We start from the raw sequence: 55746 nt of genomic DNA on the forward strand, positions 1-55746 counted from the left end.
AAGTATAGACGGTTTTATGATTTCTATTTCCGAAACAGCACAAGCGCATTTTGCTAAACTTTTAGCAGATCAAGCACAACAAACTAATATTCGTGTGTTTGTTGTAAACCCTGGTACATCACAAGCGGAATGTGGTGTTTCTTATTGCCCAGAAGACGCCGTAGAAGACAGCGATATTCGTCTTAACTTTAATGGTTTTGATGCCGTAGTAGATACAGAAAGCGCTCCTTTTTTAGAAGAAGCTGAAATTGATTTTGTTACCGACAAAATGGGCACTCAGTTAACTTTAAAAGCGCCTAATGCAAAGGCACGTAAACTAGGTGATAACGCATCGCTAAATGAGCGTGTTCAACACATGCTAGAAACCGAAGTAAACCCACAGCTAGCTAACCACGGTGGCCAAGTAAGCCTAGTTGAAGTAACCGCTGAAGGTATTGCAGTACTTCAATTTGGTGGTGGTTGTAATGGCTGCTCTATGATCGATGTAACGCTTAAAGAAGGCATCGAGAAAGAAATGATTGCAAAGTTTGAGGAAATCACCGGTGTTGCCGACATTACCGAGCACCAAGCGGGCGATCACTCTTATTACTAAGCAATAATGTTAAAGCCGCTTATTTATCGCTTAGGGAGTAACCCTAAGTTGAGTTTAACGCGCTTTTTTCGCGGCTTAGCACTGTTTGTGCTAGCCGTGATATTTATTGCCCTTGGCTACTACACTCACTTTAGTTTACAAATTATAGGTGTGGTTATTTTAATCCCGGCATTATTTTTTGCTGCATGGGGTTATAGCGGTATTTTTGCCAATCGTTTCTCGCAAGTTTTAAAAGATATGGAGCCAAAAGATCACGACCCCGACCTATGGAAATGACACGTTCGCTTAATCTAGCAGCTGATTAGTTGCTTTTAACTGCAAATACTTAATAATTAACGTAACGCCGCGCATAAGCATAAAGCAGCTCATAGCCAGCCATAACGCATTATTTTGCCACTCTATAAACACCCAAAACACCCCAAAAAAGCCAACAGCAGCAGAAAGAATCATACTGTTACGCATATTTTTTGCCCGTGTAAGCCCTACAAATACGCCATCAAACAAAAAGCAGCTCATTGCTAACATAGGCAATACTATTACCCACGGTAAGTAATTTGTCGCAGCTTCTATCACCTCGGGTACATTGGTTAAAAGCTTAATAATAGCGCTGCCAAACACAGCAAAAAATACGCTGTAAAGCACGCCAAAAAGCATCCCCCAAAACACACTTATTTTTACCCATAATCTAATGTTATTAACGCTTCGCTGGCCTTTAGCTTGACCAACTTTGGCTTCGCTTGCATAGGCTATTCCATCAAGTGCAAAGCTTACTAACATTAAAAAGTTAAGTAACACGGCATTCGCTGCAAGCGTTGTTTCGCCGATGCGGGCGCCATAAAAGGTCATAAAGCTAAAGCATAATTGCAAAATTAAAGAGCGAATAAATATATCTCTATTTAAACTAAGTAGCTCTGCCATTTTGCTAACACTGAGCCAATTGGGCACGCTTAGCTCCACGCCTTGCTTTTTAGCGAGCTTAATCACTAGTAGCAACGCAAAAGCCAACGCGCTGTAATCTGCAATTAACGACGCCCACGCTGCTCCCGCTACTGCCCAGTCTAAATACACCACAAAATATATATCGAGCACTATGTTGGTAATATTGGTCACTAGCAGCAAGTAAAATGGCCCTCGCCCATAATGTACGCCAAGCATCCAGCCAAGCAGCACTAAATTACAAAGTGCGGCAGGGGCACTAAATATACGAATACTAAAATACTGATATGCTTGAGCAAGAACCTCACTATTTGCGCCTGATAAAAATGCAATGGCTTGTTTTATCAAGGGTGATAAGGCAATAAGCGCTAACGCCACACACACGGCAAGTAATAAGCTGCGTTTTAAAAGCGCTGCCAACTGTGTTAAGTTATTTTGCCCGTATGCTTGGGCCACTAACCCTGTGGTGCTCATACGTAAAAAACCGGCGAGCCAAAATAAAATAGAAATAACAGCTGAGCCAAGTGCGATGCCCGCTAAGTAATGTGCGCTACCTAAGTGGCCAATAACAGCGGTATCAACAATTCCTAACAGTGGGACAGTAATATTTGATAATATCATTGGACCCGCTAGCAACAGCAAGCTTTTATGGTGTGCCTTATTATGTTTAAGAAATTGTTTCATTTAGTTTTAATTACTCTCATTTGTTTATCAGTACGTGCTCATGCGGCGGTTATTTTACAGTATCACCATGTAAGCGAAACCCTTCCGGCTGTGACCAGTATAAGCGCAAATACGTTTACCAAGCATTTGAGCTACTTAAAAGAGCATAATTTTAATGTTATTGCACTAAATGAGCTAATAAGAGCTCTACAACAAGGCAAAACCTTACCTGAGAAAACAGTCGCTATCACCTTTGACGATGGTTACAACAATAACTACGAACAAGCAGCGCCTATTTTAGAAAAATTTGGTTACCCCTATACTATTTTTGTAAACCCTACCCTTATTGATGAAGGCAAAGGCTACGTAATGGGGTGGGATAAATTAAAAGAGCTCGCAGGCAAAGGGGCGTTAATTGCCAATCACACTGCCCAGCATGACTACCTGCATATTAAGCTAAAAGGTGAGAGCGATGCACAGTGGCAAGCACGTATTAAACAAGATATTTTGCATTCTCAACAGCGTATTAAAGAAGAAATAGGCCACGATTATAAATACCTAGCGTACCCGTATGGTGAGTTTAATAACAAACTACAAGCGCTTGTAAAAGAGCTTGGCTTTGTTGGCATTGGTCAGCACTCAGGCGCTGTAAATAAAAACGCTAACTTTACCCGCTTACCGCGCTTTCCAGCCTCCGGCTTTTACAGTAAATTAGATACGTTAATTACAAAATTAAACTCTCGGGCGTTTAGTATTAAAACCCTAGATTACCAAGACAGTGTAACCTCACAAAACCCACCAACGCTCAGCATTAAGTTTGAAATGGGTGATTTTCATAAAAGTCAGTTTGCGTGTTATGTATCAAGTGTTGGGCAGGCTAAATTAACTTGGATAAACGACACAACTGTAAAAATTGACTCGCCAAAGGCGCTAAATAAAGGCCGTTCACGCTTTAATTGTACCGCCCCTTCTATTGAGCACCCTGGTAGTTACTATTGGTTTTCGCAGCCGTGGGTTATTCAGTAGCAATTACACCTTTATAGCCTGATGCAATAAGCGCTGGGTTACTTTATCAAGCGCAACAATTTCGTGAGCGGCGCCTAAATCAACCGCCGCTTTGGGCATTCCCCACACCACAGAAGAAAACTCATCCTGTGCAATGGTGTAACCACCCGCTTGTTTAATGCTAAGCAAGCCCTTTGCTCCATCGCTCCCCATACCGGTTAGTAACGCTGCCACAATGTTTTTTGCGCCGCACTCAAGTAACGAGTTAAATAATACATCTACTGCCGGTTTATGGCGGTTAACAGGCTCAGAATCATCAAGCTCGCAATATAAACTTGCCCCTCTTTTTTTTATGCTTAAGTGTAAACCACCAGGGGCTATATAAGCCCATCCCGCAGTGAGCTTGTCGCCGTGCTGCGCTTCTTTTACGTTAATTGCACAGGTGCGGTCCATACGCTGGGCAAACGAGGTACTAAATACCGGAGGAATATGCTGGGTAATCACAATCGCAGGGCAATTGGTCGGCATTTTTATAAGCACTTCTTTTATTGCTTCTGTGCCCCCTGTTGAAGCCCCTATCGCTATTACCTTGTTTAATAAAAATTGTGCATTGCTAGGTAAAGGCTCACTTACGGTGCTTACCTTTTTAAAACTTCTTACCCTTGCACCTGCCGCCACACGCACTTTTTGCTGCACAACATATGCATATTGACTCATTTGCTGCTTAACATTCACCGTTGGCTTAGCAATAAAATCCACTGCACCAAGCTCAAGTGCTTCTAACGTGATAGGCGAGCCTTGCTGGGTTAGTGTAGAAATCATCACAACGGGCATAGGTCTTAAGCGCATTAGGTTTCTTAAAAAGCTAATGCCGTCCATTTTTGGCATTTCTACATCGAGGGTAAGCACATCCGGATTGAGCAATTTAATCATTTCTCGTGCTTGATAAGGGTCTTCAGCACAGCCAACAACCTCGATATCGCTAGCCTGAGATAATATTTCGCTCAGCAAACGCCTTATCAGTGGTGAATCATCTATTATCAGAACTTTAACCATTACGGCTCCTAAAACAGCTCTATGTTAGTCTCGGTGGCTTTATCTTGTTGCTTAAGGTTTTGCAGGTAGCGCACTTCGCGTTTTTCAATTGTGTTATTGTGCAAATTCTTCAGCTTTTTTACGTGGACTTTGCCCGTATGCGGATGAAAAAAAATTTTTCGAGGCCACGGCCCCCCCATATCTTTTGCAACAAGATTGAGCGACTCTTCCTGAATATACGCATTAGCAAAGCTAATATTACCTATCCCTATGTCGGTCATTGCGCTAATTATTTTGCCGCCACCAAAGAGTTTTATTTTTAAATTTTTTCGCGCAGCACCACCTTTGAGTACTTCGTTGATCAGGTATTCCATTGCCCAATTCCCGTAGCGGCAGCTCAAACTATGGGCACTGTTTAATTCTAGGCCTTTTTTTACTGGCAACATAAAATGATTTACGCCACCTATACCGGCTTTTTCATCGTAAACACACGCGGCTATACACGACCCAAGCACTGTAGAAATAAGCTCATCATTTTTTGATACATAAAATTCGCCAGGTAATATTTTTGCCACCACGCTTGTGCGCCCTGCATCCCAGTAACGTTTTATATGTTCAAACCCTGGGAGCACCGGCCTAAACTGTGCGTGCATTGTGTTGCTTTTGATACATGGTTTTCCCTAAATTTTTAAACTCAGAATGCTCTTTTCCCATACTCTCTGAGTGCCCTAAAAACAAATAACCGTCACGATTAAGTGCATTTGCATAACGTTTAAACAAGGTGTCTTTTGTTTCTTTATCAAAATAAATAACCACGTTACGACATAAAATTAAGTCAAACTGCCCTTTCATAGGCCATTCTTGTAAAAGGTTAAGGCGTTTAAAAAAAATGTGCTTATTTAACTGTGGTTTTACTTTATATGTTTGCCCATCTTTGCTTTTTAAAAACCACTTTTTAAGTACATTGTTTTCTAAGCCATTTACATTAGCCGCGGTATAAATACCCGCTTGTGCTTTGGCTAATACATTAGAATCTAAATCGGTTGCTAAAATTTTTACATCCCAAGAACTTGGGAATAAATCGGCAAGGGTTATTGCTAAGCTATAAGGCTCTTCGCCTGTAGAGCAACCCGCTGACCATACGCGTACTCGTTTTGTTACTTTGTTACTGCTAAGTAACTGCGGCACTATGGTGTTTTTTAAAAACTCAAAGTGGTGGGGTTCTCTAAAAAAGGAGGTTAAGTTAGTGGTAATAGCATTAATAAATGCGTCAAACTCAGCCTCTTTATTATTGTGTAAGTACTCTAAGTATTGAGAAAAGTTTTTAAGTTTATGCTCTCTTACCCTTCTTGCTAAGCGGGAATACACCATTTCGCGTTTATGATCGCCAAGCACAATCCCGCACGCGTTATAAACTAAAGTGGCAATGTCTTTAAAATTTTTATCGGTACATAAAAATTCTTTCATTGTCATACCATCCCTTGTAAAGCAGGCTTGCTAGGGTATTAACTAGCAAGCCAGTAATGACTAAAACTCTTCCCATTCATCTGCTGAGTCTAGAAAGTTTTCGCCTTTGGGTTGGGTATTTTTTAAATAGCCACTAGGTTGGCGCGCAGGGGGCGCTGAGCGTTCAAAGTGCGTATTTGGCAATGTGTTCATGCCTTGCTGCCCGAGTGAAAAAAAGTGCAATAACTGACGCATCTCGTTTGCTTGCTCAGCCATTGACTCGCCCGCCGCAGACGCTTCTTCTACAAGCGCCGCATTTTGCTGGGTCATTTCATCCATTTGGGCAACCGCTTTATTAACTTGCTCAATGCCTGCGCTTTGCTCTTCAGAGGCCTCGGTTATATCCGAAATCATTTGCGTAACACGTTGTACGCTTGAAACAATTTCTCTGAGTGTTTCGCCCGACTCATTTACAAGCACAGAGCCATCGGTAACTTTTGCAACGCTGTCTCTAATAAGCTCTTTAATTTCTTTGGCTGCTCCAGCTGAGCGCTGCGCTAAATTACGCACCTCACCAGCAACAACGGCAAAACCACGGCCTTGCTCACCCGCTCTGGCTGCTTCAACGGCGGCGTTAAGTGCCAGTAAATTAGTTTGAAAGGCAATTTCATCAATCACGCCAATAATGTCTGCAATTTTTTTACTCGACTCGTTAATGGCCGACATACTCGTTACAGCTCTATTAACTACTTCACCACCTTGAATTGCTTTCTCGCAGGTTTCTTCGGCTAAATCGTTAGCGACTTTTGCGTTATCTGCATTTTGCCTTACAGTACTGGTCATTTCTTCCATACTTGACGCGGTTTCTTCAAGTGATGAAGCTTGTTCTTCGGTACGCTGGCTTAAATCGGCGTTGCCTTGCGAAATTTCCTCTGCGCCACTGGCTACTAACGTGGCCGATGAGTTAATTCGGTTAATCACATCGGTCAATTTATCTGCTGTGGTATTAGCATCTTGCTTGAGCTTATCGAACGAGCCTTGATACTCTTTTTCTATCCGTTTTGATAGGTCGCCATTGGCCATTGCATCAAGCATTTGCGCGGTATCACTAACGGCATCATCCACAATTTCAACTAAGCTGTTTAAGCCCTGCGCTAAGCGTAAGAAAAAGCCTTCTTTACCTTTTTCATCTACTCGGGTTTCTAAATCGCCATTACCTGCATCGCTGACTAATTGTGCAATTTCTTTTTCTATTGCAACTTCGCCCGTTCTATCTTCCCACTCAACTACGGTGCCTATGCGTTCTTGTTCTGGTGTAAAAATAGGGTTTGCAACTAAACCAAAGGTACGCCCGCCTACTTTTATTTCGGCTCGGTAAGTTGTTGTAAGCTTAGCTAGTAGGTTTTGTTGATGAGCCGGATTTTTATGAAATATATCAATGTTTTGCTGCATTAAATTGGTGCTATCAAAGTTTGGCAGCTCCTTTTTCAAATCATCTTCAGCAATACTCATCATCGATTTAACCGCGTTGTTCATGTATACAATTACATTTGAAGCATCGGCTATCATGGTGTTTGTTGCTACGGTATCAAGGGCTTGTTTTACTCGTAAGTTTTCTTGTGCTTCAGCACGTTCTTGCTCTGCTTTTGCTACGCTATCGGTAATATCTTCCCACTCAACAATGGTGCCTAAATGCTTACCTTCATGGTTTATCCACGGTGTAGCAATTAAACTAAAAATAAGCCCCGCTAAACGTAACTCAGTTTTATAAGGTTGTTTTAAGTTTTTTAATAGTTCGCGTTGATGAGCTGGGTGCTTATGAAAATCATCAACACACGTGCCTATTAAATTATCAACAGAAAAACTAGGTAGCACACCTTGCAACTCAGTTTCTCGCGCTTTGAGCATTAACTTAACCTGATCGTTTACAAATACAATATTTAGGTCTTTATCGGCAATCATCACATTGGCTTGGCAAACAGTTAACGCACTTGCCAAATCGGCAGCCTTTTTAGACTCGCGCTCTAGCTGTTTTTGCGCGGTGATATCACTGGCGTATTTAATAACTTTATAAGGCTTGCCGTTTAAATCGAAAATAGGGTTATAAGAGGCTTGAATCCATATTTCTTGCCCTTGTTTGCCTATTCGCATGTACTCGCCCGAGTCGTACTCGCCTCGTCCTAACTTATCCCAAAATTGTTTATACTCGTTTGTTTTAGCGTATTCTGGGTCGACAAATAATTTATGATGCTGGCCTTTTATTTCGCTAAGTTGATAGCCTAAACCATTTAAAAAATTGTCATTAGCAGTAATAATTGTGCCATCAAGATTAAACTCAATCACCGCCTGAGATTTACTAATTGCCTCAAGTTGGCCTTGCGCTTCAGCGGCCTGTTTCTTTTGTTCGGTAATGTCGGTAGCAAATTTAATTACTTTTAGCACTTGCCCTTGGCTATCAATAATTGGGTTATAGGTAGCTTGGATCCATACTTCTCGCCCTCCATTAGCAAGACGCTTAAACTCATTAGAAATAAACTCACCACCGCGCAAGCGTTGCCAAAAATTTTTATACTCGCTGCTTTGTGCTTCATCTGGTTCAACAAACATAGAGTGGTGCTGCCCTTGCACTTCCTCTAAACGGTATCCCATTGCATTTAAAAAGTTTGAATTAGCCGTAATTATTCTGCCACTGGGTTCAAACTCAATAACCGCTAATGATTTATTTAATGCATTAACGATTAAGTCATTACTTGATTCTGACTGCTTCGGATTACTAAACCATCCCATGCCCATCACCACCTTTATGTTTGTTTTTGTTGCTACATAGCGCTGTGGCTATATATCCATTGTTCTTTGTAAATCAATTAACGAGACCATTTTTTCGCCCACGTTCACCAACCCTGCGACATATTCACAATTACTCGAATCAGACAGGCTAGGGACGGGCTTGGCGTCTTGCTCTGTAATGCTGTAAACATCTGACACCGCATCTACTGCGATGCCCATTATTTTTGAATCGTTTTCAAAAATAACTTTTACAACAATAACAACCGTTAATGGCCCATATTCAGTGCTTGGCAAGCCAAAACGTAAGCGTAAATCTATTATTGGCACTATGGTGCCGCGAAGGTTTATCACTCCTTTAACAAAATCCGGCGCGTTGGGCAGTACGGTAATTTCTTCCCAACTTCTGATCTCTTGCACGGTTAATATATCTACGCCGTATTCTTCGCCAGCCATAATAAAGGTTAAAAACTGCTTAACGCCTTGCTGTTGCCCTAAATCAATTTTGTTGTTTAGCTCGCTTTGTTCACTAATCATGAAGCCTCCAGAGGTGTTTTAGATTCTATGATTAGCTCTTGGCTACCTGGTTTTTTGAGCCCTGATAATTTTATTAAGCCGCTAATATCAACAATTAACGATACACGCCCGTCGCCTAAAATAGTTGCTCCAGACACCCCATCTACTTTTTGATAATTGGCCTCTAAACTTTTTATTACTACCTGCTGCTGCGAAAGTAAGTCATCTACCAGCAAACCCACTTTTTGGTTGTCGGTTTCAACAACCACCAGCAAGGTTTTGTCTAATGACTCTATGGCGTTTTGATGATTAAAAATTTGATATAAGCGTAAAATAGGAATGTATTCGTCACGCAGCCTTAGTACATCTAAGTCTTTACCCACTCGGCTTACTTTAGTGATATCAATCTGTAGCGATTCAACAATAGAAATAAGCGGAATAATATAAGTATGCTGGGCAACTTTAACTAATTGCCCATCTAAAATGGCAAGCGTAAGGGGCAGCCTAATTGTAAAGGTAGAGCCAACGCCAGGCGCTGATGAAACCTCAACCGAGCCATTTAAAGATTGAATATTGCGCTTAACAACATCCATTCCTACACCACGCCCAGATAAATCGCTAACCGCATCAGCGGTAGAAAAGCCAGGCATAAAAATAAGCTCGTTAATTTCATCATCTGTTAAATTACAATCAGCGGTGATCAGCTCATTAGCAATGGCTTTTTCTTTAATTTTTTGCGTATTTAAGCCTTGCCCATCGTCCATTATTTCTATAACGATATTGCCACCTTGATGAAAGGCATTTAAGGTCACAGTGCCCACTGGGTCTTTACCTGCGGCAACCCGCTGTTCAATTGTTTCAAGGCCATGGTCGAGCGAATTTCTGACTAGGTGCACCATAGGGTCAGATATTTTTTCCATTACCGTTTTATCTAGCTCGGTTTGCTCGCCTAATAATTTTAACTCCACCTGTTTATTTAGTTTTTGCGCTATATCGCGCACTAAACGCGGAAACCGGCTAAATACAAAGTTAATCGGTAACATGCGAATACGCATAACATTTTCTTGCAGGTCTCGGGTATTGTGCGCCAGTTGTGCCAAACCTTCTTGTAATGACGTAATGGTCGATTCGCTAATTTCTTGCTCGCTCAACTGATTTAACATGGCTTGTGTTATCACCAGCTCACCAACCATATTTATTAACGAGTCTACTTTGTCTATTCCTACTCTTATGGAGGTAGACTCTGGTGCTGATGTTGGCTTTTTATCGGCTGTGGGTTTGCTTTTAGGTTTGTCGGGTGCTTTTTTAGCATCGCTAATAGGCGGTGTTTGAGCTATGCTATCGTTGCTCTTTTCATCAGCGTTTGCGGTGTGAGACGTGTCTTCATCAAATAACCCGCCACAAAGCTCTATTTTTATATCGGCATCATCTTCTACCCATTCAAATACCTCTTTAATGGCGGCTTCTTTTTCGCTGGTATTTAAAAAAAAGCGCCAGTGTAAGTAGCACTCGTCACTGCTTAAATCTTTAATATCTGGGATATCGTCTAAAAAGGCCTGTGTTTCAAGCTCGCCGAGTTCAGCTAGTTCGCTGATCATAAATAAAGGCTCGTTGCCTGTTTTAAAAAGGTGATGATGCGGTTTAAAATCAATTTGAAAGGTATTTACCTCAGCAGCAGCCGTTACTTCGCTTGCCTCACTTGGGGCTGAATCAGCTTGCATTTCGAGTACAATTTCAAACTGTTTTTTTAAGGTTGTAGCGTGTGATAAATCAGGCTCTTGCTCTGCTTGCAGCTCACCGAGTAACCCACGCAAGCAATCAACAGCTTTAAGCAATAAATTAACGTGCTCGGTGGTGAGTTCGCGCTCACCTTGGCGTATTTGATCCAGTAGGGTTTCTAGCACATGGGTAAACTCAGCAACAGAGTTAAAACCAAAGGTGCCACTGCCCCCTTTAATTGAGTGCGCAGCTCTAAAAATAGTATTTATTGTTTCTAAGTCTTCTTCGCCGGGCTCTAAATTTAATAGCTCGGCCTCCATTGTATCTAGGCCTTCAAAACTTTCTTCAAAGAACACTTCAAAAAATTGACTTAAATCTATACTCACGCCGCACTCCTCAGTTAACGAATTACTTTTTTAAGTACCGCTAGTAACTGATCCGGGTTGAAAGGCTTTACAATCCAGCCTGTTGCGCCAGCTGCTTTACCTTCTACTTTTTTATCTAATCCTGACTCTGTGGTTAGCATAAGTAGCGGCGTAAATTTGTAATCAGGAAGGCCTCTGAGCTCTCTGATAAGCGTAATGCCATCCATAATGGGCATATTTACATCTGAAATTACCGCATCAAAACTTTGCTGCTTGGCAATCGCGAGGGCTTCGCTGCCATCTTTTGCTTCGGTAACATCAAAACCTGCGGTTTTAAGCGTAAAGCTCACCATTTGACGCATTGACGCAGAATCATCAACCGCTAAAATTTTCTTCATATAAACCTCTAACCTTTACTTTCAAGTGTTAAATATTGACTTAAGCCAAGTTGATTAATGGCGTTTTGAAGTGCATCACTGCTGCCTACCCATACAATTTTATGGTGTATGGTAAGTAGGTGTTTTTGTAAGGCACACAAAAGTTGAATTGACGCGGTATCGGCTGAAACAACCTGACTGACATCTAAACAAATATCGTTGTTACTATTGAGTTCTTGTAATAAATCTTGGTGAAGAGTCTCTACTTGCATAATCGCAAGTTCGCTTGGAAGTTTTAGCATTTTTTCAGGACTTTCCCTGTCAATTCAATTCATAACAAAAGCTTAGCCTTAGTTATTAAAATTGCCATAAAAGGCTCAAAAAAATTAATAAAACTTTTAAAAGTGGCGCTAAAAAGCAAAAAAGGAGCCTAAGCTCCTTTTAAAATTCGTGAAAAGTTTAAAACTAGTTTTTATAGTAATCCGCTATTTGTTTAAATTCGCTAATGAGTTGAGTGGTATTAATAAGGGGCACATTTCCTTGTTGGAACTCAGGCTTAAATATGGCTCTTACCGCTCCATTTGCATCAACTAAAGCCACCGAAGCACTATGATCGACCGCATATTCTGATTCTTGTGAGTCACTAATGGCATAAATTAGGCCAAGCTCTCTAACCACTGGGAATAGGTTTTTGTGCTCACCCGAAACAGCTAAAAAGTCAGGGTTAAAATAATCAATATACGCTTTGCGCTTTACCGGCGTATCGCGTTGAGGGTCTACCGACATAAACCAAATTTGCAGTGGGTATTCGTTATGTAACTTTTTATACACGCTGTTTAGTTTAGCAAGCGTTAATGGGCAAATATCTGGACAACTGGTATAGCCTAAAAACACTAAGTTCCACTGCCCCAAAAATTGCGCTTTGGTGACTAACTCACCGTTTTGATCGTTAAGAGTAAAATCAGAAAGAGGCTTTGCTTGCTCATACACTAAGGCTTGCACATCGGGTGCACTATTTTGCTCTGAGCAAGCGACTAATAAAAACGAAAAAATTACAACTAAGCTAATCCGTAACTGCTTCATAAAGGGAGCCATTTATCTATAAATAAGATCACGAAGAGTACCATTAAATGCACAATTGAAAAGCGAAATAAGTCCATTGCGGTGTCATCGCTCGGGGCTAATTTAAGCTTAACCGCTTTATACAAAAAGAGTGCATTGAGCACACATGCGCCTACTAAATAAATACCGCCCGACATACCAATTAAATAAGGTAATACACATACAAGCGCCAGTAATATGGTGTAAGCCACAACACACGTTTTACAAAAGTCGATACCGTGAGTTACTGGCAACATAGGAATTTTAGCGCGTTCGTAATCGCTTTTGCGTGCTATTGCCAGTGCCCAAAAATGCGGTGGGGTCCACGTAAATATAATCATTACTAGTAACCATGGCGCGGCTGCCATTTGATTGGTTTCAGAAACCCAACCCAATAAAGGCGGCATTGCCCCAGCCAAGCCACCAATCACAATGTTTTGCGGTGTGGCACGCTTTAAAAAAGAGGTATAAATAAAAGCATACCCAACTAATGCAAACAAAGTAAGTACGGCTGTTAGGGTGTTTGCCCAAAGCATTAGCATTATAAAACCAGCAACCCCTATCACGCCTGCAAAGCTTAGCGCATGGGTTTTACTAAGCCGGCCTTTGGCTACAGGGCGGTGGCGTGTACGCGCCATTTTTGTATCTATTTCGCTATCAACAACATGATTTATTACCGCCGCAGCGCCAGAGAGCAAACCAATGCCTAATAAACTAATAAATTGTACTGCAATGCCTCGCCCTACATCAGGCGCCAGTGCCAAGCCAACCCAGGCAGTAAGTACCAACATAGCCACTACTTTAAACTTGCTAATAGCTAAGTAATCTTGCAGTAAATTATAAGCACGTTGAATAAAAGGGTGTGCGCTAATAACCTGTAGTTCTTTTTTGTCGAGTGTGAGTGCCATAATTATTCCCCTTTAAGTGCGTGCTTTTAGGTAGTAACACAACCTAACCATAGTCAATAACAAGATAGCTGCCATTAAATTGTGCGCCAGCGCCACTCCAAGCGGAAAGTGCCAATGCACCACCGCAAGCCCCAAACTAATTTGGCAAAGTAGCGCAACAAGCACGCTGACAGTACAGTGTTTTATTTTTGCAGATTGCGCCTGACTGTATATACGCCACATAATTAGCGCCAACACAATACATGTAACTAGCGCCCAAATTCTGTGTAGTAAATGAATAGACATACGCGCCTGTTGCGATAGCACTCCGTACTCATAATTACTGTGCTCAAGCGGCAGCTGAAACACACTACTGAGTGAAAATGGCTGCGCATAACTACACAGCGGTAGGCCATTACAGTGTGGCGCCGCATAATTTGCTGCAAGCCACCCACCTAATGCAATTTGAATAACCAACACAGCCAATGCAACTAAGCTCAATGAAAAATAGCCTTTAGCGCTACTATCTCCGCCCTCTATGGTTTTACTGGTTAAACGTAAGTATAAAAGAGTGATTAGCGATAAAATACTAAATCCCCCCAGCAAATGCCCCATTACAATGAGCGGTTGTAAGTTCATAGTAACGGTCCACATACCCAGCGCAGCCTGAAATATAACTAACAACAATAAGGCTAGCGGTAATTTAACCGGTGTGTTTGAGTAATGGCGCTTTACAAAAGCCAACACAAATAGCGCTAAAATAAGCAATCCCAGCGCGCCTGCAAAGTAACGGTGGATCATTTCTTTCCACGCTTTGGCGGTTTCAAACATCATATCTGGGTAACTTTGGGTAGCCAGTGCGATATCGGCTTCATGCTTTGGTACAGTTAAAAACCCATAGCAACCGGGCCAATCAGGACAACCAAGCCCTGCGTCACTTAAACGTGTATAAGCACCTAGCCCTACCACCAACAGCGCAAGTAACCCCGTTGCAAGTACCCAGTTTTTATAATTTTTATACATAGGAATCTCCCATTAACAATGCGCTATTAATTAGCTTGAACGAGAATAATTAAGCAGTTTTTTTAAATCTTTTAATAAACCTTTTTGCACTAAACGGTTTTCTTGTGGCTGCTCTTTAAACGGATACTCAAGCACCACTAACCCCATATGATCGATTAAATATAAGCTAGCGGGCTGCAAATTTTGTTGCGCGTTAAAGGTTTTCCAAGGAATGTTTTTAACTTTTGGTGCCCCCATTACAGCCATATCAACCTTGCCCTGATTTTTTCCTAAGGCGATATATAAGTTATCAAGCGCATTGAGCTGCTCATTGCATGAAGCATTACATTTATTGGAGTAATTAAGCGCAATTGTCCATTGCTTAGGGTTATGCTGCTGCCAGTTTTCAAGCTTTACTTCGTGCTGTAAAAACTCGCCATTATTGGTAATGGCGCTCGGCAACCAGTCTAGTTTTAGCGCACCGTATGCAAGTACTAGCGGTACAGCGCAACATACAACAAACAAAACTAAGGGGTTATTTTTCATTGTTAGTCCTCTTTTTACTGGCAAAAATGGCCACCACTACACAGGCTAAGGCTATTAAAAACCATTGCACTGCATACGCTTGGTGCTTTTGCGGACTCATCACCACCGCTTTATAATGCGGTATAGCTAGCGCATCTCCTGCACCTTGACGATAAGCCATAAAATTAAATAACGATTGATTACTCTGCTCACTTAGCTTTTGTAAATCTATTGATTGAATTCGTTTTTGAAGGTCTTGTTTTGTCGAATTGGTTTGTAAGTTAAAGCTCGTTAAATTTCGCTCTTTTATCTGCGCTTTAAACGTAATATTACGTTTAGGAAGTTGGATGTTAGGTAATTCGCTGCGTGAAATAGGCGCTTTTACCCACCCTAAATTAACGAGTAAAGCGCCACTTGCTTGGCTTGGCTTAAATAACACCAATAAATCGTAACCGACTTGCCCTTGGTAAACTTGGTTATCTAAAAGCCAGTATTGCTGATTTATTATTTTTCCGACAAGCTCAACCACTACACCTGTTTTATTCCACTTTGAAGGCATTGCCTGTAATTGCTGCCAGCTCATTACGCCTTGGGTTTGCATGTTAGCTATAGCTGTTAGCTGTTGCTGCTTTTGCTCAGCCCTTGCTAATTGCCAATACCCTAAACGTACACATACCAGCACCACAGCTACCACAACGCAAAGTGCGATAAATGAGCTAAGCTTTTGTTTACGCCTTAAAATTAACTGCATAAAGGGTCAACCCAGTGATTATTAAAATTATTATTGTGCTGCTGTTACTATTTATACTTTTCAACTTGTTTAGAGCGCTATTTATTATGGTGACCGATAAATCTGGCGGTCGGCCTATGTCGCATTTTTTAGGCCGTCGCGTGCTGTTTTCTGTGGTGGTTTTGGTGATGGTGATAGCCGCTGTAAAACTTGGTTTTATAAAGGCTAATCACTCACCATTAGCCGTTACAACACATACACAAAAACAAATAAACACAGCCACACCACATCAACAAAATGCCAGTACCAAGCCGCTGCTTGAAACGCAAAATGTTTATCTTTCGTAAAGTGGCCTTTTAAAATACGCACAAATACAACAAACAAAATAATGGCGCCAAGGGTCACATGTATGCCATGAAAACCTGTCAGCAAAAAGAATGTATTCCCGTAAATGCCTGCATCTAGTGTTAAGTTTAAGTCGTTGTAGGCATAAATATATTCTTCTACCTGCAATGCTAAAAAGCACACACCCAATAAAATGGTTGCCCCCAGCATCACTTTTAGCGGTTTACGCTTATTGTTTTCAATGGCTACGTGAGCAAAATGCAAAGTAACCGAAGACGCTAATAAAATAAGCGTATTAATAAGGGGTAAGCCTTGCCACCCCATAGCTTGCGTGGTTTCACCTGCTGGTGTGGTTAGTAGTGGCCATACGGCCTCAAAGGTAGGCCAAAGCACCTCGTTGGTCATCGCATTATTCCCAGCGCCGCCAAGCCAAGGCACCGACAGTATGCGGGCGTAAAATAATGCGCCAAAAAAGGCCATAAAAAACATAACTTCAGAGAATATAAACCAGCTCATTCCTTGTCGAAATGAGCGGTCCATTTGCGCTGAATATAAGCCCTGGTCAGACTCGCTAATTACATTTTTAAACCAGCTAATAATCATATACAGCAGCACTGCAATGCCTGCATATAGCAGGTACACACCGCTGCCCCCTTCACTTTCTAAGTTCATGACTGTTAAAGCCGCACCCACTGCAATAAAAAATAACGCCACCGCGCCCACTATGGGCCACGGGCTTTGCTCGGGTACGTAGTAGTTTTCATAATCTTGATTCATGTTACTTGCTCCTAGTTTTACACTAGACATGCAGGCTAGTTATTACTTGCTACTAGCTGCTCACTAATATCAAATACGGTGTACGATAAAGTTAGCTCTTCTACATCGCTCGGCAGTGCGGTATCAACATAAAAAAGCAGCTTAAACTCAAGCTCTTCACCCGCTTTTAGGGGTTGTTGATCAAAGCAAAAGCACGCTATTTTATGTAAGTACTTGGCTGCCTTTCCGGGCGATACAGAAGGCACCGCTTGCATTACTTTATCGATATCACTGGTGTTTTTTGCGCTAAACATTACCTCACGCATGGCACCTGGTTTCACATCAACACTGTATTCTTTAGATTTAACAATAAACGGCGCACCACTTTGAGCATGGGTTGTAAAGCTCACACCTATTTCTCGATTTTGTGCAACCTGTGTACTTTGTTTAGCTTGCTCAAGCGATGGCTTGCCATTAAGCCCAGTTATGTCGCAGAACACGTCATATAAGGGCACTAAGGCAAATGCAAAAGCAAACATACCTATACAAATAAGAATTAGGCGCTTTAATAGCGGTGCATGTGTCATTATTTAATTTCCGGCGGCGTAGAAAAAGTATGATACGGCGCAGGAGAGTCCACTTCCCACTCTAAACCTTCAGCACCATCCCATACTTTTGCAGGGACTTTATCGCCCCCTCGGGCACATTTAATTACCACCGCCACAAAGAGTAACTGCGATAAACCAAAGGCAAACCCACCTATGCTTATGATTGCGTTAAAATCAGCAAACTGCAGGGCGTAATCGGGAATACGGCGCGGCATGCCTGCCAGCCCTACAAAATGCATAGGGAAAAACAATACATTTACGCTTACCAGCGACAACCAAAAGTGCCACTTAGCCAAGGCAATGTTGTACATATTGCCCGTCCACTTAGGCAGCCAATAATAAGCCCCCGCCATAATCGAAAATATTGCCCCCGTAACTAACACGTAATGAAAGTGCGCCACCACAAAGTAAGTATCGTGATACTGAAAATCAGCAGGGGTTATAGCCAACATCAGCCCCGAAAAGCCCCCTAAGGTAAACAGCACAATAAAGGCAATACTAAATAGCATGGGCACTTCAAAACTTATTGACCCTCGCCACATAGTGGCTACCCAGTTAAATACTTTTACCCCTGTAGGCACCGATATCAGCATGGTCGCGTACATAAAAAATAGCTCGCCAGCAACGGGCATACCGGTCGTAAACATATGATGCGCCCACACTATAAAGCTCAGTAATGCAATAGAGGAGGTTGCGTAAACCATTGAGGCATAACCAAATAGTTTTTTACGTGAGAATGTAGGCACTATGGTCGAAATAATACCAAAGGCGGGTAAAATCATGATGTACACTTCGGGATGACCAAAAAACCAAAATATGTGCTGAAACATCACCGGATCGCCGCCGCCTGCCGCATCAAAAAAGCTGGTTCCAAAGTATTTATCGGTGAGCACCATAGTGACCGCTCCGGCCAATACGGGCATAACAGCAATTAATAAAAATGCGGTTATTAGCCATGTCCAAACAAATAATGGTAGCTTCATCCATGTCATGCCTGGGGCACGTAAATTAACAATGGTCACAATAACGTTTATTGCGCCCATAATTGAGCTAATCCCCATAATGTGCACTGCAAACACAAACATTGCGGTGTTGTCGTTACTGTACGTTGTTGAAAGCGGCGCATAGAACGTCCAGCCAAATGCGGGGCCGCCTCCAGGCATTAATAACGATGCCAATAAAATTAAAAAAGCGAAGGGTAAAATCCAAAAGCTCCAGTTGTTCATTCTGGGCAGTGCCATATCTGGCGCGCCAATCATAAGCGGTACCATCCAGTTAGCAAGTCCCGTAAAGGCTGGCATTACAGCACCAAACACCATAATTAAACCGTGTACTGTGGTCATTTGGTTAAAAAAGTGTGGGTCTACCAATTGTAATCCTGGCTGAAATAACTCAGCCCGAATAACCATGGCCATTGCACCACCAATTAAAAACATAGTCAGCGAAAAAATTAAGTACATGCTGCCAATATCTTTATGGTTTGTTGTGTATAACCAACGTTTAAAACCTTTGGCTGGGTGATGGCCGTGGTGAGCGTTATTGGCGTTAGGTTGTTCTACTATGCTACTCATTAGTTCGCCTCCGCATCAAGTGCTGCCTGAATTTCACTAGGTTGGATGACATCACCCGTTTCATTACCCCACGCATTACGTTTATAGGTAATTACCGCTGCAAGTTGTTTAATTGAAAGCTGCTTTGCAAATGCCTGCATTGCAGTTCCTGGGCGGCCATGAATCACTACATCAATGTGATCTTTTATATCACCCAAAACAATGGGGCTGCCTTTTAGCGCAGGAAATACGCCCGGTAAGCCCATACCTGTGGGTTGATGACACGCAGCGCAACTTGCCATATACACTTGCTCACCTAGTGTCATTAGCTCTTCTTTAGGAATTGTTGTCTCAAGCAATGCTGCATCAGCAAGTGCGGCTTTTTGCTTAGCTTGCTTAGCATCTGCAAGCCATGCGTTAAAGTCCTTTTGCGATTTAGCTTCAACCACCACGGGCATAAAACCATGATCTTTACCGCACAGCTCTGCACACTGTCCTCGGTAAATACCTTCTTCGTTAATGTTGGTCCACGTTTCGTTGATAAACCCCGGGTTGGCATCTTTTTTAACGGCAAAATCGGGTACCCACCAAGAGTGAATAACATCATCAGAGGTCATTAAAAAACGCACCTTTTGATTAATTGGCAGTACTAAAGGTTTATCAACCTCAAGTAAGTAATTGGGGTTTTTATTAGCAAGGTTGGCTATTTCGTCTTGAGGGGTAGATAAAATAGAGTAAAACTCTACGTCTTCACCCATATATTCATAATGCCACTTCCACTGTGACCCTGTAATTTTAATGGTTAAGTCGGCCTTACTGGCATCTTCCATCGCAATGAGGGTTTTAGTGGCAGGAATTGCCATGGCAATTAAAATAACAAACGGAATGGCAGTCCAAAGAATTTCTACTTTGGTACTTTCATGAAATTGGGCAGGAACTGCCCCTTTAGATTTACGGTGATGAATCAGTGCCCAAAACATTATTGCGAACACTATCACCCCAATCACACAACATATTAAAAATATGGTCATGTGTAGCTGATATACATTATTACTTATATCGGTTACGCCCTTGCGCATATTGTATTGGCTATTAGCCAGCACTTGCTGCGGGAACATAATCAACACAAGCCACAAGGTAGAGGTCAGTTTACCCATGTGACGGCTCCTTTGATGCTATTGCGAATGCAAAGCGAAGAGGCATACGGCTTAAACGCCAATTCGTTATTTTTATTTTTTAACCAATCTTATTTTTGATTGGTATCGCTAGGACAACAAAAGGTTTGTGTATATTGTGTGTTCTCATAACTAAAAAGCTGTGAGTTATTGTTAGTCCAGCACATTAATGATTAGCTAAAAAACGTACAACAAGCAAGTTTTAGTATAAAAAACAATCAAGTGATATTTTAAAATTGAGTAAATGACGGCGTATTAAATTGTTATTTAACAGCCAAGATACGAGCAAAATTAAGGGATGTAACACGCCTAGGAAGATAAAAGTATGAGTGAAAAAAAGTTTACAGCCTAAATAATTTTAGGGCGCTTTGAGATGGTGGAAGGTCTGTTTTTAAAACAAAAATGCACACTTAAAAGTGCGCATTTATAAATATTACTTAAAAATAGTTAAAAATTACATCCAGTCGGCATTTCTTATTACGCCAACGGCTAACCCTTCAATATTAAAAGATTCGTTTTCAAGGTCTACTTCAATTGGCGTAAACTCTTCGTTTTCGGCGTGTAATAATACTTTTCGGCCTGCTTTTTCTAGGCGTTTTACGGTTACGTCTTCATCTACTCGTGCAACCACAACTTGGCCGTTTTCTGCTGTTTGAGTACGGTGTACGGCAAGTAAGTCGCCATCCATAATACCTATATCTTTCATACTCATACCGTTAACACGCAGTAAAAAGTCGGCGGCTGGTTTAAACATAAGTGGGTCTATTTTACAGTGACTCTCAACATGTTCTTGCGCCAAAATAGGCGAACCCGCTGCAACTCTACCTATTAATGGTAGACCTAGTTGCTCAGGCTCCTCTTCTTCAACCAATTGAATACCACGGCTTGCGCCTGGTTTCATTTTAATAACACCTTTTTTGGCAAGCGCTTTTAAGTGCTCTTCTGCGGCATTGGCACTTTTAAAACCGAGTGTTTGCGCAATTTCGGCACGTGTAGGAGGCATACCAGTGTCTTTAATAAAAACTTTTATTAGTTCGAGTATTTGAGCTTGGCGTTTAGTTAATGGTCGCATACAACTGGTTTTCCATACAGTACATTTAACTGTGAGTATATACAGTTAAATAAAAATCGCAAATTTAAATTGTGCTTTAAAATAGCTAAATACACCGCACCTGGATAAATTTTAGGTAATTACAGACGTTCAGTATTTAAAATGCTATAAATTTGCTTTCAATATAAAGGAGTAATTATGAGTATTTGGCATCAACCCATTACATTAGAGCTTTGCAAACAGTTAGATGAGGGAATAAACGGCCAAGGCACGCTAATGAAAACCATGGGCATAGAAATAACCGAAATAGGAGATGATTACCTGGTGGCTACCATGCCCGCCATTCCTGAGCATCATAATCCTATTGGTATGGTACATGGTGGCGCAAATGTGGTACTTGCCGAAACCGTAGCAAGCTACGCCGCTAACTTTGTAGTGGACTTTACAAAATTTTATTGTGTTGGACAGGAAATTAGCGCCAGCCACTTAAAGGCCTCTCGAAATGGCACTTTAACCGCCGTTACTCGTGCATTTCATATTGGTAAGCGCAGTTCTGTATGGGAAATAAAAATAACCAATAGCCGCGGCGAGCTTTGCTGCGTATCAAAAATGACCGCAGCGGTTGTCGAGCGCAAATAATTAACTATGGCTACTTTTCGATAGGGTAAATCGTTATTTCCATACCAGCGCCAATTGCAGATATACGTAGCAATGTATCTGCATGTAGAGCTTGGTTAAAACACTTAGGCGACGTGCCCGACTCAAAGCCTATATCAAACGTTCTGCGCGAACAGCTTAGCCACTGTTTAAGCGCATTACGTGAACACGACTCTATTAATTCACATAAGTGGTTGATTGCTTTGTCTGGCGTGGTTATATCACCTGAGGCTTCAATACGCGCCAATTGACGATATTCGTCTTTGTCATAATGCAAAACCATCGCGTTTTTCTTTAAGTCTGCCACTAGGGCGCTAATATCTTGTTTAGACTCAAGCTCTAGATCTACATTTAAAAATTGAATTTCCGACATTGTCTGCTTTTTACCCTCTTATAGTTTCATCGCAAACTTTAACGCAGTTTTACTTTTATACCAAATCAACAAAGCGCTAAACATGGCTTTATTCATAGAAAATACCTGTTTAAACGCCATTGGCACCTAATTTGCCTTATAAAACGAGTTAGGCTAGTTACGCTTAATTTTACCGTTTATGTATGAAAGTTATACACACACTGTGTAATTAAACGCTTCAGGAGGACAATTATGGTAGATCATGGCCCGCAAATTAAAAACGACGATCAGTACGATGCGCTTCGAGATGAAGGCATGAGCAAACAAAAAGCCGCGCGCATTGCTAATAGCAATACTCATAAAACCGCAGTTAAAGGCGGCAAAGCCTCAAAGTATGAGCAGCGCACTAAAAAGCAGCTGTACAATAAAGCTAAAGAGCTCGGCATTAGCGGCCGCTCTAAAATGAGTAAACAAGGGCTAATAAATGCCTTACGTGAGCATTAAACACAGCCTCACTGATTTTTTACCGCTCCTTTTTATTATTTTTATAAAGTTAGAGTAAGCTTATGAATAACTGCGACAAAATGCCGCAGTAAAAGCATGGGCTGCTGTAATACACTAACGCTAAAAATAATAAGAAGCACAAAATGAGAAAACAACTATTTAAGCGCGCTCGAAAACTACATAAGTGGCTAGGCTATTTACTTGCCTTACAAATTTTAGCTTGGCTGTTAGGCGGCTTAGTAATGAGCGCGATACCACTTGAATACGTACACGGTAAGCACCTTGCTAAGCGCATACTTACAAACCCATTTACTCAAGCAGACTACCCTACATCACTCGATAATATTACTGCCCAAGTGCCTAACCCCACGCAAATAGTGTTTGAGCACTTTTTAACGACCCCGCTTATTACTGTTATTAATACTGACGAGCAGCAGAGCTTTAATGGTTTAACGGGGCGCCCTTTTCAGCCACCCACTAAAATACAAATTACCGCTAATGCACAAGCGCATTTACTCATCGACGCTAAGCCAATTAACACAACGCTTTTAAAACAAGGCACTCGAGAGGTGGGATACAAAACAAATGTGTGGCAAGTACAATTTAACGACACCTTTAATACCACGCTGTATTTAAATGCAATTAACGGCAAAGTTATCACCGTTCGCAGCACACTATGGCGCATATTCGACTTTTTTTGGATGTTACACATAATGGATTACGACGAGCGAGAAGATTTTAACAACCCGCTTCTCATCAGTTTTGCAGCCACCAGCGTACTATTTTGTTTATGCGGTATTATTTTATTAATACAAAACGTTAGGCTAAAAAAACTTACACGTGTTGGTCAATCAAAATAGGGTTGCCGTCTGGGTCGGTAATAATAAAACTTTTATCACCCACAGGTTCAACCTGGATATGAGCGTTTTGAAAATATTCGCTAAGCGCATCAACATCCTTAAACTCTGTAACGGTTTGTGCGTTTTGATCCCAGCCAGGATTGAAGGTCAGCATGTTTTTATCAAACATACCCGAGAACAAGCCAATTAAATGCTCACCGTTTTTCATCACTAGCCAGTTTTGCTCTATCTCACCTGCAAACTCGCTAAAGCCCAACTTTTCGTAAAACGCTTTTGAGGCTCTAATATCTTTAACTGTTAAACTTATTGAAAAAGCACCTAGCATAGTCATCTCCTCGCTATTTTTATATCAGTATAGAGTGTACTAAGCATTGCGGATTAAAATTTGTTCAGGCTTTATCTTTTAGCAGCAAAACTTTAGACTAGCGCCTCCTGTAGTTCACGTATGTGATGGATATGCTTAAATTTATTTTGGCCTTTGTGGCTTGTTGTATTTGTTTTTCTGCATCGAGTGAAGGATTTACCCGTTTTTCAACGGCTAAAAGGCACTTAATTAAAACCCTACCCGAAAACGCCAAAAGCCTTTACTGCGGCTGCGACATTAAAAAACAAGGTAAAAAGCTAATCCCCGACCCTAGCAACTGTGGTTATATTCCACGTAATACGTTAACTTCCTCTGGCAAGGTTAATGTACGTGCACTGCGTATAGAGTGGGAGCATATAGTGCCGGCGTGGGAATTTGGTCACCAGCTACAATGCTGGCAAAACGGTGGCCGTAAAAACTGTCGCAAGGTCAGTGCTAAATTTAGAAAAATGGAAGCCGATATAAACAATTTAGCCCCTGCTATTGGCGAAATTAACGCAGATCGCTCTAACTATCGCTTTGGTATGCTTAGCGAAAACGCTACCCAATATGGCCGCTGCCAAGTAAAGGTTAATTTTAAACAACGCGTTGTAGAGCCTCCTTTTTATGCCCGTAAGCGCATTGCCGACACCTACGCCTATATGCAAAAAACATACGGCTTAAAAATATCAGACAAACAACAAAAGCTATTTGATGCTTGGCAAAAACAAGCATTTGCAGATAGAAGCAGCGCAAGTAAGCTGTAGCACACCTAAATGTATACACTCATTTACATAATTTAGGGGTTAATACGTTGAATAAATGAGCGGGTGTTGTAGTATTTTAAACAACTTATTTACAAAAAGTAGTTTTGTATGTTTAAAAATAATAAAGCAACACTCGCTATTATTGCTGCACTTTCAAGCCTAACGCTTGTTGGCTGTGGCGGTGGTAGCAGCATGAATGAAACGCCCGACCCAGTCGTCACACCTCCTGCAAGCACAGCCCCAACTTGGACGGCAGGTGTATTTGAGCCATCGGAGGAGTTAAAAAACTTTTGCGAAAACCCACGCACAGGTAACGATCCGTTTAATAATAATGAGCCCTACCCTGACCAAGCCGGTTCGGCCCTTTACGAAAAGCTTTGGCTTCGCTCGTGGAGCGACGAAACCTACCTTTGGTATGATGAAATAGCCGATAACGACCCTGAAAACTTTGCTACAGTGGCCGATTATTTTGCCCAACTAAAAACCGAAGAACTAACCGACTCTGGTGATAAAAAAGATAATTTTCATTTTTCAGAGCCTTCTGAGGACTACTTTCAAGAAGCGCAATCAGGGGTAACCTCAGGCTATGGTATAAATTGGGCATTTATTGGCGACCCAGCTGATAGAATTTTACGTGTTGCCTACCTAGAAGACGACTCACCAGCAAGCCAAATTGGTTTTCAACGTGGTGATACCGTACTTGAAGTTGATGGCGTAAGCATTAATACCAGCACACAAGCAGGCGTAGATACCTTAAACGAAGGCTTATTTAGCCCCACTAATGGCGACTCGCACACCATCGTGGTGCGCAGTAACGATGGCGCTGAAAAAACCTTTAACGTAACTGCCGGCAACATAGAGCAAACACCGGTTCAAAACGTAAAAACCATTACCACTGCAAATGGCACTAGCGTAGGGTACATGCAGTTTAATAGCCATATAGGTATTGCCCAAGAAGGCTTAATTGCTGCCGTTAATAAATTTAAAACCGATAACGTAGAAGAGCTTGTTATCGACTTTAGATATAACGGAGGCGGTTTATTAGCGCTTTCTTCGCAGCTGGCTTACATGGTGGCGGGCAGCGCCAACATTCAAAACCGTATTTATTACCAAACTCAGCAAAACGATAAACAACCGGTAGAGTCGCCTTTTCCGTTTATAGATGAAGAAATTGATTACTCAACTTTTTTTAGCACTGGCGAGAGCCTCCCTGATTTAAACCTATCTAAGGTATATGTGCTTAGTACATCGGGTACGTGTTCAGCATCAGAAGCCTTTATTAATGGCTTAAAAGGCATTGACGCCGAGGTGGTGCTCATTGGCGACACAACCTGTGGTAAACCATACGGTTTTACCCCAACACATAACTGTGGCACCACCTATTACACCATTCAATTTAGCGGTATTAACAGTAAAGGGTTTGGTGAATATGCAGCAGGCTTTACGCCAACGCCTACACCACAGTTTGATGCTGATGTAAAAGGCTGTGTAGTCAGTGACGACTTTGATAATCAATTAGGCGATCCAAACGAAGGGATACTCTCTACTGCGCTTTATCATATTGATAATAACGGCACGTGCCCTGTTAGCACCGCCTCTGCGAGTATTAAAACGCAAGTACAAAGCGCTGCTGGCGATAGCAAGCAGCTATTACCTTTAAACGCACCTAATAACGTTAACCGTGGCAATATGGATTTAACCTGGCCTACGTTAAATAAGGATAAGTAATGGCTAAACTACTGGCAATATTAACCTTATTATTTATTGGAGGCTGTAACAGTATGAGTAATGCCACTGCTAAGCCTGCACTACTTACCGAGGTAAACCCAGGCGTTATAGCCACGCTCCAGCAAGCGATTATAAAAGCAAAGGGCGGCACACTAGTTACACTGGCCGACACCGTTTTTACTAAACGCAGCGAGCTATTATTAAGCCATGGAAATAGTAAAGACTCAAATGGTATGCCCATAATGGGCGCGCATAATATCAAGCCAGAAAAGTTTGTTTTACAAATAATCGGCAAGCAATGCGTGCTTTATTATCCTAAAGAAGATATATCTATTGCGCTTAAAAACGTAAGTTGTAAAGCACAATAAAATACTATTAAAAAGGCACACAGCATTTATGCTGTGTGCCTTTATCGTTTTTCACTTGGTTTATAAGTCTTGATGCGGACCAAACACTTCGTAATGAATATGCTCGTTTTTAACGCCTAGTGCCAGTAACTGGCTTTTCACAAACGCCATAAACCCAGCGGGGCCGCATAGGTAAAAATCGCCATTTTTAAGAGGTAACTGTGTTTTTATGGCAGTTAAGTCCATTAACCCTGTAAAATCAGCCCCTTCACTACTTTGATTAAACCACGTAATAGTTTGCAAGCTGTTATAAGCCGTACTTAATTCATTTAAATAGTGTGCAAACGAGTGCTGCTGCGCATTTTCGCACGCATGTAAATACATAATATTTTGCTTAGGGTTATCGCTTAATAGCGTTTCGAGCATCGCAAGCATTGGGGTTTGCCCTACACCTGCTGAAATAAGTACCGCTGGGTTTTTACTATTTCGTAAAAAGAAATCACCTGCAGGCGGGTATAGTTCAACTACGTCGCCTTGAGCTAGTGAGTGTAAATAATTAGACACCATGCCAGGCTTTGGCTGTAGCTCTTTTTTAACGCTAATACGGTAGTTTTTACCATTGGCTTTTTGTGAAATAGAATACTGGCGAATTTCTTCATATTCAGCGCCCGCTGGTTTAACTTTAATACCTAAATATTGGCCAGGTTTATGGGTAATCACCGCTTTGCCATCAACCGGCGTAAGTGTAAAACTTGTTACGAGTGCTGATTCAACCTGTTTATTGGTTATTTCAAATTGGCGTGTGCCCGCCCAACCACCGCGTGTATTTTTACTGTGCTCATATAAAGCCGCTTCTTCGGTAATACACATATCAGCAAGCAGTGCATATGCTTCACGCCAAGCGTATTCTACATCTGGTGTAAACTGCTCTGGTATTAGCTCTTTTAAGGTGCCAATTAAGTGATCACCAACAATGGGGTAGTGCTCTGGTAAAATATTTAAACTGGTGTGTTTATGGTTAATGCGCGCTAATGCCTCTTTTAACACCGCTAAGTTATCAATGTTTTGAGCGTATGCCGCTAAGGCGTTAAACAAAGCAAATTGCTGGCGCCCAGTGTTTTGGTTGCTCATATTAAAAATATTTTTAAGCTCTGGGTTATGGCTAAATAGTCGCTTATAAAAATGATCGGTCACAACCGTGCCGGCTTGCGCTAATAACGGAACAGTGCTTTTAACAATCTCAATGGTTTTATCAGATAACATAATGTAGTCCTGTAGGTAAACTAACCACGGCGCCCATCAACACGGCGGCGCGTTAATATAGGTGTGCAGTAAATTAAAAATAACAAAAAAGCCACTAACCACAGCAAGGCACTGATCTGCCAAGCAAAGTGTGGCGCAATAATTAAGGGGAGTATGGAGCGAGTAATAGCTGCCACCAGCACAAGCGCAAAAGCAACAGATATATATTTAGGTGTATTAAGCGTACGCCCTGTATGCCCTAGCGATACACGGCTCATCATGGCTAAAATCATCATCCCTATTGTGCCAATAGTGATAAGGTGGAGCGCATCTTTAAAATGTACTTCGCTTGTGTGAAAGCTAAATGCAATCATCATTAAGCCAACACCTAAAGCAGAATAAGAAAAATGCAAAGACCATAATAAAGGCACTTTTAGCACGTTTGCATGCCACCAAAGTTTTGCTCGAATTAAGTGAAGCGCAGCCACTATTGCAACAATGAATGCAGGGCTAATTGAGCTTAAAAATAATTTACTGATAAAAAATAAAGTAATTGCCAATATTGATAAATACAGCAGTGCTTTATCAATTTTAGGAGTGCGTACTTGCTCGCTAAGCGCTAAGCCTTTAGCTGTAAAAAAAGGAATAACCCGCCCTGCTACAATGCCGACCAGTAAGCTGACAACCAGTACCGCAGTGTCAACCACAGCTAATGCAAGCTGCATGTTGTTATTTAAAACAAGGAGTAAATAAAGAGTATTAAGGGCGCACAACACGCTTAAAATAACTAAAAACGGGTAATTATTTTTACTGCGTGCTGTTATTAGCATATTAGCCAGTGCCGTAATTGCCCCAAGCCACCATGCTAGCTGTAGCAAAGTAACAAGCCATAAATTAGCATTAGCAAAATCAGGCAGCTTTATAAAAAATGCTAAACGAGCACTTATCCATACAAAAGTAAGTAGCATAAGTGCTTTGCCACTTATACTTTCAACGCCTGTCCAAGTTTGTGCCGCGGTAAGTAAAAAACCGACTGCTACCACTCCTGCAAAGCCGAACAGCATTTCGTGCGCGTGCCAAAGTGTGGCTGGCATGGTTAAGTGCCAACTAGCATAGCCCGTTAAAATAAGTAGCCAATACCCTATCGATAAAAATGCCAGCAAACCGCCTGCTAAAAAGTAGGGTCTAAATGCAAGCATCCATAACGGCCATTGTGTTACGTGATGAATAGCTATGTGTGCTGGCATTGGCTCTGTTAAATTTAGTGGGCGCATTAGCGTACTTCCTGCCCTAAACCATGTTGCGCAACACAACGCAGCACATAACTAACTTTTAAAATAGCTGCCACTACAATCGTACTAATATGCGCTGATATTTGTACCTGCATCGAAAAGTGCTCTGCGTACGGGTAACTAATTAAAATGCTCACAACCATACAAATAGCGCTAAGCCCTAATACTGCATTAGCAGTAAATAATAGCGATTTAAAAAATGCGCCTAACTCAACCTGGTTGTTTACATTATTTAGTGTAAGTGTGTTCATAACTACCTCAGTAACCATTAACGTTACTTAGCTATTACACATAGCGTGCCAATAAAATAAAACATTAATATTCAGAAAGTTAAATATAAACACTTTACAAATTGAGTCTTTATGACACACTCTAATTTAAATAATAAAAACACAAATAGGTCATTTTGACATGAACCAGCAATTCAACCTTACCCAAGTGGCTTTAGAGCTTGCCCAAAGCACGCTGCACGAGCACAGCTTTGATCAATTATTGGCAACGGTTGAACGTGTAATACCTAGTGATGCCAGTGCATTACTTGTCGTGCAGGGCGAGCAACTTAAGCCCTTAGCCATCAAAGGTCTGATGCCCGACAGCCTTGGCAGGCGCTTTAAAATAGCAGAGCACCCACGATTAGCGGCCATTTGTAGTGCAAGCCACGCATTACAGTTTGCACACGACTGCCCCCTGCCCGACCCATACGACGGCCTGCTGCTGGCCAAAACGGGCGATATTCCTGTGCATGCTTGCTTAGGTTTACCCCTTTACGATAAAAGCACTTTGCTAGGCGTGCTTACATTCGATAGCTTAAACGCAAATGCCTTTAGCAGAATTAGCGCAGATACACTCAGCACCTTACAAACACTGTGCAGTGCGCATTTTAAAACAGCCCTGGAGCTTGCCCATTACAAACACCATGCACAGCATTCAAACGCCCTTGTACAAGCGCTAACGCGTGATGCACTTACTCGCGATGGCGGCGAAATTATTGGCCAAAGCCCTGTAATGCAAACGCTAAAAAATGAAATAAAACTCGTTGCAGCCTCTAATTTTAGTGTATTGGTGTTAGGAGAAACGGGCGTAGGAAAAGAGCTAGTAGCGCGTAATATTCACTTAAATTCTGCCCGAAAAGATCAACCGCTGATTCACTTAAATTGTGCCTCACTCCCCGAAAACCTTGCAGAGAGTGAGTTTTTTGGCCACGCCAAAGGCTCATTTACTGGCGCACAAAATGCCCGCCAAGGTAAGTTTCAGCTAGCTGATGGCGGCACGTTATTTTTAGACGAAATTGGCGAGCTACCATTGGCTATGCAAAGTAAATTATTACGTGTGTTACAAAGTGGTGAAATTCAAACCGTTGGTGAAGACACACCAAAATATGTGGATGTAAGGGTAATAGCAGCCACTAATCGTGATTTAAAACATGAGGTAGCGCAAGGCCGCTTTAGAGCCGATTTATATCACCGGCTAAGTGTTTACCCTATTACCGTGCCGCCACTTAATAAACGCGAGCACGACATAACTTTATTGGCTGGTTATTTTATTGAACAAACTGCCCGTAAATTAGGTATTAAACAATTAAAGCTAAGCACTGAAGCGCAAGTATTGCTCAACCAATACAGTTGGCCTGGTAATGTACGCGAGCTTGAACATGTTATTAGCCGCAGCGCATTAAAGGCTAAGCAAAGCCAGTGGCAAAACCCAATAATAACAATTACAAGCGAGCACTGCGATTTAGCCCAACAACCAAACAACAACGCGCACGTTAGCACGCCAATTACCGCCCACACTGCCCATCATCAGCCTTTAAAACAGGCCGTTGAATCTTTGCAATTTACGGTTATTACCGAGCAATTAAAACAGCATAATTATAATTGGGCAGCTACTGCACGAACCCTTGAACTCGACAGAGCCAACCTAGTTAGGCTTGCCAAACGCTTAGGCATTAAAGTTAAAAAAACTATTTAACGTGTGGCATGTTACTAAAGTAGGTTTTTAATAACGCAGCAAAGGCTTGCACTTTGGCCGTGCGGTGTACTAAATGGTGAGTAACCAACCAAGAGTCAAACTCCCAATGTAATTTGTCGTGCAATATAGGCACTACGTCGGGGTTATTTTCTATAGCGCTTTGATGCAACCCCCCTATGCCTAAGCCTTTAATAACCGCGCGCGCCGCTTCTGAGGTTTCTGATACTCTTAATTTAATTTGCGACTGAGGAATAAACTCATCAACCCAGCTAAAGTAAGGTACACGCGCATTAAATCCCGCAATACCCGATATAAAATTATGCTGCTTTAAGTCATCTAAGGTTTTTGGCATGCCGTGTTTAGCAATATAACGTTTGTGGGCATATAGGCCGGCCGATAGCTTAGCTAAGTGCTGCGCTATATAGTCGCCTTCATCAGGTTTGGGGCCTACACGTATTGCTATATGGGCTTGTCCGTGGTCAAGCCTTAGGCGCTTTTGCTCTAAAATCACTTCTAGCTGCACTTGCGGATGCAATGTTTGAAACTGCTCACACACGTTGCTTAGCATATCCATAAAACCACTTACGGTAGTCAGTAACAAGCTCCCTCTGAGCTCACTATCGGCTGCGGCAATGGCATTATGTAAACCTTCGAGTGAGTTATCTATTGCTTGTGCGGTTTCAAATAATTTTGCCCCGCTTTCGGTTACTTTATATCCGCGCGCATGGCGATGAAACAACCGTACATTTAAGTTTTTCTCTAAGTTATTTATGCGTCTCAACACTGTGCTATGGTGCACACTTAGTGCCTCTGCTGCGGCGGTCAAAGTACCTAGCCTTGCCACTTCAAAGGCAACTTTTACGTCTTGCCAGTCGTCAAATTTTATTGCCACGCTACCCGCCTTCTACTTATGTGCATATACGCACATAAGTGTTGCGTTTATTCGGGTTTTCTACAAGCAAAAATTTGCTACATTAGTGTCATACCCAACCAATAAAAGGTCTAAATTATGTCAGCACCAAAAATTATCGCGCTCGCGGGTAGCCTGCGTAAAGATAGCTTTAACCAAAAACTTATTAACGAAGCAGCTCGTTTTGCTCTGCAAACCGGTGCTGAAGTGGAAGTAATTACACTCGCCGAGTTAAATTTGCCATTATTTAGCGAAGACATTGAAGCGCAAGGCACACCTACCGATGCACAACTATTAAAAGATAAACTGCGTAATGCTGATGGTATTTTACTAGCAAGCCCAGAGTACAACGGCTCAATTACTGCTGCACTTAAAAATGCAATTGATTGGGCGTCGCGAACTGAGCAAGGCGCAGTCCCCGCATTTCGCAACAAAGTAGTGGCGTTATTTGCTACATCACCGGGTGGTTTGGGTGGTTTGCGCGGCTTAAACCATGTACGCGATATTTTAAGTGGGATTGGCTCGTTAGTACTTGCCGATCAGCTCGCTATCCCATCTGCATTTACTGTATTTGACGAAGATGGAAAAATTAGCGACCCTACCACAGCAGAAAAAGTTAGCGTATTAACGCAGCAGCTCGTTTCTGTTGCTAGTAAATTAAGCTAATTTTTACGATTGTGTCGCTGCTAATTTAGCAGCGATAAAATCGGTGTGCGCTACATATAAAAGCCCAGCCACTTTGCGTATTACATACTCTTCTTGAGGGTCTATCTCTCCATCGGCATACGCCAATCGCCATAATAGCTCAATTATTTCAATGCGCTGCGCCGCACTGCAGTGATCGTTAATCTGCTTAGAAAATTGAAAGTAATCAATAGCCCCATCTAAGCTACCAGCGGCATTGTTGGTGAGCTCATCAACTTCCGATTCTGTTAAATTAAAGTATTTTTTTAAGGTTACAGTCAGGGTGTGTTGTTCATTATGGTCGAGCTTAGAATCAGCACGCATTACTTCAATAAGCAGCGCAGCAACCGCTGTTTTTAGATCATGCTGCTCTATGCTTGGCTGTTGCTCGTCAAAAGCGGCAAACAGTTGTTTTATTTGTTTGAACATCACATATTCTCTTTTTGGGTGTTAGACTTAACTTAAATACATCGCACTTAATGCTTTATTAATGGGTATTAAGTTCGCAAATTAAAGGATACATTTTTATGAAAGGCTTATACACACCGCATTTAGTTGTTGGCGCTGCATTGCTAGCCTTTTCTGGTATAGGGAGCGCCTTTGCAGAAGTGGGCGAAAAAGAAAAGTCATACGACTTTGATAACAAAGTACATTACTACCAAACCAAAATTAGTGAAGACAACTATAAAATAGAAATACAATCAGACGATTACAAACACTTTGCTAATCAAAGTATGTTTTTACTGCGCCACGCAGACAGATTATGCCGCGGCAGAACCTTTATGTTAAAAGTGCTTGAAGGCGTGCAAGAGTACGAACGTTTTCCTACTAAACCACGCGCTTATCAACCACCATTAAACGTTTTACTACAATGTGACGCACCCGAGAAAAAAGAAAAATAGTTTATTTATCGTAGCCCCATGGCGCTGCTGGTGGAGTAATTGGTTTAGTTAAATCAAAGTCCACCTTAAACTCGCGCCCTTGGCGAATTAACCGATACGTAAAAACCTCAGGATAAATATACATTTGCCATGTATTACCTGCCGACTGCGCTATCCCTTGTGCTACAAATAACTCTTTAGAATATTGGTCGGCCGGGAAAGACTGCATTTGTGCAAAACCCGCTTCAAGGGTATGACCGCCATACATAGTTGAAACATCGTCGCTGCCATCTTCATGGCGATGATCGTGCTTTAAGCTCAAACCACTGCCCGTTTTAGTAATGATCCATGTACGCGATGCATCATCTCCCACATGAAATGGGACTTGTAGCTCGCTATCTGTGCATTTACGAACATGCATAATTAGTTTTTTATTCTCAAATGAGCTTGGGCCTTTTGCGTTATCTACGCTTACTTTGCCCTCAAACGCTTTACCACAATGCGCAGCTATATTATTAAAAAACGCATCGTGTGTTGGTATAGATACCAAAGGCGCAGGACGCGCGATAGCCGCTGATGAGGCAAGTAATAACGTTGCTGCCGTTAATAATTTCATAAAGTACTCTTATAATAGTTTTTTAATACCATAGCGGTTTAAGTTAATAATGGGAAATAGCTGCGACAAGTGGCTTTTCTGCTCTGTTTTTCATTAATGTTAAAAGTGAATAATGGAAGTCTTGAAAAATCACCTCACCCCATATTCGCGAATAAACACCAAAATTTGTATTATCTTGCACAGTCGTTTTTAAAGTTAAAATCGTATTGCCGCTTTTATCTTCACTTAACGCATACCCACCATAAAGAGGTGAAAAGTATTCGCCGCCTAGTTTTACGTGTTTATCGAGTGCATCATCGGGAATAGCATCAGGGTCTATCTCAAATCTATAAAGCATCTGTTTATTTGGCTGCCAATCCGTAATCACTTCTTTAAATGCAACTCCTTTTTGCCATTTACTCGTTCTAACAGCCCCAACCCCCGTAGCATTCATATTTGCCTCTAAAGGTTTAGGTACACCTATTAATTGGGTAAGCGAAAATGGCAATTCTTGTGGCTCTATGGTGCTTACATTAGCAAGCTGCTGCCATACACGATTTATAGGCGCTTCAATAACTATAGAGTTGGTGACTTCGTACGTTTTTGATAAGTGTAAATAATTTACCTCAATAGGTGAGAGCAATACAGGAAGCAAAGCTATTGAAAGTAAAGGCCTGTTAGCGTTTTTTGTTTGGCGGTTTTTAATAAAGCCTGCCAGTAAACCACCCATACTTGCAAAGAGCATAAAGGCAGGCAAAGCCATTGCCACACAAATACTGCCTTCAAGCAGTGTAATAACGCTTACAAGTAAAAAAACAAAAATTGGCTGCCAAGCAATTGTCACCATTTGCCTTTTAGTTAATGTATTTGAGCTTTTAAATTCAAAATGAATACGAATATAGCCAATTGCAACGGGCACTAAAAACATAAATGAAATAGATACAAGGCTACTTAAATTATAAGTATCAAGCAGCTCTACAAACAGCCGCATAAATATGCCGTAAAGCGTACCAAGTAGAATACCAATTGATTTAGGGGATTGAATTTGCATTGTATTTCTTATTATTTGAGTAACCATTGAACCTAGCAGATGTGCTATTTCAGTTCAATTAAAATACATAAACCACTACTTAGACTAAAGGATAACAGCCTTGTTTTTACAATGTTTCACCAAATTAGAACACATAAAAAACAAATCAACACACTGATTTTAAACAAAATATACTTTACATTTAAGAATAAAAACACAATGATTTAGCATAAAATAAAGCCATACACGACCTTTTGCCTATACATTCCTGAGTAAAAGCTGATCTACTCTGCTCCTTCACTATTCATTTGCTTTAACAAAAGCCGTATTAATAAATAAGCAACGAGTAACAGGAGGGACTATGTCAGTAACCCCAAAGGGTAACGAGCCAAAAAAAACAAGCGCATCGCACGTAGATGATGCCAACAGCTATCAAAATAAGCATAAAGCTAGTTCAGAGTTTAGTACCCGCGACGAATACCTAGAGCACGAGCTGCAAATTATGCAGCCTAAACGCTGGCGGCCTAATTTACCATTTAGAGACTACCGCTTTGAATTTGAAGACACGATTCCTGCCATGGCGGGCACCATTGGTAAAGTCGTTATGGTGGGTGCTATTGCCGCTACTTTTGCAGCGCCACTAGGTTTAAGCGATGCGTTTGTGTTAGAAAACGTACGCTATGAATTACTGATTGTTTCTATTTTTATTATTTTGTTTTCGGGCTTTATTTTACCCACCGCTAACTTAGCAGGTACTCATGGGCCACTTATTCCTCTTATTCCTATTGTGGTTGCCGCTGGCGGCCATCCTATGGCATTTGGCTTACTGATTGGTGCCTTTGGCTTTATTTTAGCCATAACCAAAGGAGGGAGCTTGCTGGCACGCTTAACCAGTAAAGGCGTGTGCGGGGGCTTACTTATATATTTAGGCTTTATTGGCACAATTTCGCAGGTTAAAAAGCTGTTTGCATGGGCTGAGGCCATTGATATGGCGCACATTGCATTTATTGTTATTTTGGCGACCATTTTATTGTATGCGTTACTTGAGCACTTTAAAAAGCGCTGGTTAGCTGTGCCGCTTAGCTGCCTTATTGGCGGTGTGGTTGCATTTGCACTCGGTGCGCCGTTTGAATTTAATACCGCGCCGGGCTTACCAAATATGAACCCAGCTTATTGGTGGGGCGAGAACACAGGCTGGATGCTTGGCTTACCTACGCTTGAAAGCTTTGTGGTTGTGCTGCCGTTTGCGGTATTAGCTGTCGCTATGTGGTCACCGGATTTTTTAGGGCATCAAGTATTTCAAAAAATTAGTTACCCGCAACGCACTGAAAAAGTTCAAATGAACATAGACGACACCATGCTAAGCGCATCGGTTAGACAAACCTTTGGCTCGCTGGCCGGTGGTGCTAACTTTACCTCATCGTGGGGGACTTACATTGTCCCTGCCGCTATTGCTAAACGCCCTATCCCGGCGGGCGCCATTTTAACAGCCGTATTTTGTATTATTGCGGGTTTATGGGGCTACCCAATGGATTTAGCCATTTGGCAACCTGTGCTGTGTGTTGCGCTTATTGTAGGTGTGTTTATTCCGCTGCTTGAGGCGGGTATGGAAATGACACGCGAAGGTAAAACAACACAATCGGCCGCTATTGTTGTATTTGCGTCAAGCTTGGTTAACCCTGCTTTTGGTTGGTCACTGACTATGCTGCTTGATAACTTAGGCTTAATTGGCTGTAAAGAGCGCAGTGCTAATTTAACTAAAATGAGCCGTTGGGTTATTCCGCTAATTATGTTTGTTATTTTAACTACCGTTATGGCTATTGTTGGTATGCTGCCAGGCATACCTGCGCTAATGGCAGATTTTAGACATTAATAATTAGAAAACTTAAACATAAAAAAAGCGCGGCTTATATACTCAGCCGCGCTTTGTTTTCATATGTAATTAATTGCTTTTCGTTACTGCCAAGGGCGCTCAGCAGCAAGTTGTTTTTCAAACGCATCAATTTGTGGATTTAACGTTTCGGTCACACCAATAAAATCTAAGCCACTTAATAAACGCTCTTTTACGTCTTTACGAATATCAAAACTAATTGGCGCAAACTTATCGCTTGTTAGTGTTTGGTTTTCAAGATCGATTTGAATGTTTATATCGTCGTGTTGCTCACTAAGTACAAACAATTGCTCAAGTGTATCAGCCGGTAGCGCAATGGCTAGCATTTGGTTGTTGCCACAGTTATTAAAGAAAATATCAGCAAAGCTTTCCGCTAAAATTACTTCAAAACCATATTGCTTAAGTGCCCACGGTGCATGCTCGCGTGATGAGCCACAACCAAAGTTGTCGCGGGTTAATAATATTTGCGCGCCTTGGTAGCATGGGCGGTTTAAAATAAAATCAGGATTTGGTTCACCGTTTTCTAGGTAACGCCAATCGTAAAACAGTGCTGCATCAAAACCATCACGGCTAGTTGATGTTAAAAACTGCTTAGGAATAATTTGGTCTGTATCTACATTGTTTTTATCAAGTGGGGCCATTAAGCCACTAAAAAATACGCTCATTAGGCTTCTCCTCTTATATCAACAAAGTGACCATGTATTGCAGCAGCGGCTGCCATTGCAGGGCTCACTAAATGCGTGCGCCCGCCACGACCTTGGCGGCCTTCAAAGTTACGGTTAGACGTAGATGCACAACGTTTGCCCGCCTCTAAGCGGTCGTCGTTCATTGCTAAACACATTGAACAGCCCGGCTCGCGCCACTCAAAACCTGCCGCTTTAAAAATATCTGCTAAGCCTTCGTCTTCGGCTTGCTTTTTAACAAGGCCAGAGCCCGGTACGATAAGTGCTTCAATGCCAGCTACAACCTGCTTGCCTTCAACAATTTTTGCCGCTGCACGTAAATCTTCGATACGGCTATTTGTACATGAGCCAATAAAGACCGTATCTACTTTTGCGCTTGATAATTTATCGCCCGCTTTTAAGTCCATGTATCTAAGTGCGCTGCGAATAGCATCGGCTTTAATTAAATCTGGTTCTTGGTCAGGATCTGGTATGCATTCATCAACGCCAATTACTTGCTCTGGGCTTGTACCCCACGTAATTTGCGGCTGAATGTCGTCAGCTTCAAGCTCAACACTCAAGTCAAACTCTGCGCCTTCATCTGATTTTAAGGTTTCCCAGTATTCAACTGCAGCGTCAAAGTCAGCGCCTTTAGGTGCAAATGGGCGACCTTTTAAGTAATCATACGTAATTTGATCTGGTGCTATTAAACCTGCTTTTGCACCCATTTCAATACTCATGTTACATAACGTCATACGGGCTTCCATTGAAAGCGCTTCAATGCCTTCACCACAAAATTCAGCAACATACCCTGTACCGCCAGCTGTACCTAACTTACCAATAACCGCCATAATTAAATCTTTAGAGGTTACTGTTGGGCGAAGCACACCGTTAATTTGAATTTTTAACGATTTTGCCTTTTTTTGCTGTAGCGTTTGCGTTGCTAATACATGCTCAACCTCAGAAGTACCAATACCGTGCGCTAATGCGCCAAACGCGCCATGCGTAGAAGTATGGCTATCACCACATACAATGGTAGTGCCAGGCAGGGTAATACCTTGTTCAGGCCCCATTACATGCACTATGCCTTGGTTAATTGAGTTTAAATCGTAAAGTACAATGCCAAACTCTTTACAGTTAGCATCAAGTGCCATTAACTGGTTTTTAGATACTTCGCTTGCGGCATCAAGTGATCGGCTTTTAGTCGATACGTTATGATCCATTGTTGCAAAGGTTTTTTCTGGGCAACGTACCGTACGGTTTTTTTCACGTAGGCCTGCAAAAGCCTGCGGTGATGTCACCTCGTGTACTAAATGACGGTCAATATAAAGTAAATCAGTTTGCTCGTTTATGCTGGCAACGGTATGTGCTTGCCAAATTTTGTCGTATAACGTTTGGGCCACTTGCTAATTCCCTACTTTGTTAAGTCGCAGCATAACGGTGCTGCGATTTATATATTAAATACGTGAAACGATGGCAGCTGCCACATCGCTTGTGCTGTATCCACCTTGTGGGTAGATATCTGGCGTGCCAACGCCTGCTTCTACGGCTTCGGCTACGGCTTTTTCAATAGTGCGCGCTGCTTCGTCTTGGCCTAATGAGTAACGTAGCATAAGTGCGGCACTTAAAATTTGCGCAATCGGGTTTGCAACGCCTTTGCCTGCAATATCTGGCGCGGAGCCACCAGCAGGTTCATACAAACCAAAGCCCGATTGATTCAAGCTTGCCGATGGTAATAAGCCCATTGAGCCTGTGATCATCGCACACTCATCTGACAAAATATCACCAAATAAGTTATCGCAAAGTAGCACGTCAAACTGGCTAGGCTGTTTAACTAATTGCATAGCTGCGTTATCTACGTATATGTAATCTAGGCTTACTTCTGGGTAGTCTTTGCTTACTTCGGTAACGACTTCACGCCATAATACGCTTGATGCAAGCACGTTTGCTTTATCAACCGACGTTACATGGTTACTACGTAATTTTGCTGCCTCAAAGGCAAAGCGGGCAATGCGTTCAATTTCTTTACGCGAGTAAGTTTGTGTATCAAATGCAGCTTCTTCAGCGCCTTCGCCGCTTCGGCCTTTTTCACCAAAGTAAATGCCGCCTGTAAGCTCGCGTACGCATAAAATATCAAAGCCTTTTTCGCTAATATCTGCACGTAATGGCGATGCTGCGCTAAGCGCCGGTAAAAGCTGTGCTGGGCGTAAGTTACAAAACAAACCAAAGTGCTTACGAAGCGGTAAAAGCGATGCACGCTCAGGTTGCTCGTTAGGGGGTAGGTTTTCCCATTTTGGGCCACCTACCGAGCCAAATAAAATGGCATCGGCGTTTTCACACGCGCTTAGCGTTTTTGGTGGTAATGCTTCACCAAATTCGTCAATGGCTGCGCCACCAATAGCATGATGCTGACGGTTCAGGGTAAAACCAAACTTATTGCTTACAGCATCAAGTACTTGCTCTGCTGCTGCCATTACTTCTGGGCCAATACCGTCGCCTGCTAATACGGCAACGCTGTAGTTTGTTTTACTCATCCTGCTTTCCTTTGTTGTTTTAAATCAGACACTTTTTGTGCACGATAAATTAAGTTGTAAACACGGATCATGGCGCGTACCGACGCCTCTACCACATCCGCAGCAATACCCGCACCGTGATAAGGGCGGCCATCGTATTTAGCAATAATGTTTACTTGACCAAGCGAGCTTGCGCCTTGGCCAGTGGCTTCTAAATTGTATTCAATCATTTCAACGCTCATACCAGTTAAACGCTCAATAGCCGCAAATGAGGCTTCAACAGGGCCATTACCTGTAGCAGCTTCTTGTTTTGCTTCGCCATCAATTAACATCCCAATGGTAGAGCTGGCTACCGACTGTGAGTTAGACGCTGAGTTTACAAACTCTAATTGGTATTTTTCGTCTTTGTCGTTAATTTGATTAAAGTAAATCATGGCTTCAAGGTCGTAATCGTATACGGTACCTTTTTGATCAGCTAACGCTAAAAAGCTCTCGTATAAGCTGTCCATATCGTAGTCAGCTTTTTGATAACCTAACTCTTCTAAGCGGTGCTCAATAACATGACGACCCGAACGTGAGGTCATATTTAATTGGTTATTTGGCACACCGACGCTTTCTGGCGACATAATCTCATAAGTATTTTGCGCTTTTAATACGCCATCTTGGTGAATGCCCGAGCTATGTGCAAAGGCGTTTTCGCCCACAATGGCTTTATTTGGCTGTACCGGCATATTGCATATTTTTGCCACTTGGCGAGATGCGCGATAAATTTCTTCGCTTTTAATATCGGTGTGTACGTTTAAGTGGTCTTTGCGCATTTTCATGATCATCGCCACTTCTTCAAGCGAGCAGTTACCCGCACGCTCACCAATACCATTTATTGTACATTCAATTTGGCGAGCACCGGCTTGTACCGCGGCTACCGAGTTAGCTACAGCTAAACCTAAATCGTTATGACAATGTACACTTAAACGCGCTTTATCTATATTCGGCACGTTATTCATTAAATGGCGGATCATTGCGGCGTATTCGTCTGGCGTTACAAAGCCAACGGTATCAGGTAAATTAATAGTAGAGGCACCGGCGTTAATTGCCTGCTCAACAATTTTACATAAATCCCAGTGCGGCGTACGCCCGGCATCTTCACACGAAAACTCAACATCATCAGTGTAGTTACGCGCTAATTTAATTGATTTAACCGCCATGGCCGTTGCATCGTCTAGGCTCATACGTAATTTGTGTTCAAGGTGCAAAGGGCTTGTGGCAATAAAAGTATGAATACGGCTTTGCTGTGCTGTGCGAAGCGCCTCACCACAGGCTTCAATGTCTTTTGCTACTGAACGTGCTAAACCACAAATAATTGGGCCTTTAACCTCGGTTGCAATACGTTGCACCGAGCGAAAATCAGCGGGGCTCGAAACCGGAAAACCCACTTCCATCACATCCACGTTCAAGCGGCTAATAGTATGCGCTAGCTGAATTTTATCGTCTTCTGTAAGGCTTGCTTTAAGTGCCTGCTCGCCATCACGTAAGGTGGTATCAAAAATCCATACTTTATCTTTGTCTTGCATAACTGCCCCTCATTCCTCTGTTACCCAAATTTCAATTTATCCCAGCCGCGAGATAATAAAAAACCCCGCAATTGCGGGGTTTTTAGTGTTTAACTCGATGCAAACACACTAATCCCCGCTCACTGACCATAGCAGTAAGAGGTTAAGTTTTAGTGTAATTAAACGAATATTTTGCATCTTGTTTCTTGTGTGTGTTCAGTGAGGCCTATTTTTAACATTACAAAGCAGTTGGTGCAAGCATAAATATTCCAAACAAGGGAATAAAAACCCTATATTAAAGAAATTTATATACCTAAAAATAGCACATTCAGGTTTTATAAATCACACAGCTACACTTTTTAGCTTAAATTAATGTGTTGAGTAAACTTGCGTGCTTAGATTAACTTATTGCTAATTTTTTAAGCTAAACCTGATTATTTGTTTCACGTATATAATGACCTGCACCGCGGGTAATATAACGCAGCTGCCAAATAACCCGCTCAATGAGTTCTTCGCGTTGTTGACCTTCTATATCAAGTGCTTCAGCGCCGGCATTAAATACCAGTGTTACCATGGCTTCGGCCTGAATATAAGCATGAATTGAATCACACTTGGTTTCGCTTTCTAGATAATGCGCAAGTTCTAAAATAAAGTGTTTTACCTCACGCGCTACGGCGGCTCTAAAGGCTTTTGAGGTGCCAGAACGTTCGCGCAGCAGTAATCTAAATTGGTTGCTTGAGTTATCAATAAACTCCATAAAGGTAACAACCGAAGTATTTATTACGCTGCCGCCACTGGCTATACGTCTGCGGGCTTGGCGCATAAGTTGGCGAAGGGTCAAGCCTGCTTCGTCGACCATGGTTAAACCTAGCTCGTTCATATCTTTAAAGTGGCGATAAAAAGAGGTGGGGGCAATACCGGCTTCGCGGGCAACTTCGCGTAAGCTTAAATTAGAAAAACTATGATCGGCACTAAGCTGATTAAATGCCGCCTCAATTAAGGCTTGTCGTGTTTTTTGTTTCTGTTGTGCTCTAACACCCGACATCCACAGCTCCCTGAGTAATTTTATATGAAGTTTTAATGATAATTAGCCGAATTGTCTAGTCTAATACTTGACGCCAAGAGATTGAAACACTATTTTAGCTTACAGTTGTACGCTGAGAGTAAAAACGATGAATAAACCACCGATTATTTGGACAAACGTCCTATTTTTTAGCCTAACCTTTTTGGCGGCTGTCACACTTGTACCTTGGTACGGCATTAATTACGGATTTACCAGCGCGCATTGGATTGCATTTGTAGGCTGTATGTTTTACGCAGGCCTATCTATTACTGCCGGATACCACCGATTATGGGCGCATAAAGCCTATAACGTACACCCTGCAATAGAATTTATTTTTGCCCTTGGTGGCGCATTTGCTTTGCAAAACAGTGCGTTGCACTGGAGTAGCGATCACCGTATACACCACGGCCAAGTAGATGACCCAGTAAAAGACCCCTACGCCGCAACTAACGGCTTTTGGTACAGCCATATTGGCTGGATGCTACGTGATTACCAAGGCGACAGTTATAACGATTACAGTAATTGTCGCGATTTACAGCGCAATAAAATTGTTATGTGGCAGCATAAACACTACTTAAAGCTTGTTATAGCCATGAATGTCGGTTTACCGCTTGTGCTTGGTTTATTAGTAGGCGATGTGTGGGGCATGCTACTACTTGCAGGTTTATTACGCTTAGTATTGAGCCAGCACTTTACCTTTTTCATTAATTCATTGGCTCATATTTGGGGCTCACGCCCATACACTGAGAAAAACACTGCGCGCGATAATGGCTTTTTAGCGTTATTTACTTATGGCGAGGGTTACCATAACTTCCACCATATTTTTGCAAGCGATTACCGTAACGGTATTAAGTGGTTTCATTACGACCCAACTAAATGGATGATTCGCTCTTTAGCAGCGCTCGGTTTAGCCAGTAAATTAAAGCGCACCCCGGTTGAGCGCATAGAAAAAGCCAAAGCCGAAACGCTAATGAGTAAAACGCAAACGCGCCTTTCAAAATTGCCTTTAGCGCAAGATAAGCTTACATTATTACAACAAGAGTACGATTTACTGCTGAAAAAGCTGCAAAATTACTGTTCACTACAAAAACAAGTGTTAGAAGCTAAAAAAAATAACATGGCAAAGCAGTGTGAACAATCAGCATTAATGACACAATACCATGAGCTGGAAGCCGCCTGGGAAAATCAAAAACAGGCATGGCTAGCACTTAATGCGAGGTTATTAAAAGCCTCTTTTAATTAATTTAGGAGTGGCTGTGGCCAAACAACCAGAACAAAAAAAAGCACCCGTAGTTTACCAATATGACGCAATAATTATTGGTACGGGCCCTGGCGGTGAAGGCACCGCCATGAACCTATCTAAAAACGATAAAAAAGTAGCGGTTATTGAGCGCCAACAAGCTGTTGGCGGTGGCTGTGTACATTGGGGAACAATTCCTTCAAAAGCATTACGCCACTCGGTTAGCCGCTATATTGAATACAAAGCAAACCCACTTTTTAATGTTGGCGAGCGCCCTAGCCGCTTAACGTTTCCTGATATTTTAAGCCATGCAAGTTCTGTTATTTCTAAGCAGTCAAACTTACGTAGCAGCTTTTACGACCGTAACCGCATTCATATGTACCAAGGCGATGCGAGCTTTGTAGATAAACACACGGTTGAAATTAAGCGCCTTGATGGCTCAGCAGAGCGTATTACCGCTAAAACTATTGTGATTGCTACCGGCTCACGCCCATACCGCCCACCTGAAGTCGACTTTAGCCATTCACGTATTTACGACAGCGATACTATTTTAGGCCTAGAGCACGACCCACAACGTGTACTTATATACGGTGCGGGTGTTATTGGCTGTGAATACGCTTCAATCTTTAAAGGCTTAGGCGCTAAGGTAGATTTAGTAAACACGCGCGACCGCTTATTGGCCTTTATGGATGCAGAAATTTCTGACGCGCTTAGCTACCACTTTTGGAACAGCGGTATTGTTATTCGTCATAACGAAGAGTTTGACCGTATAGAAACGCGCTCAGATTGCGTTGTAATGCATTTAAAATCGGGCAAGCGTGTAAAAGCCGACTGTATTTTATTTGCTAACGGGCGCACAGGTAATACCGATACGCTAAACCTTGAAGCTATTGGTTTAAAAGCCGATGGTCGAGGCCAGCTTAAAGTCAACGAAATGTACCAAACTGAGGTAGATAACGTTTACGCAGTAGGTGATGTAATTGGCTACCCAAGCTTAGCGAGTGCAGCATTTGATCAAGGCCGTATAGCTGCCGATGCTATTGCCTGCGGTAATTGCGAAGATAAGCTAATTATAGATATACCGGCCGGTATTTATACCATTCCTGAAATGAGTTCGGTAGGTAAAACAGAGCAACAGCTAACCGCTGCAAAAGTACCGTATGAAGTTGGTCGTGCTCAGTTTAAGCACTTAGCTCGTGCGCAAATTGCGGGTACAGAAGTTGGTAGTTTAAAAATATTGTTTCACAGTGAAACAAAAGAAGTACTTGGTGTGCATTGCTTTGGTGAGCGTGCCTCAGAAATTGTTCACATTGGCCAAGCCATTATGGAACAAAAAGGAGCAGGCAACACCGTTGACTACTTTGTAAATACCACATTTAACTACCCAACGATGGCAGAAGCCTACCGTGTTGCGGCGTTAAATGGATTAAATAGGTTATTTACTTAACCCGATTACTACACAGCAAAAAGCCCGCTAATTAGCGGGCTTTTTAATAGCTATTAATACTACGGCTGTTATTTGTGGTATTGCGCGCTTAGCTCATGTACTGCATTAATAAATACACCGGCGTTTTCTGGGTCTACATCTGGTGTAATACCGTGGCCTAAGTTAAATACGTGGCCATCACCTGTGCCAAAGTCTTCTAAAATAGTGCCTACTTCTTGGCGGATACGATCAGGCGTACCGTGAAGCATTGACGGGTCCATATTACCTTGCAATGCAACTTTATCGCCTACACGGCGTTTAGCGTCGCCAATATTAATAGTCCAATCAAGACCTACTGCATCACAGCCTGTTGCTGCAATTGCTTCAATCCACTGGCCACCATTTTTGGTAAATAGCGTTACCGGTACTTTACGGCCGTCGTATTCGCGAATTAAACCATCAACAATTTTATGCATGTATTGCAGTGAGAATTCGTTGTAATCGCGCGGACTTAATACGCCGCCCCACGAGTCAAATACCATTAACGATTGCGCACCGGCTTTTACTTGTGCGTTTAAGTAATCAATGACTGAATCAGCTAGTTTATCTAGTAGTAAATGTAGTGTTTGCGGCTCTGCAAACGCCATTTTTTTAATTTTACCAAATACTTTACTGCTTCCGCCTTCAACCATGTAAGTTGCTAGTGTCCACGGTGAACCCGAGAAGCCAATTAGTGGCACTTCGCCTTTAAGTTCACGGCGAATAGTACTTACTGCGTTCATTACATAGCCAAGCTCGTCAGTTGGGTCTAGCTTAGGAATCTTTTTAACATCAGCAAGTGACGAAATAGGGTTTTCAAATTTAGGGCCTTCACCGGTTTCAAAGTACAAACCTAAACCCATAGCATCGGGAATAGTTAAAATGTCACTAAATAAAATAGCAGCATCTAACGGGTAACGGCGAAGTGGTTGTAGTGTTACTTCACATGCAAGCTCAGCATTACGGCACAGGCTCATAAAATCGCCCGCTTGTGCACGTGTAGCACGGTACTCTGGTAAATAGCGTCCTGCTTGGCGCATCATCCATACCGGTGTTACATCAACGGGTTGTTTTGCAAGTGCACGTAAATAACGGTCGTTTTTTAATTCGCTCATAGCGTAAATAATCCTGAGGCTTATAGAAATTGTTCAAGATTGTACCACCATATCCTCCGGCTCTCTATCGCTAAGCTCGTAAAACATGTGTTACAGCTAACAGAACCTAGTTTGTTGCTTATTTAGTCACGTTTGAGTGTTAAATAACCAAAAAGAACTAACAATAAAAACTTTTTGTTAATATGTTTGCAACATAACAAAAACCTTGGTATTGTTTGTCCCGCGTTAACAAGAACAATAATAAAAATCTTAAACAACAATAACAAAAATATTTATAATAAAAATAACAAAAATCTTCTATAACAATAAGAAAGCTTGTATTAACAGGCCAAAACAAGAAATTAAGCCACCTTAACCGGTGGTTTTTTCTTGCCTGCAATAAAATAATAATTTACCTACAATAAATACACACATGCACCAGCTCATACCTTTTACTTGTTGATATACACTTAAATAAAATATATCTTGATGTATAAGAAAATTTAAATTTAACCATAAAAGTGACCCAGCTTAGGAGAACAGTAATGCTGACGCGCGTAGAGAAAGCTCAACAAAAATGGGGTGGTAGCCATACTGTCATTGATAAATGGTTAAACGAGCGCCAAGAGTTAATTGTACTTTATTGTAAAATGGCTGGGTTTTCGCCATACGACAAAAAAGATCACGCCTTACCAGAGCCAGAACAAATTCAAACATTTTGCCAAATTTTAATGGATTACTTATCTGCCGGCCATTTTGAAGTGTACGATGACATTGCAAAAGCCTGTGAAAGCAAGGGCCTTGAAAGCCAAGAGCTGGCAAATACAATTTACCCGCGCATTTCTAGCACAACAGATATTGCTTTAGACTTTAACGATAAATACGCAGAAGTAGATAAAGAGGACTTATTAGCAGAGTTTGATAACGATTTGTCGGTACTTGGCGAAACGTTAGAAGCGCGTTTTGAACTAGAAGATGAGCTAATAGATAATTTGTTTTCTAACCACACAGATTAATAAAATAGCCAACAAAAAAGGGACCGTTATGGTCCCTTTTTGCGTTATAAGCTACCGCTTATTGCGCAGGTGCTTCGTCATCTTGTATTTCAAGTAGTTCTACTTCAAAAACAAGCGTTGAGTTAGCTGGAATTTTACCTAGGTCACGATCGCCGTAAGCAAGTTCAGAAGGAATAGTGAACTTGTACTTAGACCCTACTGACATAAGCTGTAAACCTTCAGTCCAACCCGCAATTACACGGTTAAGAGGGAAAGTAGTTGGCTCGTTACGCGCATAAGAGCTATCAAACTCTGTGCCGTCTAATAAAGTACCTTTGTAATGTACTTTAACTACGTCTGTTGCTGCTGGCTTTTCGCCTTCGCCTTCACTAAGTACTTCGTACTGTAGACCTGACTCAGTTACTGTTACGCCTTCTTTTTTAGCATTTTCTTCTAGGTATTTTTTACCTGCTTCTTTGCTTTTTTCAGACTCAACTTTAGCTTTAGCTTCTTGCTTTGCACGCACTGATGTATCTAGCTCAGTTAGCACTTCACGGATTTTTTCTTCATCGATTTTTGCATTACCAGCAAGCGCGTCTTCAAAACCACGAATTAATAGTGCTTGGTCTAGTTCAATACCAATCTCTGATTTATCAGCTAGGTCTTTATTTAAAAAGTTACCTACTGATGCACCAATACCGTATGCTTGTTGCTGCTCTACAGTGTCTAATTTAACTTCAGCTTGTTCTTGTTTTGCTTCTTGATTACAAGCTGTAAGCGCTAAAACCGACGCTGCAATCAATGACAATCTAATCGTCTTTTTCATTTTAAATCTCCGACACACTTTGCAGTTGTCATTTATTGTATTATTACTAGTTAAAGATTAACGGCCTACATGATAGGCTGCTTGTTTAATAACTAACTAAATTAAAACCTAACCTATTATAGTGATTAGACAAACACCCTAGGCCTTCAACGTGACCTAGTCTAACCTCTCAGTCACTAAGAGTTAAGAGGAAATACCTGTAATATGTCGATATTTCGTACTTTTTTAATCGCTTTTAGCTGTTTATTAGCCCTAGCTTGTAGCGATCAAAAACAGCAAGCTGCACAACGCTTTGAACACGCAGCAAAGGGTGCGTTTTCCTCGGCAGTATCTAACGATGGTAAATACAGCCTAGTCTCCTCCATTCACCATGGGGTCGCCCTGTGGGATAATCAACAGCAGGTACTAAAATATCAATGGTTTCAACAGCAATCACAAGAAAGCCTAGTGTATGCTGTGGCTATTGCCTTTGATAATAGCGTGGCCGTTACCGCCGAAAAAACCACCTTTGCCGTGTGGGATATTAGCAGCGGCGAAAACCGCGGCTATTATAAAATTCAACAAGCCACTATTCGCGATATTGCGATAAGTAACCAAGGCCGCAGTGTTTTATACGGCAGAAGCGACGGCGTAGTGGTATTTTTAAACCTAGAAACCGGACGCCGCATTGAGTTTTTAGGCCACCAAGACAAAGTAAACACCGTTGATTTATCGCCTAATGGGCGCTATGCCTTAAGCGGCTCAAACGATTACGTTGCTTATTTTTGGGATACACGTACAGGGCAAGTAATTCATCGCTTTAATCACCCGACGCGTGTTACCCAAGTAACCCTAGACCCACAAGGTCGCTACGCATTTACCGCAGATAGTATGAAGCAAGCACATGTATGGAAGCTGACTACAGGTGATCTTGTGAGTAAACTGGCGTATATTGCGCGTCAGAAAATTTTTACTGCGGTACGCTTTAACGAACAAGGTACATTGCTGGCCACAGGCTCGCCCAATAAGCGCGTTGATTTATGGCAGTTACCCAGCGGAGAGAAAATTCAAACTTGGCAAGTCACACCACGTGAAGGCAGTAAGCCTAAATCGGCTGTGGTGCTAGATGTAACGTTTATAGATAACGGCAAGTCGTTGTTAACCGAGAGCTCGAGCGGAATTGCAGAGCACTTTACAATACGAGAAGCAAATGAACACAATTGAAAATCGTTTAATGGAGCTTGAGGCAAAAGTTGCTTTTCAAGACGAAACAATAGAAATATTAAATGACGAGCTAAAAGCACACCAACAGCAGCTTGCAAAAATGAAGCGCCAAACTGAGTTACTAGCAGAAAAACTTAAAGAAGCGCAGCAGCCGTCGCTAATGTCGCAAATGCAAGAGCCGCCTCCGCCACATTACTAAGCACCCGGCAAAATAAAACCGGGTTAATCGCCCGGTTTAAATACACCAATTACTTGTTCAAATTGGCGAGTAGATGCCTGAACAGCGTTATCGGGTTGCGCCATTTTGTGGCCGCACTCTACACACTCTACTTTTTCAACATCATGTTCTCTGTACAGCATCATGGTATCCATGGCTTTACATTCAGGGCACGATGCACCAGCAATAAATCGCTTCTTTTGTCTCACAACATTTTTCCTGTGGTTTGAACTGCACATATTTTATCGTATAACTTCCTATGTTGATACGCTTGATAAGAGCAATACGTTCTATGGTATGATAGCGCCAACTTAACCAGGGCACAGTAAAGTAACGCATTCATGATCCAAATCTCAGAAATAGAACTACTTCGTGGCGGAAAAGCCTTATTAAAAAATGCCTCGGCTACTTTATTTCCACAGCACAAAGTGGGCTTAGTTGGCGCTAATGGCTGTGGTAAATCTACCTTATTTAGTTTATTAAAATCTGAGCTGCAACTCGATGCGGGTGATTGCAATATACCTAAAGATTGGTCTATTGCTTCTGTAAAACAAGAAACCCCAGCCCTTGAAATAAGCGCCATTGATTACGTACTACAAGGTCACCCTGAATACTATGCATTGCGCATTGCCCTGCGTGAAGCTGAGCAAACAAACGATGGTGACACCCAAGCCAAAGTACATATTCAGCTTGAAAATATTAAAGGCTACAGCATAGAGTCAAAAGCGGGCGAATTACTGCACGGCTTAGGCTTTGCTAATCACCAAATAGAAAACCCTGTAAGCGCGTTTTCTGGTGGTTGGCGTATGCGTTTAAACCTTGCACAAGCACTTATTCGCGATGCCGACTTACTATTACTCGATGAACCTACCAACCACCTTGATTTAGATGCCGTTTACTGGCTTGAGCGCTTTTTACGCGCCTACACAGGCACCTTGGTACTTATATCTCATGACCGCGAGTTTTTAGACGCCGTGGTAGATCAAATTTGGCATGTCGATAAACAGCTTATTAATGTGTACAAAGGTAACTACTCACAGTTTGAACGTCAAAAAGCAGAGCGCTTGTTACAACAACAAGCAATGTTTGAAAAACAACAAGAGCAAATTGCCCATCTTGAACAGTTTATAACTCGCTTTAAAGCCAAAGCCAGTAAGGCCAAACAGGCACAAAGCCGTGTTAAAGCGCTCGAACGTATGGAAAAGCTGGCACCTGCACATGCCGACTCACCGTTTGACTTTGAATTTGCCGAGCCAACAGCCCTGCCTAACCCGCTAATGACCCTAGATAAAGCAAAAGCAGGTTATGGCGATGTCACTATTTTAAATAATATCGCGCTAAACCTAGTTCCTGGCAGCCGTATTGCGTTACTCGGTCGTAACGGCGCGGGTAAATCAACGCTTATAAAGCTATTAGCGGGCGAGCTTGAGCCGCAAGCAGGTAAAGTGGTTCAACACCATGGCTTAAATATTGGTTACTTTGCGCAGCACCAACTTGAATCGCTTGATTTAAAAGCCAGCGCAGTGACCCATATTCAACGTTTAAACCCTCAGGCCACTGAGCAATCATTGCGTGACTTTTTAGGTGGTTTTGCATTTATTGGCGATAAAGCACTTGAGCCCGTGGCGCCGTTTTCGGGCGGTGAAAAAGCCCGCTTAGTGCTAGCCATGTTAGTGTATCAAAAACCCAATTTACTACTACTTGATGAGCCAACTAACCACCTTGATTTAGAAATGCGCCACGCGCTAGTAATGGCACTACAAGGCTTTGAAGGCGCCATGGTTACCGTATCGCACGATCGCCACATGCTTAAAAACACCGCCGATGAATTTTATTTAGTCGATGATGGCAAAGTCACTCAATTTGGTTACGATTTAGATGCCTATTACCAATGGTTACTCAATGCAAATAAAGAAGCCGCTAAAAGCCAGCAGCCTGACGAGCCAAAAGCAAATCCAAGCGTTAATCGTAAAGAGCAAAAGCGCCTAGAAGCTGAGTTTAGAAAAGCCATTCAACCGCTTAAAAAACAAATTGAAAAGCTTGAAAAGCAGCTCGATAAATTTACTGCAGAGCTTAGCGAAGTTGAAGTAGCCCTTGGCGACAACACACTCTACAACGACGATAACAAAGCCCAGTTAAAAGAGCTAATTGCTAAGCAAGCAACGCTTACCCCTAAAGTAAACGACACTGAAGAAGAGCTACTGATGGCGCTTGAAGAAATGGAAGAAAAAGAGCAGGCCTTTGCCGATGAACTTGCTCAATAAAAACGACTTTTGGCAATTTGCCTGCGCTTTGTACGCAAAGCCTGGGCAACAACAAACCTTGCTGGCGCTACAAAACCAGCAAGGTAAAAACGTTAATCTGTGCTTATTTTTGCTGTACTTAGATTCACTTAAATTAAGCATTAATGCCGAGCAGCTCAGTGCGTTAATAGCGTCTATTAATGAGTTTGATACGCAGGCACTTAAGCCTCTGCGTGCCACACGCAAGTATTTAAAAGCCAATCAAGAAAGTATCAGCGACTATGCAAAAATACGCCAAGAGCTATTAAGCGCCGAGTTAAAGCTTGAAAAGCAACAACAGCAAATACTGATTGATACAGCGAATAAACTTAGCTTTTTAGAAGCTGTAAAGCCAAACAATATTGAGCTGTATGTGAAAGCCACTTAGGCTGTCAGTTTTTACACCCTCCTCTAAATGTTCATTCTATTTTCTTTGTGCAAAAAATCTTTAAGCCGATTGATTCTTCAAAGCCTATAGGCGCTGTAGTAGGAACGAAATAGCCCCTAAAACATGATCTACATCAACTTTACTTGGTTACTTTTTCCACGCAGGGAAATAGTTTGATCTCGATCACATTATGCTTTGCAAAGTCACTTTATGATGTCTCCATCAACTGAACGAGGAGATTAATCATGAACGTATTCTTTAGAGACTTTTTTAGCGACCCTGTTTTATTTATGTCTTTTGGGATTTTAGGCGTAGTGATTTCTCTTTGCCTATTTTACGCTTTTTACTTTATTAAAAAAATTAGCGAGGCTGAAGTTCCCGAGCATCATTAAGCACGACGCACAAAGCGCCTACTCAGGTTACTGATTAGGCGCTTTTTATTTTATAAAGCGAAAAATTTGGTACACTAACGCTTCGTTTTTTTCATAGTGCGTAGTACAAACATGATCAATAAGTTTAAACCAGCATGGTGGATGACCAATCGTCACGTTCAAACCATAATGCCGCGTTTTTTCCGTCCATTTCACAATACGTCCTACGAACTTGAGCAACTTGATACGCCCGACGGCGATTTTATTGAACTTGCATGGTCGCTGCCTCATAACGAAAACGCTCCCCTTGCTGTGGTTTTACATGGCCTTGAAGGCAACATAAATAGCTTTTATGCCAAAGGCATGATGAAAGCCTTAAAAAAGCAAGGCTATGCCGTAGTACTTATGCACTTTAGAAACTGCTCAAGTGAAGTTAACCGCTTACCGCGTGCTTATCATAGTGGCGATACCGCCGATTTAGCTTTTTTTATAAATCATTTAAGGGAGCAATTTCCCAGCCGCCCTATTATGGCTGTTGGTTTTTCGTTAGGGGGCAATGTACTGGCTAAATACCTAGGCGAAGAGCGCGAAAACTGCCCCTTAAGTGCTGCAGCCGTGGTCTCGGCTCCTTATGATTTATCATCATCAAGCGATGTTATTCGCAAAAGCTTAGGCAAGATTTATCAAAAGTACTTGCTCGATAGAATGAAAAAATCAATGCAGCGTAAATTGCCACAAATTAAGCAGCAAATACCTATTACCTCTGAGCAGTTAATGAAAATTGACGATTTGCTAGAGTTTGATAATCAACTAACCGCTCCACTGCATGGCTTTGAAAACGCACACGATTACTATCGCCAAGCCAGCGCTATGCCTTACTTAAAGCATATTGCGATTCCTACGTTAATAATTCATGCCAAGGACGATCCAATGTTGTCGATTAAAGCCGTGCCAAGTAGGCAAGATGTGAGTGAGCATGTTACCCTGAGCGTCTCTGAAAAAGGCGGCCACGTAGGGTTTATTAGCGGTAATAATCCGTTTAGGCCGGTATTTTGGCTTGAACAAGCCGTCCCTCATTATTTTGGCCAGCACGTCCCCACTAAAGCGAGCAGTAAGCAGTTATGATTATCCCTTTTGAACAACTTGATAAAGACACCCTCTATAACCTAATTGAAAGCTACGTGCTTCGTGAAGGCACCGATTACGGTGAGCAAGAAGTGAGTATTCAAAGTAAAGTAGCGCAGGTTAATCAGCAGCTTAGAAATGGTGAAGCGATGGTGTTTTTTTCTGAGCTACATGAGTCAGTCACTATTATCTCAAAAAATGAATTTAAAGCACTGCAAAGCGAAGAGCATGAAGCACAGTCGTTTGATTAACGCCTAACACTTGTAACTTTTGAGCTGAACGTACACAATGGCTTTTTACCCAAAGAGCCAAAACATGATAAAACTCAGCACTCTAGTGGTAGCCATATCACTAGCTTTAACACCACAAGCCTTTGCAGAGCAAGTAAAAAGCCCGTCAGACAAAGCAGTAAAACTAGCAAAAGACACTATTTTAATCGACACCCATATTGATGTACCTTATCGTATCCACGAAAAATGGGTTGATGTAACTAAAGCCACCGAAGGCGGCGACTTTGACTACCCTCGCGCAGTACAAGGGGGGTTAAACGCCCCTTTTATGTCGATTTATATTCCTGCTCACTTAGAATTTGAAGGCAAAGGTAAAAGCTACCAGCTAGCCAATCAAATGATTGATAGCATGGAAGCCATTGCACAGCGCGCCCCTGAAAAATTTGCTATTGCTAGCTCAACTGCAGATATAGAAGCGCAATTTGAGCAAGGTAAACTGTCAATTGCGATGGGCATGGAAAATGGCTCGCCAATTGAAGGAAAAATGGAAAACCTTCAGCACTTTTTTGACCGAGGTGTACGCTACATCACGCTTGCGCACTCGCAAAGCAACCATATTTCTGACTCGTCATACGATATTCGCCGTAAATGGAAAGGTTTAAGCCCATTTGGTAAAAAGCTAATTACTGAAATGAACAACGTCGGTATGCTAATTGACGTATCACATATATCAGATGATGCGTTTTATCAGGTAATGGAGCTATCTAAAACGCCGGTTATTGCTTCACACTCATCACTGCGCAAATACACGCCAGGCTTTGAGCGTAATATGAATGATGACATGTTATTAGCGCTTAAAAAGAATGGCGGGGTTATTCAAATTAACTTTGGCTCAAGCTTTGTAACCTCTAAAGCCGGTGCGTGGTACAAAGACCTTAAAAGCACTAAAGAGACCGTTAAAAAAGAAGGCACTAAGCCAAGTAAAGACTTTGATGCAGCGTACCGCGCTAAAAACCCATTCCCGTTTGCAAGCCTTGAGCAAGTACTTGATCATATTGATCACGTTGTAGAGCTTATTGGCATTGATTACGTGGGCATTGGCTCTGACTACGATGGTGTAGGCGATTCGTTACCGATTGGCTTAAAGGATGTATCTAGCTATCCTAACCTAGTGCAAGGCTTAATGGACAGAGGTTACAGCGATGCAGACATTAAAAAGATTTTAAGCGAAAATACGCTAAGGGTTTGGAAGCAAGCCGAAGCATATGCGAAAAAGCACTAAGCTGTAAGCTGTAAGCTGTAA

60 protein-coding genes and 1 pseudogene are annotated in these 55746 nt (G+C 41.9%); 25 read left to right on the top strand and 36 right to left on the bottom strand.

The window, feature by feature from the left end; all coding sequences use genetic code 11:
• Window positions 1-16 precede the first annotated feature (16 nt).
• Complete coding sequence (nfuA, locus tag B4F91_RS17900; protein WP_029774190.1) at window positions 17-592, top strand: Fe-S biogenesis protein NfuA; 576 nt, start codon at window positions 17-19, stop codon at window positions 590-592.
• Window positions 593-598: 6 nt separating this feature from the next.
• Window positions 599-868 carry a hypothetical protein gene (locus B4F91_RS17905; RefSeq protein ID WP_286936394.1) on the top strand — a complete coding sequence of 90 codons (270 nt, stop codon included), beginning with the start codon at window positions 599-601 and terminating at the stop codon, window positions 866-868.
• 9 nt (window positions 869-877) lie between these two features.
• On the opposite strand, the gene B4F91_RS17910 is transcribed toward B4F91_RS17905, so the two are convergent.
• Window positions 878-2149 (bottom strand): MATE family efflux transporter, encoded by a 1272-nt coding sequence (locus B4F91_RS17910; protein ID WP_054983329.1) that lies wholly within the window; start codon window positions 2147-2149, stop codon window positions 878-880.
• A gap of 42 nt (window positions 2150-2191) precedes the next feature.
• On the opposite strand from B4F91_RS17910, the gene B4F91_RS17915 reads away from it, so the two are divergent.
• The gene (locus B4F91_RS17915; RefSeq protein WP_286936392.1) at window positions 2192-3217 is read left to right on the top strand and encodes a polysaccharide deacetylase family protein; all 1026 of its coding nucleotides are present in this window, start codon (window positions 2192-2194) and stop codon (window positions 3215-3217) included.
• Between the two features lie 3 nt (window positions 3218-3220).
• Here B4F91_RS17915 and B4F91_RS17920 read toward each other — a convergent pair whose 3' ends face one another.
• The 13 genes from B4F91_RS17920 to B4F91_RS17980 form a co-directional block, all read right to left on the bottom strand.
• Window positions 3221-4252 carry a protein-glutamate methylesterase/protein-glutamine glutaminase gene (locus B4F91_RS17920; protein WP_055255281.1) on the bottom strand — a complete coding sequence of 344 codons (1032 nt, stop codon included), beginning with the start codon at window positions 4250-4252 and terminating at the stop codon, window positions 3221-3223.
• 8 nt (window positions 4253-4260) lie between these two features.
• Entirely contained in the window at window positions 4261-4884 is a 624-nt protein-coding gene (gene cheD / locus B4F91_RS17925; RefSeq protein ID WP_024033904.1) for a chemoreceptor glutamine deamidase CheD, read from the bottom strand.
• A complete protein-coding gene (locus B4F91_RS17930; RefSeq protein ID WP_055255309.1) occupies window positions 4868-5698 on the bottom strand; it encodes a CheR family methyltransferase in 831 nt (276 codons plus the stop codon). The genes cheD and B4F91_RS17930 overlap by 17 nt, the downstream gene beginning before the upstream one ends.
• A 60-nt stretch (window positions 5699-5758) precedes the next feature.
• The gene (locus tag B4F91_RS17935) at window positions 5759-8464 is read right to left on the bottom strand and encodes a methyl-accepting chemotaxis protein (RefSeq protein WP_273587834.1); all 2706 of its coding nucleotides are present in this window, start codon (window positions 8462-8464) and stop codon (window positions 5759-5761) included.
• 48 nt (window positions 8465-8512) lie between these two features.
• Window positions 8513-8998 carry a chemotaxis protein CheW gene (locus tag B4F91_RS17940; protein WP_286936388.1) on the bottom strand — a complete coding sequence of 162 codons (486 nt, stop codon included), beginning with the start codon at window positions 8996-8998 and terminating at the stop codon, window positions 8513-8515.
• Entirely contained in the window at window positions 8995-11082 is a 2088-nt protein-coding gene (locus B4F91_RS17945; protein WP_286936386.1) for a chemotaxis protein CheA, read from the bottom strand. The genes B4F91_RS17940 and B4F91_RS17945 overlap by 4 nt, the downstream gene beginning before the upstream one ends.
• 14 nt (window positions 11083-11096) lie before the next feature.
• A complete protein-coding gene (locus B4F91_RS17950; protein ID WP_029773320.1) occupies window positions 11097-11459 on the bottom strand; it encodes a response regulator in 363 nt (120 codons plus the stop codon).
• A gap of 8 nt (window positions 11460-11467) precedes the next feature.
• The gene (locus B4F91_RS17955) at window positions 11468-11740 is read right to left on the bottom strand and encodes an STAS domain-containing protein (protein WP_286936384.1); all 273 of its coding nucleotides are present in this window, start codon (window positions 11738-11740) and stop codon (window positions 11468-11470) included.
• Between the two features lie 163 nt (window positions 11741-11903).
• Complete coding sequence (locus B4F91_RS17960) at window positions 11904-12521, bottom strand: SCO family protein (protein WP_024033911.1); 618 nt, start codon at window positions 12519-12521, stop codon at window positions 11904-11906.
• Entirely contained in the window at window positions 12518-13447 is a 930-nt protein-coding gene (cyoE, locus tag B4F91_RS17965; protein ID WP_024033912.1) for a heme o synthase, read from the bottom strand. The genes B4F91_RS17960 and cyoE overlap by 4 nt, the downstream gene beginning before the upstream one ends.
• Before the next feature lie 12 nt (window positions 13448-13459).
• The gene (locus B4F91_RS17970) at window positions 13460-14449 is read right to left on the bottom strand and encodes a COX15/CtaA family protein (RefSeq protein ID WP_248533009.1); all 990 of its coding nucleotides are present in this window, start codon (window positions 14447-14449) and stop codon (window positions 13460-13462) included.
• A 30-nt stretch (window positions 14450-14479) separates the two neighbouring features.
• Window positions 14480-14974 (bottom strand): hypothetical protein, encoded by a 495-nt coding sequence (locus tag B4F91_RS17975; protein ID WP_004588220.1) that lies wholly within the window; start codon window positions 14972-14974, stop codon window positions 14480-14482.
• Window positions 14964-15704 (bottom strand): SURF1 family protein, encoded by a 741-nt coding sequence (locus tag B4F91_RS17980; protein WP_286936380.1) that lies wholly within the window; start codon window positions 15702-15704, stop codon window positions 14964-14966. The genes B4F91_RS17975 and B4F91_RS17980 overlap by 11 nt, the downstream gene beginning before the upstream one ends.
• Window positions 15705-15718: 14 nt before the next feature.
• Between B4F91_RS17980 and B4F91_RS19420 the strand changes: the two genes are divergently transcribed.
• Complete coding sequence (locus B4F91_RS19420; RefSeq protein WP_085065488.1) at window positions 15719-16030, top strand: DUF2909 domain-containing protein; 312 nt, start codon at window positions 15719-15721, stop codon at window positions 16028-16030.
• On the opposite strand, the gene B4F91_RS17990 is transcribed toward B4F91_RS19420, so the two are convergent.
• The 5 genes from B4F91_RS17990 to lexA all read right to left on the bottom strand — a co-directional run bounded on the left by B4F91_RS17990 (window position 15930) and on the right by lexA (window position 21189).
• Complete coding sequence (locus tag B4F91_RS17990) at window positions 15930-16805, bottom strand: cytochrome c oxidase subunit 3 (RefSeq protein ID WP_286936378.1); 876 nt, start codon at window positions 16803-16805, stop codon at window positions 15930-15932. The two genes, B4F91_RS19420 and B4F91_RS17990, sit on opposite strands and share 101 nt — an antisense overlap.
• A gap of 35 nt (window positions 16806-16840) precedes the next feature.
• Window positions 16841-17371, bottom strand: a complete 531-nt coding sequence (locus tag B4F91_RS17995; protein ID WP_004588216.1) for a cytochrome c oxidase assembly protein — start codon at window positions 17369-17371, stop codon at window positions 16841-16843.
• A complete protein-coding gene (gene ctaD, locus B4F91_RS18000) occupies window positions 17371-18963 on the bottom strand; it encodes a cytochrome c oxidase subunit I (RefSeq protein WP_273611846.1) in 1593 nt (530 codons plus the stop codon). The genes B4F91_RS17995 and ctaD overlap by 1 nt, the downstream gene beginning before the upstream one ends.
• Window positions 18963-20099, bottom strand: coding sequence for a cytochrome c oxidase subunit II (gene coxB, locus B4F91_RS18005; RefSeq protein WP_286936374.1), 1137 nt, complete (start codon window positions 20097-20099; stop codon window positions 18963-18965). The genes ctaD and coxB overlap by 1 nt, the downstream gene beginning before the upstream one ends.
• Window positions 20100-20571: 472 nt before the next feature.
• Window positions 20572-21189: a transcriptional repressor LexA gene (gene lexA / locus B4F91_RS18010; protein ID WP_004588213.1), complete on the bottom strand. Its 618-nt coding sequence runs from the start codon at window positions 21187-21189 to the stop codon at window positions 20572-20574.
• Window positions 21190-21366: 177 nt separating this feature from the next.
• On the opposite strand from lexA, the gene B4F91_RS18015 reads away from it, so the two are divergent.
• Complete coding sequence (locus B4F91_RS18015) at window positions 21367-21807, top strand: PaaI family thioesterase (protein WP_004589367.1); 441 nt, start codon at window positions 21367-21369, stop codon at window positions 21805-21807.
• Window positions 21808-21817: 10 nt separating this feature from the next.
• Here the strand turns inward: B4F91_RS18015 and B4F91_RS18020 are convergent, their stop codons facing one another.
• Entirely contained in the window at window positions 21818-22198 is a 381-nt protein-coding gene (locus tag B4F91_RS18020; RefSeq protein ID WP_004589368.1) for a hypothetical protein, read from the bottom strand.
• 231 nt (window positions 22199-22429) lie between these two features.
• Between B4F91_RS18020 and B4F91_RS18025 the strand changes: the two genes are divergently transcribed.
• Window positions 22430-22681, top strand: a complete 252-nt coding sequence (locus tag B4F91_RS18025) for a DUF7218 family protein (protein ID WP_029773325.1) — start codon at window positions 22430-22432, stop codon at window positions 22679-22681.
• Between the two features lie 143 nt (window positions 22682-22824).
• Entirely contained in the window at window positions 22825-23541 is a 717-nt protein-coding gene (locus tag B4F91_RS18030; protein ID WP_286936372.1) for a hypothetical protein, read from the top strand.
• Here B4F91_RS18030 and B4F91_RS18035 read toward each other — a convergent pair.
• Window positions 23516-23866, bottom strand: coding sequence for a VOC family protein (locus tag B4F91_RS18035; RefSeq protein WP_054983318.1), 351 nt, complete (start codon window positions 23864-23866; stop codon window positions 23516-23518). The two genes, B4F91_RS18030 and B4F91_RS18035, sit on opposite strands and share 26 nt — an antisense overlap.
• A gap of 125 nt (window positions 23867-23991) precedes the next feature.
• Between B4F91_RS18035 and B4F91_RS18040 the strand changes: the two genes are divergently transcribed.
• The 3 genes from B4F91_RS18040 (at window position 23992) to B4F91_RS18050 (ending at window position 26747) form a co-directional block, all read left to right on the top strand.
• Window positions 23992-24651 (top strand): endonuclease, encoded by a 660-nt coding sequence (locus B4F91_RS18040; protein ID WP_286936370.1) that lies wholly within the window; start codon window positions 23992-23994, stop codon window positions 24649-24651.
• Window positions 24652-24759: 108 nt separating this feature from the next.
• Complete coding sequence (locus tag B4F91_RS18045) at window positions 24760-26379, top strand: S41 family peptidase (protein WP_286936369.1); 1620 nt, start codon at window positions 24760-24762, stop codon at window positions 26377-26379.
• Window positions 26379-26747: a hypothetical protein gene (locus B4F91_RS18050; protein WP_286936367.1), complete on the top strand. Its 369-nt coding sequence runs from the start codon at window positions 26379-26381 to the stop codon at window positions 26745-26747. The genes B4F91_RS18045 and B4F91_RS18050 overlap by 1 nt, the downstream gene beginning before the upstream one ends.
• A gap of 60 nt (window positions 26748-26807) precedes the next feature.
• On the opposite strand, the pseudogene hmpA reads toward B4F91_RS18050, so the two are convergent.
• From hmpA to B4F91_RS18065, 3 genes and pseudogenes are all read right to left on the bottom strand, one after another.
• A pseudogene (hmpA, locus tag B4F91_RS18055) lies at window positions 26808-27998 on the bottom strand (NO-inducible flavohemoprotein); the annotation flags it as partial.
• Window positions 27999-28009: 11 nt separating this feature from the next.
• The gene (locus B4F91_RS18060; protein WP_286936366.1) at window positions 28010-29242 is read right to left on the bottom strand and encodes an NnrS family protein; all 1233 of its coding nucleotides are present in this window, start codon (window positions 29240-29242) and stop codon (window positions 28010-28012) included.
• Window positions 29242-29511, bottom strand: coding sequence for a hypothetical protein (locus B4F91_RS18065; protein ID WP_054983355.1), 270 nt, complete (start codon window positions 29509-29511; stop codon window positions 29242-29244). Before B4F91_RS18065 ends, B4F91_RS18060 begins: the two co-directional genes overlap by 1 nt.
• 160 nt (window positions 29512-29671) lie before the next feature.
• On the opposite strand from B4F91_RS18065, the gene norR reads away from it, so the two are divergent.
• Window positions 29672-31228 carry a nitric oxide reductase transcriptional regulator NorR gene (gene norR / locus B4F91_RS18070; protein ID WP_286936364.1) on the top strand — a complete coding sequence of 519 codons (1557 nt, stop codon included), beginning with the start codon at window positions 29672-29674 and terminating at the stop codon, window positions 31226-31228.
• Here the strand turns inward: norR and B4F91_RS18075 are convergent.
• Window positions 31221-32120, bottom strand: coding sequence for a LysR family transcriptional regulator (locus B4F91_RS18075; protein WP_004589379.1), 900 nt, complete (start codon window positions 32118-32120; stop codon window positions 31221-31223). The two genes, norR and B4F91_RS18075, sit on opposite strands and share 8 nt — an antisense overlap.
• 117 nt (window positions 32121-32237) lie before the next feature.
• Between B4F91_RS18075 and B4F91_RS18080 the strand changes: the two genes are divergently transcribed.
• Complete coding sequence (locus B4F91_RS18080; RefSeq protein ID WP_029773331.1) at window positions 32238-32804, top strand: NADPH-dependent FMN reductase; 567 nt, start codon at window positions 32238-32240, stop codon at window positions 32802-32804.
• Window positions 32805-32807: 3 nt separating this feature from the next.
• Here the strand turns inward: B4F91_RS18080 and B4F91_RS18085 are convergent, their stop codons facing one another.
• Window positions 32808-33251 carry a TerB family tellurite resistance protein gene (locus B4F91_RS18085; protein ID WP_024033928.1) on the bottom strand — a complete coding sequence of 148 codons (444 nt, stop codon included), beginning with the start codon at window positions 33249-33251 and terminating at the stop codon, window positions 32808-32810.
• 98 nt (window positions 33252-33349) lie between these two features.
• On the opposite strand from B4F91_RS18085, the gene B4F91_RS18090 reads away from it, so the two are divergent.
• A complete protein-coding gene (locus B4F91_RS18090) occupies window positions 33350-33724 on the top strand; it encodes a hypothetical protein (RefSeq protein WP_286936362.1) in 375 nt (124 codons plus the stop codon).
• A gap of 1 nt (window position 33725) precedes the next feature.
• Here the strand turns inward: B4F91_RS18090 and B4F91_RS18095 are convergent, their stop codons facing one another.
• Complete coding sequence (locus tag B4F91_RS18095) at window positions 33726-34319, bottom strand: hypothetical protein (protein WP_286936360.1); 594 nt, start codon at window positions 34317-34319, stop codon at window positions 33726-33728.
• A gap of 43 nt (window positions 34320-34362) precedes the next feature.
• Window positions 34363-35349: a hypothetical protein gene (locus tag B4F91_RS18100; RefSeq protein WP_029773334.1), complete on the bottom strand. Its 987-nt coding sequence runs from the start codon at window positions 35347-35349 to the stop codon at window positions 34363-34365.
• A gap of 340 nt (window positions 35350-35689) precedes the next feature.
• Between B4F91_RS18100 and B4F91_RS18105 the strand changes: the two genes are divergently transcribed.
• The gene (locus tag B4F91_RS18105) at window positions 35690-37201 is read left to right on the top strand and encodes a DUF3360 family protein (protein ID WP_096740302.1); all 1512 of its coding nucleotides are present in this window, start codon (window positions 35690-35692) and stop codon (window positions 37199-37201) included.
• An 83-nt stretch (window positions 37202-37284) separates the two neighbouring features.
• Here B4F91_RS18105 and leuD read toward each other — a convergent pair whose 3' ends face one another.
• The 5 genes from leuD to fabR all read right to left on the bottom strand — a co-directional run bounded on the left by leuD (window position 37285) and on the right by fabR (window position 42989).
• The gene (gene leuD / locus B4F91_RS18110) at window positions 37285-37884 is read right to left on the bottom strand and encodes a 3-isopropylmalate dehydratase small subunit (protein WP_004589386.1); all 600 of its coding nucleotides are present in this window, start codon (window positions 37882-37884) and stop codon (window positions 37285-37287) included.
• On the bottom strand, window positions 37884-39284 hold the full coding sequence (gene leuC / locus B4F91_RS18115) for a 3-isopropylmalate dehydratase large subunit (protein WP_024033932.1): 1401 nt from the start codon (window positions 39282-39284) through the stop codon (window positions 37884-37886). The genes leuD and leuC overlap by 1 nt, the downstream gene beginning before the upstream one ends.
• Window positions 39285-39338: 54 nt before the next feature.
• Window positions 39339-40415, bottom strand: a complete 1077-nt coding sequence (gene leuB, locus B4F91_RS18120) for a 3-isopropylmalate dehydrogenase (RefSeq protein ID WP_004589388.1) — start codon at window positions 40413-40415, stop codon at window positions 39339-39341.
• A complete protein-coding gene (leuA, locus tag B4F91_RS18125; protein WP_004589389.1) occupies window positions 40412-41965 on the bottom strand; it encodes a 2-isopropylmalate synthase in 1554 nt (517 codons plus the stop codon). Before leuA ends, leuB begins: the two co-directional genes overlap by 4 nt.
• Window positions 41966-42368: 403 nt before the next feature.
• Window positions 42369-42989: an HTH-type transcriptional repressor FabR gene (gene fabR / locus B4F91_RS18130; RefSeq protein WP_004589390.1), complete on the bottom strand. Its 621-nt coding sequence runs from the start codon at window positions 42987-42989 to the stop codon at window positions 42369-42371.
• A gap of 127 nt (window positions 42990-43116) precedes the next feature.
• Here fabR and B4F91_RS18135 point away from each other — a divergent pair, with 127 nt between their 5' ends.
• Window positions 43117-44250: an acyl-CoA desaturase gene (locus tag B4F91_RS18135; RefSeq protein ID WP_055255265.1), complete on the top strand. Its 1134-nt coding sequence runs from the start codon at window positions 43117-43119 to the stop codon at window positions 44248-44250.
• 13 nt (window positions 44251-44263) lie between these two features.
• Window positions 44264-45694 (top strand): Si-specific NAD(P)(+) transhydrogenase, encoded by a 1431-nt coding sequence (sthA, locus tag B4F91_RS18140; RefSeq protein WP_029774151.1) that lies wholly within the window; start codon window positions 44264-44266, stop codon window positions 45692-45694.
• A gap of 68 nt (window positions 45695-45762) precedes the next feature.
• On the opposite strand, the gene hemE is transcribed toward sthA, so the two are convergent.
• Window positions 45763-46827 carry a uroporphyrinogen decarboxylase gene (gene hemE / locus B4F91_RS18145; RefSeq protein ID WP_024033935.1) on the bottom strand — a complete coding sequence of 355 codons (1065 nt, stop codon included), beginning with the start codon at window positions 46825-46827 and terminating at the stop codon, window positions 45763-45765.
• Between the two features lie 524 nt (window positions 46828-47351).
• Between hemE and rsd the strand changes: the two genes are divergently transcribed.
• Entirely contained in the window at window positions 47352-47822 is a 471-nt protein-coding gene (gene rsd / locus B4F91_RS18150) for a sigma D regulator (RefSeq protein ID WP_286938765.1), read from the top strand.
• Window positions 47823-47880: 58 nt separating this feature from the next.
• Here rsd and fkpA read toward each other — a convergent pair whose 3' ends face one another.
• Window positions 47881-48627: an FKBP-type peptidyl-prolyl cis-trans isomerase gene (fkpA, locus tag B4F91_RS18155; RefSeq protein ID WP_004589617.1), complete on the bottom strand. Its 747-nt coding sequence runs from the start codon at window positions 48625-48627 to the stop codon at window positions 47881-47883.
• Between the two features lie 204 nt (window positions 48628-48831).
• On the opposite strand from fkpA, the gene B4F91_RS18160 reads away from it, so the two are divergent.
• Both B4F91_RS18160 and B4F91_RS18165 read left to right on the top strand, forming a co-directional pair.
• A complete protein-coding gene (locus tag B4F91_RS18160; protein ID WP_286938763.1) occupies window positions 48832-49830 on the top strand; it encodes a WD40 repeat domain-containing protein in 999 nt (332 codons plus the stop codon).
• Window positions 49817-50029 carry a SlyX family protein gene (locus B4F91_RS18165; protein WP_004589619.1) on the top strand — a complete coding sequence of 71 codons (213 nt, stop codon included), beginning with the start codon at window positions 49817-49819 and terminating at the stop codon, window positions 50027-50029. The genes B4F91_RS18160 and B4F91_RS18165 overlap by 14 nt, the downstream gene beginning before the upstream one ends.
• A gap of 23 nt (window positions 50030-50052) precedes the next feature.
• Here B4F91_RS18165 and B4F91_RS18170 read toward each other — a convergent pair whose 3' ends face one another.
• Window positions 50053-50256, bottom strand: a complete 204-nt coding sequence (locus tag B4F91_RS18170) for a YheV family putative zinc ribbon protein (protein ID WP_004589620.1) — start codon at window positions 50254-50256, stop codon at window positions 50053-50055.
• A gap of 132 nt (window positions 50257-50388) precedes the next feature.
• Here B4F91_RS18170 and B4F91_RS18175 point away from each other — a divergent pair, with 132 nt between their 5' ends.
• From B4F91_RS18175 to B4F91_RS18200, 6 genes are all read left to right on the top strand, one after another.
• Window positions 50389-52311, top strand: coding sequence for an ATP-binding cassette domain-containing protein (locus tag B4F91_RS18175; protein WP_064384660.1), 1923 nt, complete (start codon window positions 50389-50391; stop codon window positions 52309-52311).
• Entirely contained in the window at window positions 52295-52717 is a 423-nt protein-coding gene (locus B4F91_RS18180; RefSeq protein ID WP_055255260.1) for a TIGR02444 family protein, read from the top strand. Before B4F91_RS18175 ends, B4F91_RS18180 begins: the two co-directional genes overlap by 17 nt.
• Before the next feature lie 245 nt (window positions 52718-52962).
• On the top strand, window positions 52963-53109 hold the full coding sequence (locus B4F91_RS18185; RefSeq protein ID WP_004589623.1) for a hypothetical protein: 147 nt from the start codon (window positions 52963-52965) through the stop codon (window positions 53107-53109).
• 111 nt (window positions 53110-53220) lie between these two features.
• Complete coding sequence (locus B4F91_RS18190) at window positions 53221-54213, top strand: hydrolase (protein WP_024033940.1); 993 nt, start codon at window positions 53221-53223, stop codon at window positions 54211-54213.
• Entirely contained in the window at window positions 54210-54464 is a 255-nt protein-coding gene (locus B4F91_RS18195) for a YheU family protein (RefSeq protein WP_004589625.1), read from the top strand. The genes B4F91_RS18190 and B4F91_RS18195 overlap by 4 nt, the downstream gene beginning before the upstream one ends.
• A gap of 64 nt (window positions 54465-54528) precedes the next feature.
• Entirely contained in the window at window positions 54529-55725 is a 1197-nt protein-coding gene (locus B4F91_RS18200) for a dipeptidase (protein WP_288636152.1), read from the top strand.
• The last annotated feature ends 21 nt before the right edge of the window (window positions 55726-55746 follow it).

The sequence above is a fragment of the Pseudoalteromonas sp. UBA6610 genome (assembly GCF_002433295.1).
GTDB lineage: Bacteria > Pseudomonadota > Gammaproteobacteria > Enterobacterales > Alteromonadaceae > Pseudoalteromonas > Pseudoalteromonas atlantica.

Bases quoted from the DNA above. Each gene is read 5' to 3' on its own strand.
- nfuA (WP_029774190.1), top strand. From the start codon at position 17: ATGATTTCTATTTCCGAAACAGCACAAGCGCATTTTGCTAAACTTTTA.
- B4F91_RS17905 (WP_286936394.1), top strand. From the start codon at position 599: ATGTTAAAGCCGCTTATTTATCGCTTAGGGAGTAACCCTAAGTTGAGT.
- B4F91_RS17910 (WP_054983329.1), bottom strand. From the start codon at position 2,149: ATGATATTATCAAATATTACTGTCCCACTGTTAGGAATTGTTGATACC.
- B4F91_RS17915 (WP_286936392.1), top strand. From the start codon at position 2,192: ATGTTTAAGAAATTGTTTCATTTAGTTTTAATTACTCTCATTTGTTTA.
- B4F91_RS17920 (WP_055255281.1), bottom strand. From the start codon at position 4,252: ATGGTTAAAGTTCTGATAATAGATGATTCACCACTGATAAGGCGTTTG.
- cheD (WP_024033904.1), bottom strand. From the start codon at position 4,884: ATGCACGCACAGTTTAGGCCGGTGCTCCCAGGGTTTGAACATATAAAA.
- B4F91_RS17930 (WP_055255309.1), bottom strand. From the start codon at position 5,698: ATGAAAGAATTTTTATGTACCGATAAAAATTTTAAAGACATTGCCACT.
- B4F91_RS17935 (WP_273587834.1), bottom strand. From the start codon at position 8,464: ATGGGATGGTTTAGTAATCCGAAGCAGTCAGAATCAAGTAATGACTTA.
- B4F91_RS17940 (WP_286936388.1), bottom strand. From the start codon at position 8,998: ATGATTAGTGAACAAAGCGAGCTAAACAACAAAATTGATTTAGGGCAA.
- B4F91_RS17950 (WP_029773320.1), bottom strand. From the start codon at position 11,459: ATGAAGAAAATTTTAGCGGTTGATGATTCTGCGTCAATGCGTCAAATG.
- B4F91_RS17955 (WP_286936384.1), bottom strand. From the start codon at position 11,740: ATGCTAAAACTTCCAAGCGAACTTGCGATTATGCAAGTAGAGACTCTT.
- B4F91_RS17960 (WP_024033911.1), bottom strand. From the start codon at position 12,521: ATGAAGCAGTTACGGATTAGCTTAGTTGTAATTTTTTCGTTTTTATTA.
- cyoE (WP_024033912.1), bottom strand. From the start codon at position 13,447: ATGGCACTCACACTCGACAAAAAAGAACTACAGGTTATTAGCGCACAC.
- B4F91_RS17970 (WP_248533009.1), bottom strand. From the start codon at position 14,449: ATGTATAAAAATTATAAAAACTGGGTACTTGCAACGGGGTTACTTGCG.
- B4F91_RS17975 (WP_004588220.1), bottom strand. From the start codon at position 14,974: ATGAAAAATAACCCCTTAGTTTTGTTTGTTGTATGTTGCGCTGTACCG.
- B4F91_RS17980 (WP_286936380.1), bottom strand. From the start codon at position 15,704: ATGCAGTTAATTTTAAGGCGTAAACAAAAGCTTAGCTCATTTATCGCA.
- B4F91_RS17990 (WP_286936378.1), bottom strand. From the start codon at position 16,805: ATGAATCAAGATTATGAAAACTACTACGTACCCGAGCAAAGCCCGTGG.
- B4F91_RS17995 (WP_004588216.1), bottom strand. From the start codon at position 17,371: ATGACACATGCACCGCTATTAAAGCGCCTAATTCTTATTTGTATAGGT.
- ctaD (WP_273611846.1), bottom strand. From the start codon at position 18,963: ATGAGTAGCATAGTAGAACAACCTAACGCCAATAACGCTCACCACGGC.
- coxB (WP_286936374.1), bottom strand. From the start codon at position 20,099: ATGGGTAAACTGACCTCTACCTTGTGGCTTGTGTTGATTATGTTCCCG.
- lexA (WP_004588213.1), bottom strand. From the start codon at position 21,189: ATGCGACCATTAACTAAACGCCAAGCTCAAATACTCGAACTAATAAAA.
- B4F91_RS18015 (WP_004589367.1), top strand. From the start codon at position 21,367: ATGAGTATTTGGCATCAACCCATTACATTAGAGCTTTGCAAACAGTTA.
- B4F91_RS18020 (WP_004589368.1), bottom strand. From the start codon at position 22,198: ATGTCGGAAATTCAATTTTTAAATGTAGATCTAGAGCTTGAGTCTAAA.
- B4F91_RS18025 (WP_029773325.1), top strand. From the start codon at position 22,430: ATGGTAGATCATGGCCCGCAAATTAAAAACGACGATCAGTACGATGCG.
- B4F91_RS18030 (WP_286936372.1), top strand. From the start codon at position 22,825: ATGAGAAAACAACTATTTAAGCGCGCTCGAAAACTACATAAGTGGCTA.
- B4F91_RS18035 (WP_054983318.1), bottom strand. From the start codon at position 23,866: ATGCTAGGTGCTTTTTCAATAAGTTTAACAGTTAAAGATATTAGAGCC.
- B4F91_RS18040 (WP_286936370.1), top strand. From the start codon at position 23,992: ATGGATATGCTTAAATTTATTTTGGCCTTTGTGGCTTGTTGTATTTGT.
- B4F91_RS18045 (WP_286936369.1), top strand. From the start codon at position 24,760: ATGTTTAAAAATAATAAAGCAACACTCGCTATTATTGCTGCACTTTCA.
- B4F91_RS18050 (WP_286936367.1), top strand. From the start codon at position 26,379: ATGGCTAAACTACTGGCAATATTAACCTTATTATTTATTGGAGGCTGT.
- B4F91_RS18060 (WP_286936366.1), bottom strand. From the start codon at position 29,242: ATGCGCCCACTAAATTTAACAGAGCCAATGCCAGCACACATAGCTATT.
- B4F91_RS18065 (WP_054983355.1), bottom strand. From the start codon at position 29,511: ATGAACACACTTACACTAAATAATGTAAACAACCAGGTTGAGTTAGGC.
- norR (WP_286936364.1), top strand. From the start codon at position 29,672: ATGAACCAGCAATTCAACCTTACCCAAGTGGCTTTAGAGCTTGCCCAA.
- B4F91_RS18080 (WP_029773331.1), top strand. From the start codon at position 32,238: ATGTCAGCACCAAAAATTATCGCGCTCGCGGGTAGCCTGCGTAAAGAT.
- B4F91_RS18085 (WP_024033928.1), bottom strand. From the start codon at position 33,251: ATGTTCAAACAAATAAAACAACTGTTTGCCGCTTTTGACGAGCAACAG.
- B4F91_RS18090 (WP_286936362.1), top strand. From the start codon at position 33,350: ATGAAAGGCTTATACACACCGCATTTAGTTGTTGGCGCTGCATTGCTA.
- B4F91_RS18095 (WP_286936360.1), bottom strand. From the start codon at position 34,319: ATGAAATTATTAACGGCAGCAACGTTATTACTTGCCTCATCAGCGGCT.
- B4F91_RS18100 (WP_029773334.1), bottom strand. From the start codon at position 35,349: ATGCAAATTCAATCCCCTAAATCAATTGGTATTCTACTTGGTACGCTT.
- B4F91_RS18105 (WP_096740302.1), top strand. From the start codon at position 35,690: ATGTCAGTAACCCCAAAGGGTAACGAGCCAAAAAAAACAAGCGCATCG.
- leuD (WP_004589386.1), bottom strand. From the start codon at position 37,884: ATGAGCGTATTTTTTAGTGGCTTAATGGCCCCACTTGATAAAAACAAT.
- leuB (WP_004589388.1), bottom strand. From the start codon at position 40,415: ATGAGTAAAACAAACTACAGCGTTGCCGTATTAGCAGGCGACGGTATT.
- leuA (WP_004589389.1), bottom strand. From the start codon at position 41,965: ATGCAAGACAAAGATAAAGTATGGATTTTTGATACCACCTTACGTGAT.
- fabR (WP_004589390.1), bottom strand. From the start codon at position 42,989: ATGTCGGGTGTTAGAGCACAACAGAAACAAAAAACACGACAAGCCTTA.
- B4F91_RS18135 (WP_055255265.1), top strand. From the start codon at position 43,117: ATGAATAAACCACCGATTATTTGGACAAACGTCCTATTTTTTAGCCTA.
- hemE (WP_024033935.1), bottom strand. From the start codon at position 46,827: ATGAGCGAATTAAAAAACGACCGTTATTTACGTGCACTTGCAAAACAA.
- rsd (WP_286938765.1), top strand. From the start codon at position 47,352: ATGCTGACGCGCGTAGAGAAAGCTCAACAAAAATGGGGTGGTAGCCAT.
- fkpA (WP_004589617.1), bottom strand. From the start codon at position 48,627: ATGAAAAAGACGATTAGATTGTCATTGATTGCAGCGTCGGTTTTAGCG.
- B4F91_RS18160 (WP_286938763.1), top strand. From the start codon at position 48,832: ATGTCGATATTTCGTACTTTTTTAATCGCTTTTAGCTGTTTATTAGCC.
- B4F91_RS18165 (WP_004589619.1), top strand. From the start codon at position 49,817: ATGAACACAATTGAAAATCGTTTAATGGAGCTTGAGGCAAAAGTTGCT.
- B4F91_RS18175 (WP_064384660.1), top strand. From the start codon at position 50,389: ATGATCCAAATCTCAGAAATAGAACTACTTCGTGGCGGAAAAGCCTTA.
- B4F91_RS18180 (WP_055255260.1), top strand. From the start codon at position 52,295: ATGAACTTGCTCAATAAAAACGACTTTTGGCAATTTGCCTGCGCTTTG.
- B4F91_RS18185 (WP_004589623.1), top strand. From the start codon at position 52,963: ATGAACGTATTCTTTAGAGACTTTTTTAGCGACCCTGTTTTATTTATG.
- B4F91_RS18190 (WP_024033940.1), top strand. From the start codon at position 53,221: ATGATCAATAAGTTTAAACCAGCATGGTGGATGACCAATCGTCACGTT.
- B4F91_RS18195 (WP_004589625.1), top strand. From the start codon at position 54,210: ATGATTATCCCTTTTGAACAACTTGATAAAGACACCCTCTATAACCTA.
- B4F91_RS18200 (WP_288636152.1), top strand. From the start codon at position 54,529: ATGATAAAACTCAGCACTCTAGTGGTAGCCATATCACTAGCTTTAACA.